The sequence below is a fragment of the Streptomyces sp. NPDC020299 genome, assembly GCF_044387825.1.
In the GTDB taxonomy this organism is placed as follows: Bacteria; Actinomycetota; Actinomycetes; order Streptomycetales; family Streptomycetaceae; genus Streptomyces.
This window is the reverse complement of sequence record NZ_JBIRWL010000003.1, coordinates 399255-452350: the sequence shown is the minus strand read 5'-3', so window position 1 is coordinate 452350 and position 53096 is coordinate 399255. Positions and strand designations below refer to the sequence as shown.

The following is a 53096-nucleotide window of genomic DNA, read 5'->3' as shown; positions in this document are numbered from 1 at the left end:
TTTTTTTTCCTTCTCCGGGGGCCCCCCCCCCGGGGGGCCTTTTGGGGGGGGGGGGGCCCCCCCCCCCGGGGCGGGGGGGGGGGCCCCGCCCGCCGGGGGGGGCCCGCCCCCCCACCGCTGTGTCGGCGTCCGTTCACAAACCGCTGACCGGGCAACGGGGCGGCGACAGCGTCTCACCGGTCGAAGTAGCTGAGTTCGCCCACGGTCCATGCGCTGACGTCCTTGATCGCGACTCGGTACATGCCGCCCGTCTCCGGGATCCCGAGGCTGCCCTGCAGGATCCGGGCGAGATGGAAGTGCAGATGCGTGGGCGCCTCGCCGCCACCGGACCGGTTGCCTCGCGGACCGCGGGCGAAGACGTCCGAGAACGCGCCGAGACGGTCCGAGTCCCTCAGTACCTCCGCCACCCGCTCCCTCCACACGGCCTCGGGAGCCAGCCGGCCGGTGATGACGGCGCCGCCGACGACCACGGTCAGCGACATCTGATTGCTTGGCTCGGACTCCACCGCGGTGGAGATGGCGACGAGCAGCTCATCAGGGTTCGACATGGCAGCAGAGCTTATGCGGTCCACCCGTGCCCGTACCGCCCGCGGGGCGTGCAGCGGCTGCGCGGACGACAGGAGGCGACTCCCGGCCAACCGGTGGGGCCGACCGCGGCGGGCTGTTCCTCCGCCGGAAGGATGAAATCTACTGTTGCCAGAGTAGACATTGGTTCCTGACACGGGTACGCTTTCTCTCGTAGACATGGTCGAATGAGATCCGCCAGACACGAACTGGTGGGTGCCTGAATACGAAGTACGCAGGTCAGTGCGGCTCACGAGCCTCGAAGCCAAAGCGTTCCCAGGACGGTGACGGGACTGCGAGCCACACTGGGCGGCTCGCACGTCGAGGAGCTGCAAGGAGCAGTACCGGTTCATTCAGTGGTTGGTACGAGAGGAACGGAGGAGCAGACGCCATCAGGATCGCCCGGCCCGAGAAGCGCTCGGCCCGGGTACCGCAAGACCCCGGAATGGATGGTGGTCCCCGGTCACGCAGCTGCGATCCCCCGCTCCGCCCTTGCCGGGCCGGGTAGCGGAAACAGAAGGTCGGCACAGCAGTAGGGCCGACAGATGGTGTTGAATTTCCTTCGGGGCCCTGGTGCCGTACGGCGCCAGGGCCCCTCGACGCATTGCACAGCGAGGTGACATGACATCGGACAACCCCCTGAATGATCGTCTGGACGACGACGGCTACCCCGCGTACACGATGGGCCGGGCAGCCGAGATGCTCGGCACCACCCCGGCCTTCCTCCGAGCCATCGGTGAGGCTCGTCTGATCACTCCGCTCCGCTCGGAGGGGGGACATCGCCGTTACTCCCGCTACCAACTGAGGATCGCGGCCCGCGCCCGCGAGCTCGTCGACAAGGGGACTCCGATCGAGGCTGCGTGCCGCATCGTCATCCTCGAGGACCAGCTCGAGGAAGCACAGCGCATCAACGTCGCATACCGCCGTGCCGCCGGCGAATCGGCGGGCAGTTCTGGCTCCGGCTGAACACTCGGGCGCGGCCGTATCCGGAACGCCGGAGTACCGAGCAGGCGCGACAGTCGTTCGCGCGGCAGGGGGCGCACTCCGCCGGAAGGGCTGTGCACCTGCCATGGCTCCCCGGGCTGGTCGGCGGAGACAGCGGCGGCCAAGCGCAGAGCCCGTTCCCGCAAGCGCCTCGGCCGGCGTCCTCGCGTGCCGTGCCCACAGCGTGCCCATGAGAGCGGACAACCAGGGACACCAGCGGTATCAACGGGCCCGTGCAATATTTAGGGGTGGCGTGCCCTGCGCCACTCTTACGTCCAGTGCCCGCACGTAGCGACTGTCACGCACGGGGCTGCAATTCCAGTCCAGGTAGCTCTTGCCGGGGAAGACCGTGTCGGCAGGGGCCGAGCCAGCGGAGCGGACCTCTACCGGCAGTACTTCGGCCTCGTCGCCGCCGGCGCCAGGACCATCGAGGTACGGGTCAAATACCGCCATCTCGTCGGCCTCGGCGCCGGCGACCTCATCAGCTTCCGCGTCAAGGGCACCGACGAGACCTGCGAGGTCAAGGCCCTGCCGGACGGCGAGGGCCCCGCCAACGGCAACCCCAACGCCACACGCGCCGAGCAACTCGCCGGCATCCGCGCGATCTACCCACCCGAGAAGGAAGCCCTCTCTCAGTAAGTCGGCTGGATCCGGCGATAAGTTCCCGCATTTCGCCGAACGCCCGATCGCGGCTTTGGATTGAGCATGAAGCCACGCCATTTTGCGTACTGATCCGTAACGACCGGGCTTCGAATGCAAGGATGAAGCCCGTCATGGCTGCCGGATGGTGCACGCGTACGGTACGGGCCGCGGTCTTCGCGGCCGTCTGTGTGCTGCTCTCCGCCCTCGCGCACACGATGATGTCCGGTGCCGCGGTGCCCTGGTGGGCGCTGAGCGCCGGTGCCGTGGGCGCCGGTGGAATGGGCTGGGCTCTGGCAGGCCGCGAGCGCGGGCTTCGGTTGATCGTGACCGCGGTGGTCGTGCCCCAGGCGGTGCTCCACTGGAGCTTCTCCCTCGCGCAGTCCGCCGGTCAGCCGACGGCGCGAGCGGACGCCGTCGGTGACACCGGTGACCCGCCGATGGGGTCCATGGACATGGGCTCCATGCAGCCGCATCCCATGAGAATGGATCACTCGATCCACCTGGGCTCCGGTGCTCCCGCAGGCATCGAGCACTGGCTGAGCGGTACATCCATGCTCGGCATGTACGCGGCTCACCTGGTCGCGGCGCTACTGTGCGGCCTGTGGCTGGGCTACGGCGAGCGTGCCGTCTTCCGGCTGCTGCGGGCCGTAGCGGGATGGCTGGCCGCGCCGCTGCGGCTGGTACTCACCCTGCCCGCGCTGCCGCGGCCTCCGCGGATTCTCCGGCGCAGGCGCCGTTCGCGTCGAGTGCCGCGACGTCTGCACCTTGTCCATGCGATCACTTCCCGGGGGCCACCGGCCGCTCTCGCTGTCGTCTGAACAGCCGGTTTCCCGGGGTCACTTCCAGTGTGTCGTCGACACCGTGCCCCGGGCTGCGGCCGCGCCCGTGTGGCCGGCCGCAATCCCCTTGCTGCTGGATCGGTGTGCCCGCGTGCCGCCGTTCCAGGCATGATCGCGAAGGACAACAGGTGCCTGCTCCTGCCCTGCCCGCGTTACGCGGGACACGCAAGAAACGTAGGAAACACGACAAGACGCAAGAGGCCGACGAGCTGATCACCGCCTGGGCGCTGGCCGCCCGCGGTGGTGATGCGGACGCCGTCGAACAGTTCATCCGGGCGCTGCACTGCGACGTGCTGCGCTACGTCGCGCATCTGAGTGCGGATCCCCAGTCGGCGGACGACCTGGCCCAGGAGACGTTCCTCCGAGCGCTGGGGAGCCTGCACCGGTTCGAGGGAAGGTCCTCGGCCCGTGCGTGGCTGCTGTCCATCGCGCGCCGGGCGGTGATCGACGACTTCCGGCGCGCCGCCTCCCGTCCTCGTCTGGCGGACCGGCATGACTGGCGCCGCGCGGCCGAACTGGCCCAGCCGGTCGACGTACCCGGTTTCGAGGAGGGCATCGCCCTCCTCGAGCTGCTGGCGGGGCTGCCGGACGAGCGCCGCGAGGCGTTCATCCTCACGCAGGTGGTCGGCCTGCCGTATGCGGAGGCGGCCGATGTCACCGGCTGTCCCGTCGGGACGGTGCGCTCCCGGGTGGCCCGGGCCCGTAGCGCCCTGCTGGACCTGCTCGCCGAGCCGGAAGAGCCGGGAGGGCGGACCGGAGACGGCCGGGTTCCGTCGTCCGACCTGCGACCGCATGCAACGGGGGCTGTCCCGGTCGCGGTCGCGGCGTGAAGTGTGGGGCCGGTGCCCGCGGCAGCTGTGGACACCGGCCCCGGCTCTCTTCCTCTTCGAGGGTGTGCAGAGCCTCGGCTTCTCCGCCGTCGCGGATGTCCTGTCGGCTGCGAACTCCCTGGCCGGGGGCCGCCCTGCTACCGGGCGCGGGCGGAGCCGCCTCCGGCCTCGAGCTGGGACTTGCGTTGGCGGCCGAGGATACGTCCAGAAACCCGGCGGTCAGGCCCAGTTCGCCGAGCTGAGCGTCCCCGAGGTGACAAGCCCGGCGTTGCGCCAGGCCCGGCAGCAGGTTCTCGCCAATCCCTCAGATGAATGGACCCTCCGCTCGTTGGCCCAGGCAGCCGGCCTGTCCGAGCGCCACATCAGCCGCCTGTTTCGTGCCGAAGCGGGCATGACCGTGAGCCGGCCACCACGCACAAGTCCTTCCTTCGGGTTGTCCAGGTCCCTCCTCCTGAGGATCGGGCCCGGTTCTCATGACACGCTCGTGCCTGAAGTGCGGTTCAGGCACGGAGCGTTGAGGAGTTCGTCGGTATGGGGTCTTCGCTGACCATCGGTGTCTTCGTCTTCGAGGGCGCCGAGGAGCTCGATGTCGTCGGTCCGTGGGAGGTTCTGGGCTTCTGGGCCGCGCATGTCGCGACAGATCCGGTCCGCCTGGTGACGGTTGCCCGCGAGGAGGGGTGGGTGCGCTGTGCAAAGGGGCTGCGGCTCGGCGTGGACCACGGCCTGGACACGGCTCCCGCCCTGGACGTGCTGGTCCATCCCGGCGGGGATGGCACAAGGGAACTCAAGAACAACGGCGATCACCTCGACTGGCTGCGGAGCCTCCATGATCGGGGGGTGCTGCTGGCGAGCGTGTGCACCGGGTCGCTCGTGCTGGCCGCGGCCGGGCTGCTGAAGGGGCGCCCGGCCACCACGCATCGGGACTTCGCCGAGAAGCTCGCGAAGACCGACAGCACGACGGACGTGCGCGCGGCCGAGCGATACGTCGACGACGGGGACATCGTCACCAGTGCGGGCGTGTCCGCCGGCATCGACATGGCCTTCCAACTGGTGGAGCGGTTCGGCGGTGCCGAGGCGGCGGACGAGGTGCGCCGGGGGACGCAGTACGACCGTCCCGTCAGCTGACCTTGGCCTCCCGCACAGGTTCGAGGGCGAGCGGCTGGGCCGCGTAGGTGATGCGGACGATGCCGTCGGCGTCACGTTCGGCCGTGGCGGCCACGCCGAAGACCTCGCGCAGCAGGCCGGGGGTGAGGACGTCCAGGACCGGTCCGGCGGCGACGACCTGACCCGCGTGGAGGGCGACGAGGTGGTCGCACAGGCGGGCGGCCAGGTCCAGGTCGTGGAGGACCGCGAGGGTGGTGATGCCGGTGGAGCGGATCAGGTCGAGCAGCTCGAAGCGGGCGCGGATGTCGAGGTGGTTGGTGAGCTCGTCGAGGACGAGCAGCCGGGGCTGTTGAGCGAGGGCCCGGGCCAGCAGTACACGCTGGCGTTCGCCGCCGGAGAGCGAGGTGACGTCGCGTTCGGCCATGTGCCGGATCGCGCACGAGTCGAGGGCCTGCTCCACGGCCTCGTGGTCGTCCGCTCCGTCGCGGCCCATGAGGCCGTGGTGCGGGGTCCGGCCGAGCGCGATGATCTCGGCGACGCTCATGCCGGTCGGGTTGCTGCTCGCGTCCTGGAGGACGGCGGCGGTGCGGCGGGCGGCGCTGCGCGCGGACAGGGCCCAGACGTCGTCGCCGTCCACGCGTACCACTCCTCTGTGGGGGCGCAGGGAGCGGTAGACGGTCCGCAGCAGGGTGGACTTGCCGCTGCCGTTGGGGCCGATCAGGCCGACGATGTCGCCTGCCTGGGCTTCCAGGTGCACGTCGTGGAGGATCGGCCGGTGACCGAGTTCGACGTGGATCTTTTCCACGGTGAGCTTCATACGGAGTCCAGGCTCTTGTTTCGGCGCAGCAGCCACAGGAAGAAGGGCGCCCCGAACAGGGCGGTGAGGATGCCGAGGGGGAGTTCGTTGGGGCGGTTGACGGTGCGCGAGAGCAGATCGACGACGACCAGGTAGATGGCGCCGACCAGGGCCGCCTGGGGCAGCAGCCGGCGGTGGTCGGCGCCGGTGATGAGGCGCACCAGATGCGGGATCATCAGGCCCACGAAGCCGATGCCCCCGGCGACGGCGATGACGGTGCCGGTCACCAGGGAGGACAGCACCAGAAGCACGGCGCGCAACCGGTGCACGTCGACGCCGAGGGCGGTGGCGGACTCGTCGCCGACCAGCAGGGCGTTGAGGCGCCGGCCGAAGAGCGTCAGGGCCACGGTCGTGGTGAGGACCACGATGGCGACGATGGGCAGCTGGCCCCATTCGGCGCCGGCGACGCTGCCCAGCATCCAGAACATCACCGTACGCAACTCGGTCGGCGTGGCCCGGAGTTGTAGATAGCTGGTGGCCGCCAGGAACAGGTAGCCGATGGCGACGCCCGACAGGACCAGACGGGTGGGGGCGAGCCGGCCTCCCTTCTGGCCGAGCAGGAAGACCAGGGCGACCGCCGCGCCGGCGCCGAGGAAGGCGGCCGAGGACACGCCGAGTCCGCCGAGGGCGCCCCCGGCGGCGGTGATGACCACGACGGCGCCGAGGGAGGCGCCGGAGGAGACGCCGAGGACGTAGGGGTCGGCGAGCGGGTTGGCGACGACCGCCTGCAGGACGACGCCGGAGACGGCCAGTCCGGCGCCGACCAGGGCGGCCAGGACGACCCGCGGGGCCCGGAAGGTCCAGACGATCTGGTCGGTGGCCGGGTCGGCTGCCGTACGACTGCCGGTCAGGTGGTTCCAGACGATCCGCCAGACCTCGTCCACCGGGATGGTGACGGCGCCGATGCTGATCGCCACGATCATGACGGCGACAAGCACCGCAAGCAGCAGAACCAGCACCAACTCGGCGTTGAGCCGCTTCTTGGCGCCCGGCCGGCTCAGAGAGCGTCCGGGCGCAGCATCCTGGCGATCTTCTCCACGGCCAGGTCGTTGCTCGGTCCGAGGTAGATCGAGTCGGAGAGCACGAGGGAGCGCTTGTTCTTCGCGGCCGGCCACTGAGGGAACTCCTTGAGCAGTTTGCTGGCGTACGCCTCGGCGTGCGGGTCGTTGTAGCTGATGACCACGAGGGCATCAACCGGCTCGGCGGCGACCTTCTCCTTGCTGAGGTCGGCGAAGGCGGTCTTGGAGGCGGAGGAGAAGGCGTTGCGGGCGCCCGCCTTGGCGAGGATGTCGTTCCAGATGCCGTTGGCCGCGACGGAGCTGAAGTCGTTGCCGCCCATGCTCATGTTGGAGAACACGACCATGACGTGGGGGGTGGTGTCGCCCTTCACTTTCGCCGACACGGCGCCGATGCTCTTGCGAGAGGCGTTGATGATCTTCTCGGCGCGGTCGCTGACGTGGAAGATCTTCCCCAGATCGCGCAGCAGCCGGTAGCTGTCGTCGATCGTCATGTGGGAGGTGTCCTGGTCGCATCCCTGCGGGGAGATGTAGCTGCTGGCGCCGACCGTCTTGAGGTCGTCGCGGGTGGCGAAGCCGTTCTTCGCGTCGAAGCCGTACGACGTGGTGGACAGCACGAGGTCGGGGCGCAGGCCCAGCATCGCTTCGCGGGGGATGTCGTAGGCGTCGTTGAGCTTGATGTCGCCGGTGGGCAGCTTCTTGATGGCCGCCGCCCGGCCGGGGACCTCCGAGCGGCCGTACGACTGCTCGTTGGCCACGATGCGGTCGCCGAGCCCCAGCGCCAGCAGGGCGGACACCTCGGCCACCGAGGCGCCGTTCATGACGACCACCCGCTTGGGCGCCTTGGTGTACGTGGTGGTCTGTCCGCAGTTCTTGAGGGTGACCGGGTAACCGGGGGCGCTCTCGCCCGCCGCGGCGTTGGCCGTAGGGGTCGTAGAGGCCCCGCATGCCGTGGTGGCCAGGCACAGCGCCCCGGCCAGGGCCACGGCAACGGGCCGTTTCGTCTGCACACTTGCTCCTCGGGGTGGGATGGACTCCGCTCAAGTAGTCGGAGCGAAGTCCGCCCAAGTTCCCAAGACGTCACATGTCCCCTCGTACGGGCGGCGGGAGTATTCCGCTTTCTACGCAGTGGTCCAGGTATCGGAAGACCAGAGCACGATCGGCCTGCGGGCAGGAGATGCCGGTGCCCTCCAGAGCCCGCAGCACGTTGTCCGCCCGGACGTGCCCCAGTCCGAGCTCCAGCCCCTCCTCGCCGTCATCTGTGAAGGAGTCGAAGAACGCGCCGGTCGTCACGGCCACATCGGCGGACCGGGGCAGCTCCCGACGCCACTGCGCCAACGGGAGCCGCTTGACGGCGTACCCGTACTCCTGCACCCAGTCATACAGATCGGCCAGCCGGACCGGTGCGACGGGAGCGTGGTTGAAGACGGTGCCAGGATCCATGGTCGTCGACAGCCGTACGACGGCCCGGGCTACGTAGTCCGCCGGCGTCCACACCTCCGCCTCGAACAGCTCCGGCACGATCCCGGCCGGGATGCCGGAGGCGAACACGCTCCACAGGAAGTCCCGCCGGTTCACCAGGCCGGTGTCCGGCGCTCCCGTCACCCTGCCCAATCGGTGCACGGTGACGGGGAAGCCACGCTCGGCCGCCTGCTCCAGCAGCCGCTCGGCCGCCCACTTGGACTGCTGGTAGCCGCTGACCAGCCCGGGATGCGGGGGAAGGAAAGCCTCCGGCACCTCCGCAGCCGCGCTGCGCGACGGAGCGACGGACAGGGTCGACACCAGGTGGAGCGGAATCGACCGGGCCGCCGACATCCTCAGCAACTGGCGGGTGGATTCCGTGTTGGCGGCGCGCAGGCTGCCGTACTCCCGCATGATGCTGACCGTCGCCGCGTTGTGGACGATGACTTCGCAGCTCCCGGCCAGTTCGGCGAACCGGTCGGTCCCGAGCCCCAGGTACGGGCGGGCGAGGTCGGCGGGCACTGCGACGATCCGCTCGGCGCCTTGCGGCAGGGAGATCCGCTGGGCGGCGAGGGCCTGCCGGACGCGGTCGGCCGCCTCGGCCGGGGTCGCGGCCCGGACTGGGCAGATGATCTCGGCGTCGGTGGCCCGGAGCAGTTCCGCCAGTAGGTGGGGGCCGACGAAACCGGTGGCGCCGGTCAGCAGGACGGTGCGCGGATCGCCCGCCGCGCGGGACGGGCCGGCGGGCCGGATGTCGTCCTCCAGGACGGCGTCGGCCAGCACTGTCTCGGGCACTGCGGGGGCAGTCGCAGGAGCATCCGTACGGTGCTCCAGGCGGCGCGCGAGTTCGACGGCCGTCGGGTGCTCGAACAGCCAGGCCACACGGACGTCCCGGCCGAGTTCGACGCCGAGCCGGTTGGCGACCTGGATGGCCTGGAGCGACTGGGCACCAAGGTCGAAGAAGTCGTCCTCGGGCGCCAGCCGCTCAACGCCCAGGATCTGAGCCCATGTTCGAGTGATGGCCTCCTGGAGGGAGCCGGCCGCCGCTTCTGCCGGCGAGGACTTCTCCGCTACGACGGCACTCAGCGCGTTCCGGTCGATCTTCCCCGTGCTGGTGCGGGGCAGCCGGTCGGTGAACTCCACGGCCGAGGGAACCATGGCCGGCGGAAGGACCGCCCGCAAGCGCTCCCGTACCTCACCTGCGGTGGGTCCCGGATCGTCGGCGACGACGTGGGCGGCCAACCGTCGGGTGCCGTCCGGCAGTACCTGCCCGACCACGGCGACCTCGTGGATGCCGGGCTGGGCAAGAAGGGCCGCTTCGACCTCGGAGGGATGGACGCGATGCCCGCTGATCTTGAACTCGTCGTCCGCCCGGCCGAGGAAGCGCAGTTGCCCGTCGCCACCGAGGCGCACCAGGTCTCCGGTGCGGAAGGCGCGGGGGGAGCCCGGGAGTTGGGGCAGTGGCGTGAAGCGGGCATGGTCCGGGGCACCCGCGTCACGGTAGCCCCGGGCCAGGGCCCCGCCGAGCAGGTGGAGTTCACCGCCGACGATCGCCGCTCGCGTTCCGGGAAGAGGGGTGCCGATCGGTACGTCGCCCGGCTCGTCCGGGGCCTCGTGGAGGGGTGCGACCGTGGCTACGACCGTCGCCTCGGTCGGGCCGTAGGTGTTGAACAGCCGTACCGACGAGCCGATCGCGCCCCGCCAGCGCTCCACGCGTTCCGGCAGAGCGGCCTCTCCCCCGATGATGACCGCGCCCACGGCAGCGGGGAGGGCCGCGGCACCGGTGGAGACGGTGTAGGCGAGTTCGTGCCAGTAGGCCGTGGGGAGGTCCAGGACGCTGATCCGCAGCCGGTCGACCGCGTTCAGGAACCGGGGTACCGACTCCGTCATCTCGTCGGTGCGTACGACGAGGGTGGCCCCGGTGCAGAGGGTCAGGAAGATCTCCTCGACGCTGGCGTCGAAGTGCAGGGGCGCGAACTGCAGGACGCGGTCCTCGCGGCGCAGGCCGTAGCGGTGCGCGGCACCGGCGACGAAGGTGGCGAGCGCGCCGTGACCGATCTCCACTCCCTTGGGCCGGCCGGTGGAGCCCGAGGTGTGGATGACGTAGGCCAGATCGTCCGCGGTCGCAGGGAGCGGTGCCTGTTCCTCCTCGCCGTGGGCGTCGAGCAGGAGGACCGGCTTTCCTGCGAAGCGAGAGGCGTACTGGTCGCTGGTGAGGATGAGGGCGGGGCCCGTGCTGTCCAGGAGCGTCCGGGTCCTGGATTCCGGGGCGGCCGGGTCGAGCGGGCAGTACGCGGCGCCCGAGAGCAGTACGCCGAGGATGGCGGTGACGGCATCGATGCCCCGCGGCAGGGCGAGCGCCACCACGGCGCCGGGACCGACGTTCCGGGCGGCCAGCCGTCGAGCCAACTGCCGTGCGGAGCCGAACAGTTGGGCGTACGTCGTCGCTTGTCCGTCGTGTTCCACGGCGGTGGCACCGCCTCGCCGGGCGGCGTGATCGGCGATGAGGCTCAGCACGGGCCGCGCCGGACGCGGCAGCGGTCCGCCGTCGACGACGGTGACCGGCTGACGGCCGATCGGCCGGTCCGGGTCGGCGACGGCCTCCCTGAGCAGGTCCAGCAACCCCCGCTGGTGTGATGCCAGTTCGGCCTCGTCATAGAGGCTGGGGTTGGCATCGACCGCGATGCGCAGGCCCGCGCCCTCGGCGCGGTCGTACACGTTCACCGCGAGGTCGTCGACCGGACCGGCGGAGACGTTGTGGACCGTGCTGCGGACTCCGGCGAACCGCAGGCCGTACTCGAACGGCATGATGTTGACGCCCGGGCCCGAAAGCCGCCGCTTGCCGCCGACCAGCTTCAGGTCACGCCGCAACTGCTCGTAGCGGTAGCGCTGGTGGGGGCGGTCGGCGCGGAGCTCCGCGGCCACCTTGGTGGCCAGGTCGCGCAGGCTGTCCTCCTCCCCCACGGCCACGCGCAGCGGGAGGATGTTGCGCACCATGCAGGGCACGCGCAGCGACACCGAGCCCAGGCGCCCCATGGCGGGCAGGCTGAGGACGACCTCAGGCGCGCCGCTGACCCGGTGGATGTAGGCAGCGGTGACGGCCAGCACGGCATCGGACCAGGTCACCGACATTTCCCGGGCAAGGGCGCGCAGCCGGTCCGTCTCGTCGGTGTCCAGGTCGACGACACGGCGCAGGAAAGTCCGGGCCGGCAGGGCCTGTTCGGAGGTGAGGGACGCCACGTGCGGGCGGTCGGCGAAGCGCTCGGTCCAGTACGTGCGGTTCTTGGTGCAGCGTTCCGAGGCGCGGTAGGCGTCCTCTTCCTGGCGGACGGACTCCAGAGTGCCGAAGCCGCTCTCGCCAAGGGGGGCGTCCTCCACCAGGGCCGTGTAGACCTGCGCGACGCGACGGGCGACCAGGGAGAGGCCGAAGCCGTCGAGGGCGATGTGGTGGACGCGGTGGTACCAGAGGAACTCGTCGGGGGCGATGCGCAGGAGGGCGTGGCCGAAGACCGGGTCGTGTTCGAGGTCGACGGGGCGGTTCAGATCCTGAGCCATCCGGTCCAGGGCGACGCGGTGCGGGTCCGCCTCGGTGGTGAGGTCGGCGATGTGCGGGGCCCAGTCGATTCCGGGGGCGCTCACCTCCCACGGCCGGCCGGTCTCGTCGGTGACGAAACGGACGTTGAGGGCCTCGACCTCGGCGACGGTGTGGCGCAGGGCCTTCTCGAAGACCACCGGGTCCACCACGCCGTGGATGTGGATGTACTCGGCCGTGTTGTAGGCGGGGCTGTCCGGATCGAGCGCATGACCGGTCCAGATGCCCTCCTGTGCGGCCAGCAGGGCATGGCGCTCAGGCGTCGGCATGGGGCGCTCCCGTCTGGCGTTCGGACAGCAGCTGCCACCACTGGGCGAAGGAGGTGCGCTCGGCGAGGTCCACAAAGCTCACGTCCACGCCTGCGCTTCGCCACTGTTCGGCCAGGGTGGTGATGCGCAGCGAGTCGAGCCCCGCGTCCAGGGGGTTCTCGTCCAGGTCGACGTCGCTCGGGTCCTGGTGCAGGTACTCCGCCAGGTCCGTGCGGAAGGTGTCCAGCGTCAGGGGCTCAGGCATGGTGTTCTCTCTTGGTAGCTGCACGGGTGGCTGTACACAGGAAAGGGAATGCCGGTCAGTTGACCTTGCGGTCGGAGTCGGTCCAGAAGCGTTCACGCAGTTCCCGGCGGAGGATCTTTCCGCTGGGGTTGCGCGGCACGTGGTCGATGAACTCGTAGCGGGCGGGCAGCTTGAAGGCAGCCAGCCGGTCGACGAGGAACCGGTGCAGTTCCCTCGGAGTGGGTTCCTGGCCGGCGGCGGGCACGACGAAGGCGTGGACGCTCTCGCCCCAACGCTCGTCCGGAGCGCCGACGATGACCGCCTCGGCCACGCCGGGATGGCGCTCCAGGACGTTCTCGATCTCGGCCGGGTAGACGTTCTCGCCCGCGACGAGGATGGCGTCCTTGATGCGGTCCTGGATGAAGACGTAGCCGTCGTCGTCGACGTATCCGGCGTCGCCGGTATGGATCCAGCCGTCGACGAGAGTCTCGGCCGTCTTGTCCGGCAGGCCCCAGTACTCGACCATGCGGGCGGGGGTGGCCAGGCAGATCTCTCCCACGGTGCCCGGCGCCAGTTCCTTGCCGTCGCCGTCGATGACCTTGCAGCCCACGCCCGGGTAGGGGTGGCCGGCCGCCTTCATCCTGGGGTGGCCGGGGATGTGGTCGGCGGGCGGCAGGCACACGGCGGTGTTGCCGGTCTCGGTCAGGCCGTAGATCTGGGCGAACTCGCTGCCGAACATGGCGAGGCTGTCTTCGAGCAGGGCCTCGGAGATGGGGGAGCCGCCGTAGACGATCTTGCGGAGGGTGGTGAAGTCGGCCGGGGTGACGCCGGGTTCGGCCAGCATCATGCGCAGCATCGCCGGGACCACGCAGGCGGTGGTGATGCCCTTGTCGCGGATGAGGTCGATCGCGTCCCGGGGAGTGAACGCGCGCATGGCCGCCACGGTCGCACCGGCGTTGAAGTTCTGGGTCGCCCACCACAGGCCACCGACATGGAAGCCGGGGATGCCGACCAGCGCGATGTCACCGGCCCGCCAGTCGATCCAGTCGCGGTTCTCGCTCGCCAGGGCGTCGCGGATGGCGAAGAAGCTCCGGTGTGCCAGGACGACGCCCTTGGGCAGGCCGGTGGTGCCGCTGGTGTAGAGCTGGGCGACCGGTGTGTCGGGCGTGGCCGAGGACGGCAGGTCGGTGTCGGGATGCTCGGCCTTCCAGACGGTGAAGCCGTCGGCGGTGCCGAGCCGGACCACGGTCTTCGGCGGCCGGGTCGGCAACCGGTCGAGGACGGGCGCGAACTCTCCTTCCAGGAAGAGCACTTCGCTGCCGGAGTCCTGCAGGATGTGGCTGACCTCGGGCGCGGTCAGCCGCCAGTTGATCGGCACCAGGACGGTCCCGCTCTTGGCGCAGGCGAAGAGGACCGCGTAGTAGTGCTCGGACTCCTTGCCCAGGTAGGCGACGCGGGCACCGGGACCCGCCCCGGCGGCACGCAGTGCGTGGGCGATGCGGTTGCTCTCGCGGTGCAGCTGGGCGTAGGTGAGGCTGCGGTCCTCGCAGAAGACGGCGGTGGTGTCGGGCTGGTGGACGGCGTGGAAGCGCGCCGTCTCGACGAGGGTGGTCAGCTGCGGGTGGTGGAGCTTCTCGCCGGGTGTTCCGGGCGCGGACGGTTCGGCCATGCGCGGGCCTGCCTCTCGGACTGCTCTCGGGCTGCTCTCGGGCTGCTCTCGGGCTGCTCTCGGGCTGCTCTCGGGCTGCCGGGGCGTGCCGCCACAGGATGCGATGCGGCGGCACGCCGTGAATCGGTCGCTGGTCAGGGGGCGTTGACGAACGCGAGCTTCACGGTGCCGTCGCACCGGCCACCCGCGTCGTCCCAGTACCGGTAGGCCGTGTCGGCGACGAGCAGCGGCTCCCCGCCCGGCGATCGCCGCTCCACGGAGAGGAACTCGATCTCCCCCGAGAAGGAGCGGGCGTTGATCGGACGCCGGAAGTTGCCGCTGAACCGGGCGATGAGGATGTCGGGCAGCTGGTGACGCCAGTAGTCGTCCAGGGTCCAGCCGGTGAACTCGTCCAGCAGCCCTTCCTTCACCGTCTTGGCGACGGCGTAGTACATCATCTGGTTGTAGCTGATGTTGACCTCGACGGCGTTGAGATGGCCGGTGTCGTCGATGTAGCAGGACTCCGGGATCGCCAGCTCGCAGCGCGCGGACACCAGGCCCGTCCGGGTGCTCACCTTCGCGGACTGCAGGTACTTGCAGTGCGCCTTGTACGGCCGCAGTACCTGGGGCAGGAGTTCCTCGTCGGACTCGTAGTCCCGTAACGGATGCTGCTGCAGGGGACTTCGTACGGCCATCACGCGACCTCGTCGTAGAGCTTGCGCTCGTCGTGCACGGTCACCCGGAAGGAGACGGTGGGCTCCGGGGTGGTGGTGTGCCGGGCCCGGTGGATGAGGCTGCGGTTGTCCCAGACCAGCAGGTCGCCCTTCTCGAAGGTCTGCAGGTGGATGTTGGCGTGGGTGAAGTCGTCGTCCAGCTGGCCGGTGGCCGCGAAGAGCCGGTGGAGCAGGTCCGTCTCCAGCGGCTTGCCCTCCTCGTCCTGCAGCCCGAGCGTGAAGCCCTCACTGATGTACAGGACGGTCTCGCCGGTCATCGGGTGTGTGAAGGTGGTGGGCTTGACCACCGGCGGGGTCTTCGCGTCGACCTCTTCGACGACCTCGGAGAGCGGCCGGTAGACGTCCGTGGGGCGGATCTTGAAGTACTTGCGCACCGAGTGTTCGGCGAAGGTCCCCGCCGCTTCCTTCTTCAGGTCCTCGGGGAGCGCCTCGTACGCCTTGCCCATGTCGATGAAGTAGGTGCCCCGGTTCTTCTCCGGGATGACCTGCGGGTAGATGAAGGTGAGGCCGAAGGGGTCGGGCATGAACTGGTAGTCGGCGTGCCAGAACTTCCCGGTCTTCGGCACGCCGATCTGCTTGCCGTCCTTGGGCACGTTCGAGGAGACGAATATCTCCTCCACCTCGGGGTGCTTGTACATCGGCTCGTAGTACGTCTCCGGCCGGCCGAACAGCCTGCCCAGTTCGAGGAACTGCTGGGGTGTCAGATCCTGGCCCTTCAGGACGACGATCTTCTTGGTGTAGACCGCCGCCTTGATGGCCGCGACGTCGTCCTGCGAGGCGGCGGCGTGGTCGAACCCTGCGACGGTCGCGCCGATGTCCTGCCCGATGCGTTCCGTGATCTCCATGGTCCCTGCTCTCTGTGGGGTGTTAAGGGCCGGGGTGTTAAAAGGCTGGGGTGGTGATGGACGGGCTACTGGGCGAGCTTCGAATCGATGAGCTCGGTGGTGGCGGCGAGGGTGAGGTCTTCCTGAAGCTCGTTGTCGTCGATGCGGACGCCGAGGTCGCGCTCGATGCGGATGCTGATCTCGACGAGGGTCAACGAGTCGACGTCGAGCTCGGCGAAGGTGATGTCCGGACTGATCCGGTCCGCGGGTGCGTCGTGGAGCTTCGTGACGATCTCGACCAGTTGGTCGTAGGTGGTGCTCATGGCTCCTGCATTCCTCCTGAGTCGCGCGGGTGGGCGGTACGGGGCAGGGCGGGCCAGGTCAGGAGGCAGGACCCCCAGGTGAGGCCGCCGCCGAACGCGGTGAGCAGGACGCGCTCACCCGGCCGGATGGTGTGCTCGGCAGCCGCGTCCGCCAGCGCCAGCGGGATGGATGCGGCACCGGTGTTGCCCACGGACTCGACGTTGGTGACCAGTCGTTCCGCGGGCAGTCCGAGGTCGTCCGCCACCGTGCGCAGGATGCGCAGGTTGGCCTGGTGAGGGACGAGGTGGTCGACTTCGTCGACCTTGCGGTCGGCCAGCGTGAGGGTGGCGCGGGCGGAATCCGCCATGCGGGAGACCGCGTGGCGGTATACCTCCTTGCCACGCATGGCGAAGTGACGATTCTGCGGCTCGACCGGGCCGGGCGCGGAGCGCTGCCGGGAGCCGCCGGCGGCCACCATGATCAGTTCTTCGCCAGTGCCGTCGCTGCCGAGGTCGAAGTGGCCGACGGCGCCGGGCTCTTCGGCATCGCCGGCGCGCAGGACCACCGCTCCGGCTCCGTCCCCGAAGATGATCGCGTTGGTGCGGTCACCCGGATCGACGATGGTGGAGTAGGTGTCAGCACCGATCAGCAGCACGCTCTCGGCCACCCGGGCCGTGATCAGGCTCGCCGCCGAGGCCAGGCCGTAGACGAACCCGGTGCACACGGCGCCGACGTCGAAGGCCGCCGCTCCCGTCAGGCCGAGCCTGCTGGCCACGAGCGGAGCGGTGGCCGGGCAGGATCGGTCCGGGGTCGTCGTGGTGACGATCACGGCATCCACGTGATCCCGGCCCGCGGAGCCGAGCGCCCTGCGGCCCGCCTCCACCGCAAGGTCGGAGGTGGCCTGTCCGGGGTCGGCGAAGTGGCGCCGGCCGATTCCGGTACGAGTGCGTATCCAGGCGTCGGTGGTGTCGAGCCGCTGGGAGAGCTCTTCGTTGGTGACGACTCGTGGCGGCAGCCAACCGGCCAGTCCGCACAGGACTGCGGCCCGTTCAGCCGGTGGCGGGATCGAGATACCAAGCGGTCGGTCAATCGTGGTGGACACAAGGGCTCCTAGGTGGGGGTGTCCAGATGTGGGCGGATTGGACCCGCGCGGTTGTACGGCGGCTGCGGTGACTGGCCGTCAGCGAGCCGCGCGCCGCCGAAAGGGCAGCAGGGCGACGGCACCGAGGCAGATGCCGGCCGTGATGACGTACACGGCCGCACGGATCCCGTCGAGCAGGCCGCTCGCGGTCAGGCCGTGGCTCCCGGTGCCGGCGACGGCGACCAGAACGGCCAGTCCTACGGCACCGCCCACCTGCAGCGTGGTCGAGGCGAGCCCGGACGCGACACCCTGGTCCGCGGCGGGAATGCCGGTGGAGGCCGCGATCCACATGCCGGTCCAGGTCGCCCCCTGCCCCAGGCTCAGCAGCACGATGCCGGGCAGCAGGCGCACGTAGGAGCCGTGGCCGCTGAGAGCAAGCGCCAGCAGCAGCGCGCCGACTCCTCCCACTGCCATGCCGCCGAGCAGCGTGGCGCGCAGGCCCAGTCCGGAGACGGCCCGCTCGCCCGCCTTCGTGCCGGCGGCCACGACAAGTGCTGGTACCAGGAAGGCGGTTCCGGTGGCCATCGCGCTGTAGCCGTGCACCGTTTGGAAGTAGAGGGTCAGGAAGTACGGCACCGAGCTGAAGGTGGCGCTGAACAGCGCGGTCAACGCCATGGCGCCGAGCAGTCCGCGGTGCCCGAAGAGGTGCCCGGGGGTCAGCGGGGCGCCGACTCGCCTTTCCACGAGCGGGAAGAGCGAGAGCGAGACCACGGACAGGACGGCACAGATCAGGACGGTACGGCTGTCCCAGCCGGCCTCCGGCGCGTGGATGAGGACGAAGACGAGCAGGGTGATGCCCACGGTGGCGGTCAGAGCGCCGGGGAGGTCGAAGTCCCGCTGCCGGGGCAGCGGCCCGTCCGCGGGGAACAGGATCGCGCCGGCCAGCGCGATCACGCCGGCGATCGGGACATTGACCAGGAAGACCGCCGGCCAGCCGAAGGCGTCCACGAGCACCCCGCCGAGCAGCGAACCGAAGCACAGCCCTCCGGCTCCGGCGGCCCCCCAGGCGGCCAGCGCCCGGTTACGGCTGGGGCCTTCGTCGTACAGCGTGTTGATCAGCGACAGGGCGGCAGGGAACAGCAGCGAACCGCCGATGCCCTGCACCGCGCGCACCGCGACCAGCACGCCCGCCGACTCCGACAGGCCGCCGATCAACGAGGAGACCGCGTACAACAGGGCGGCGACGACGAAGATCCGGCGTCGGCCCAGGAGATCGGTCGCTCGCCCGCCGAGGAGCAGGAACCCTCCGGTGGTCACGACATAGGCGCTGACCACCCACTGCAGATCCTGCCCGGAGAAGCCCAGGCCGCTGCCGATGCGGGGAAGGGCGACGTAGACGATGTTGTAGTCGAGCGAGATGACCAGTTGCGCGGCGGCCAGCACGAGTAGCGGCAGTCCGAGGCGTTGTCGTGACGGTATGGACGGTGATTCCACTGCAGGCATTGCGCAACCGCTCCCCCTAAGAATCCGTCCTCATGAATCAGGACGGCGGCTCACCCCAGGATCGTGGCTCACTTCCGCGCGCCACCACAAGCACTCTCCCCTCAGTTTCGGACTGGCTTGCGACCCGGTTGCCGGAATCGCTCACCTGTTCCTTGAAATCTGAAATTGCAGGCGTGGGTGCCGGTACGGCCATGCAAAGGAAATCGCAGGTGACCACCCATTTTTGCCACTCGCGGACCATGACGGGCCCACGCCCGGGCAGCGGAGAATACGCTGCCCCATTCGACAGGTCGGCCAGACGGGTCCTCAGGTTCCAGCCTTTCAAGCCGATCCCTGCGGCTTCATGGATGGCTGATTCCATCACCTTAATAATCCAGTTGACGTCGCCTTCGATATCGTTCCGGCCGATGCAGAGTGCGCTATTTGGAAAGCCATGGAAATCCCCCACTAATAAGGAGTCGGATGGCGGGCACTTTCAGTTCCCGGCGACACTGAAGTTTTTGATCACACGGCCGAAGCCAGTCATCCGACCGATACCCCCCTACCGTATGGAGCCATGGAAAGTTCCACACGTCGTCTTCCCGTACCCCCGGCGCTGATCGGGTTCGTCGTCCTCCTCGCCGCCTTGACCGGGCTGTCCTACGGCGCCGGACGCATGGCCGGACCAGTGGCTCCGGGGATGCACAGAACCGTGCCGGCAGAGCAGAACCAGGAGCCGGGGATGGACATGCATGGCTTGGGCGCTGTCGCTGAGGTGGCGGTGGTGCGCCGATGACGGGCACTGATCGCCGGGCAGCGGAGGACGGCACCGCGCTGACCACCGACCTGCTGGTGGGCGGAATGACCTGCGCCGCCTGCGTGGGGCGGGTCGAGAAGAAACTGGGCCGCGTGGAGGGCGTGACGGCGTCGGTCAACCTGGCCACGGGCCGAGCCCGGGTCTCCCACCCCCGGTCGGTCTCCCCGGAGCAGCTCATCTCAGTGGTGGAGAAGGCCGGCTACACCGCCGGACTCCCGCCGGCGGAACCGGAGAACGAGGAAGCCCTCGACGCCGGCTCAAAGGGCACCGCGCCTCTCGACGAGCGCGACCGGCTGCTGATCACCGCGGCGCTCTCCCTGCCCGTCCTCGTGCTGTCCATGGTCCCGGCCCTGCAGTTCAACCACTGGCAGTGGCTGTGCTTCAACCTCGCCGCGCCGGTGGTGGGTTGGAGCGCCTGGCCCTTCCACCAGCGGGCGTTCAAGGGACTTCGGCACGCCACGGCGACCATGGACACCCTGGTCTCGCTCGGCGTACTGGCCTCCTTCGCCTGGTCCACGTACGCGCTCACCTTCGGCGGAGCGGGGCAGCCCGGCATGCGGATGCCCTTCAGCGTCCTGCCCGGGGCGGACGCCGGGAGCGCACACCTGTACCTGGAGGCCGCGGTGAGCGTGCCGCTCTTCGTGCTGGCGGGCCGCTATCTGGAGGACCGCGCCAAGCGCGGCACCGGATCGGCGCTGCGCGCCCTCGCCGAACTCGGTGTCAAGGATGTCGAGTTGAAGGACAGTGGCCAAGGCCGCCGTATCCCCGTCTCCGAACTGCGGCTCGGCGACGAGTTCGTGGTGCGGCCGGGCGAGAAGGTCGCTACGGACGGGGTCGTGACCGAGGGGAACTCGGCCCTGGACCTGTCGCTGGTGACCGGCGAGAGCGCCCCGGTCGAAGTCGGCCCCGGTTCGGCGGTGGTGGGCGCCGCCGTCAACGCCGGGGGGCTGCTGGTCGTCCGCGCCACGGCGGTCGGTGCGGACACCCAGCTCGCCCGCATCACCCAGCTGGTGACCGACGCCCAGGCGGGCAAGGCCCGGATGCAGCGACTCGCCGACACCGTGGCCGGCGTCTTCGTACCGGTCATCGTCACCGTGGCGTGCACCGTCCTCGGCTTCTGGCTCGGCGCCGGAGCGGACGGCGGGACGGCCGTGACGGCGGCGGTCGCCGTCCTCGTCGTGGCCTGCCCCTGCGCGCTCGGGCTGGCCACACCGACCGCCTTCATGGCGGCGACCGGACGCGGCGCGCAGCTGGGGGTGCTCATCCGGGGCCCGGAGGCCCTTGAGCGGCTCCAGGGCATCGACACGATCGTGTTCGACAAGACGGGCACCCTGACCACGGGACGCATGACGCCGGCCGAGACGACCGTGGCCGAGGGAGTGTCGGCTGACGAGGTACTGCGCCTGGCCGGGGCGGTCGAGTACGGCTCGGAGCATCCCATCGGCCGGGCCGTCGTCACCGCAGCACGCCAGGCTGCCCCTGAGGGAAAGCTGCCGCCGGTGACCGGGTTCCGTGCCGAGGCCGGCACGGGCGTGAGCGGCACCGTCGACGGCCGGCAGGTCTTCGTGGGGCGCCGGCGGACCGACACCCAGTTGCCGGACACGCTTCAACAGGCTCTCGACCGAGCGGAGACCGCCGCGCGTACCGGGGTGATCGTCGAGATCGACGGTCGGCCCATCGCCGTCCTGGCCGTCGGCGACACCCTGCGGCCCGACGGGTACGCGGCCGTACGGCAGCTGCGCAAGCTGGGCATCGAGCCGATCCTCGTCACCGGCGACGGCCCGGCCGCCGCGCGGGCCGTCGCCGAACAGGTCGGCATCGAGGAGGTGCATGCCGGCGTCACCCCGGAGGGGAAGGCCGACATCGTCGCCCGGCTGAGGGCGGACGGGTGCCGCGTGGCCGTCATCGGCGACGGAGTCAACGACGCCGCCGCCCTGGCATCCGCCGACCTGGGTATCGCCATGGGCGGCGGTACCGACGCGGCGATCGGGGCCGCCGACATCACCCTGGTGCGCGAGGACATGCAGGCGGTCGTGGCCGCCGTACGCCTCACCCGCCGGACGCTGACCACCATCCGCGCCAACCTCGCCTGGGCCTTCGGCTACAACGTCGTCACCGTGCCGCTGGCCGCGACCGGCTGGCTCAACCCGATGTTCGCCGCTGTGGCGATGTCCGCCAGCTCCGTCATCGTGGTCGCCAACAGCCTGCGCCTGCGGGCCTTTTCACCCACGGCGAGTCGGCCCGGCCGTGCCACGAGAACGGGCACCGCTCCCGCTCTGGAGGCAGTTCGATGAGTACGACGCCCGACGCCTCCCCCGATATCTCCGCGCCGGCCTGGCGCAGCCGCACCACCGGCGCCCTGCGCGCCGCCCTGGTACCCGTCATCGCCTGCACGGCGGCCCTCCTGCTCCTGACCGCCTACACCTCGACGGGAGCCGCCGGCGAACCCGCGGCACGGATCAGTGTCAGCAACGGCCGCATCTTCGTACCCCTCAACAACGCGAGCACCGCGGCCTTCTTCGACATCAGGAACACCGGGGCCGCCGGGGACACGCTGACCTCCGTCTCGTCGCCCTCGCTGCGGATCGCCATGCTCGGCCGGAACGTCTCGAAGAACGGCGTCGGCCACATGGAGCCGACCGGCTCCCTCGCCATCCCGGCCCGCAGCGAAGTACGCATGACCCCGTTCACCGTCGACGTGATGGTGCCCGACCCGCCGCTGCTGAGCGTGGGCAACAGGATCCGCGTCGACCTGTGGTTCCGGACGTCAGGTCAGATAACCGTCGACGCGGTGGCCGTCCCGGCACAGTCGTAGCCGGCCGGAGGGCGCAAGTCGCTCACCCCTCACCCATCAGTTTGCGGATCTCGGTGATGAGCACGACGAGCGCCTTCCGTTCCGGGACGGTGGTCTCCGGGTGCCACAGGTCGACCAGAAGACAGGTACGCGGGCGGGTGCCCCGGTTCCACGCCTCGTGCTCGAAGGAGTAGTCGAACAGCAGGCACTTGCCCTCCTCCCACGAGCGGGTCTCCCCCGCGACCGTGATGCCACAGTCCTCGGGGATGTCGACCGCCAGGTGCAGGTTGATGCTGAAGTTCCACAGGTCGCAGTGAGGGTCGATGGCCGCACCGGGGAGCAGGGTCGAGAAGTGACACTCCAGCAGCGGGCACAGCTTCCCGGTGTCGACCGCCTCACGCTTCAGCACGTCGAACGCGGTCGGCACCGTGTCCGCCGACTCGCTCACCAGGCCGCCCCTGCGGAAGAGATAGAGCGCCTGCCAGTCCGACTGGCGCGTGAGGTAGTGCTCGTAATCGGAGAACACGGCCCTACGCTCGGCCCAGGTGCTCTCCAACTCCTTCCTGACAGCGGCGTGATTCGCCTCGAAGGCATGCACCACCGGCGCCAACTCCGGGTGCCCGTACGGGTCGTGCCACGGCCGCTGCGAAATACCCGGCAGGATCCACTTGGCACCCTTCTGTAACGGATGCCGCTGCTGCTTCCCGGATTGCATCATCTCCTCGACCCTGCTGATCGAGTCCGATCCGTACTCACTCCTGATCGCCGCGAAAGCGTTCTCTATCTCTGGCGTCATGACGTCTCCGGGTTTTCGAAGTCCGCTCTCCCTGCCTACCGTACGGAAGGCACCCAGGACGTACCCCGTCACCGGGAAGAAATCACTTCGCTCGTCGGCCCAGGCGCGCATTTGCCAACGGTGCCGCGCAGCGCGCCACTTGCGCTTCAAATGCCTCCAGAATTCGCGAAAACGCGGGAACCAATTGGAGCTGTGAGCCGACTCAATATGGGGAACCGTGCGCGTGGGGGGCTGGTCCGCCCCGGTCGAGAAGTATCCAGCGCAGCTGCCTGCTCACATGTCACCCGGACGCGGGGGCCGCCGTGGGATGGCGGCGGCCCCCGGGGCTGTCGGGGTCAGGTGTTCCTGGTTTTCCGGCGGCGTACGGCGGTGTAGCCGGCGGCGGTGAGGAGCAGCGCACTGCCGGCGGCGGCTGCGGCGATGGTGGCGGTGTGGGTGGAGGAACCGGCTGCCTGCTCGCAGTACTGGTCGTTGTCGTCCTTGACCGTGATGGTCAGGTGACCCCGGTCGCCGATCGCCGCTGACTTCTCGTGCTGCCCGCCGATGTCGACCGGGTAGCTACCCGGCTTGATGTCGCAGCTGATGGTGCCGAAGCCCTCCCCGAAGCTGTTCTTCCGCATCTCCATGGCCACGTCCTTGGTGAACGCCGGAGACTTGACGGTGAAGCTGCCGTTGCCGTCCACGGCCAGGGAGGTCAGGTCGACGTCGGACGTGACCACGACGGGCGCGCCCTGCCGCAGGGGGCCGTCCGCGGTGCTGTCGCTGTCGTGGTCGCGGATGCTGATGCTCAGGCCCGGACCGTCCGCCGCCGAGGCTGTGTGGGAGCCCGTGAGGGCGATGACGGTCGCGGCGAGAGCGGTCGCTGCGGTGCGCACGTACATCGGCACGTACATCGCGCGTACCTCGCCTTCCTGGGAGGGGTCGGAGGAGGGGTCAGGCGGCCTTGGGGGGAACGAGCATGTGTGCACGGCCGAGGGTGGTGGAGGTGTCGGTGTAGAGGGTGGTCTCACCGTCCGACCAACGCACCAGCAGGTCGTTGGGCTCGCCCGGCGTGTAGGCGCCCGCGGTCATGACGGAGGCGTGGGTCCACAGCTGGTTAGAGGACAGCATCCGGACTTCCGTTCCCACACTGGAGGGGCTCGCGTCGCGGTAGAGCGAGAGCTCGCCGTCCGACCAGCGCACGATCACGTCCCAGTCGGGGCCGCCGGTGAAGTTGCCGGCGGTGAGGATCGTGGCGTGCTTCCAGGTGTCGTTGGGGTCCTTGAGCTTGTGCTCGTGGAGGAGGCCCCGGCCGTCGACGTCGGTGTAGAGGGAGAGTTCCCCGTCGACCCAGCGGACCATGAGGTCGTCGGTCCGCTTGTTGTCGCTGTAGCGTCCGGCCGTGATCTGGACGGCGTTCCGCCAGGTGTCGTTGGGCTTCTGGAGCTGCGTCTCCTTGGCGAATCCTCCCCGGCCGTCGCCGGCGTAGAGGGTGACTTCGCCGTCCACCCAGACCACCACGAGGTCGGAGAAGTCGTCGCCGGTGAAGTCGCCTCCGGCGATGACCTTGGCGTTCTTCCAGGTGTCGGACTTCGTGATCTTCTTCTCGCCGGAGAAGCCGCCCTTGCCGTCACCGGCGTAGAGGGTGACCTCGCCGTCCGTCCAGACCACGATCATGTCGGTCCTGCCGTCGCCGTCGTAGTCACCGGAGGCCATCTTCCTGGCCTTGGCCCACAGGCCGCCGCCGGTGGGGTACATGCTGTAGCCGCGCGGGTATTTCTGCGGTTCGGTGTTGTTCTTCGCGGCGGTGTAGATCTCCAGGGCGCGCTTGTCGTAGGTGACGGCGAAGGAGATGCGGTCGCTGTCGTTCTCCAGGCCGCCGCCGTAGTAGCCGCCGAGGTTGCCGATCACGGTTCCGCTGCCGGTCGTGGTGTTCAGGCCGGTGATCCAGGGGCTTCCGGAGGTTCCTCCGTAGAAGCCGCCGCACTCCATGCGCAGTTGCCGGTAGCCGGGCAGCTGCCGGGTTGTGACGCCGGGACAGATGATCGGCTGGTTCTTCGGGTTGTGGCTTCCCGGGTAGCCGACCACGGTCACGCTCTGGCTGTAGTCGCCGTTCACCTGGCCGAGCTTGAGAGCGGCGCCGACGGCCTTCTGCAGGCTGCGGTCGGCACTGTTGGTGCCTACCCGGGCGAAGGCGTAGTCCAGGTCGGAGTAGGCGTCACGGGTGGGCTTGCCGGCCACCGTGTACCAGCGGGAGTCGCGGATCCACTTCTGCACCGGGAACCGGCCGTAGGGGGCGGGGTTGGTGGCCGCGCCGTCGTAGCGGGGCACGAACATGCCCTTGCTGCCGCCCGAGCAGTGGGCGGCGGTCAGGATGACGTTGCCCTGCGGGCTGTCGATGACACTGGCCGAGCAGAAACGCCCCTCCAGTCTGTCGGTGGCGGGGTTCCTCGTGTAGTGGAAGAAGGTGCCGACGGTGGGGACGCCTCCGAAGTAGTGGCCGTCCCTGGCGGCTGCCGCGGCCGACCGGCGTGCGGCGGGCTTCCAGCCGGTGGGCGCCTCGGGGCGGGGAGAGTCCGGTGTGGCCGCGGCCATCCGCTCGGATGTCCAGAACTTCTCGGCCGCTTCGCTCGTCCACTGGTTGTTTCCGGGCGCCGAGGGTGTGGATGTCGCCGAGGTGGACGGTGCGATCGGGGGCGGGGTGTCGGCGATGGCGGGCGTGGCGGTTGCCAGGACCAGCGCACCGGCTGACACCAGCAGCTTACGTATTCGGGTTAGGCGCATGTTTCCTCAACATGTATGGAGCTCTGGGCATGCTGGTGGTCCCTGCGGGCACGGCGGTACCTGGGTCCGCGGCCGCGACGACTGCGGCGTTCCAGCCGTTACTTCAGGGAGAGCGCGGCGCCGACGGCAAGCGTGCCCGCCGCAGCGGGCACACGCTGGTTCCTGGTCATGGGTCCCCCGTTCCGCGAGCCGCGGCCGGACGGGCGAGTTGGTCGGACTCCCCGTGCTCCGGCCCGGCATGCATGTCTTCGGCAGATCACCGCCGAACTCGATCCAAACCTACCTCCCTTGGAGGCGGCATCCGGGGTGCGCGCGCATCCGCGCATCGCTGCGGCTGTACGGTATGCGGCAGTCGATCGCTCGTTCTACGATCGCTGACCACCAAGGGGGTTTCATGAGACAACGCCGCCCGCGCCACCTTCGTAGAGTGATCGCCAGAGCGGTCGGATCGGCGGGTGTGCTGGCCCTCGCGCTGGGCGTGGGGATGACACCGGCGATGGCCGCCGGGAAGACGTCCGACAAGCCTGCGGCCACCGGGGCCTCGGCCGGCCTGCCCGACCCGAAGACGCCCTGGGCGCCCGAGAACGACGAGCTGCCGCTGCAGCACAAGTCCGTACGCCCTGAGGGGCTCACGTCCGCCCGCACGGCGGCCGTGCAGCTCAGCATGCCCGCGCCGACCGGGTCGAACAGCGTGGGCATGGTCGGTCTGCACCTCGTCGACTCGTCCCGTACGGATCCGTACGTGGGCGGCAAGCGCGAGCTGATGGTGTCGCTCTTCTATCCGGCCACCGCCACGTCCGGGCACTATCAGGCGCCGTGGATGCCGTCGATCTCCGGCGCCCACTTCCTCGGCACGCGCGGGCTGTCGCCGCAGCAGGTGACCCTGCCGAAGACCGCGGGCCATGTCCTCGCCCCGGTGAAGACCAGCCTCGGCAAGCTGCCCGTCCTGCTGTACTCGACCGGGCTGCACTCGGACCGCGCGATGGGCACCGCGCTGTCGCAGGACCTCGCCAGCCGCGGCTACCTCGTCGTGGACGTCGACCACACCCACGACGCCAACGAGGTGCAGTTCCCCGCCAACCGGCTCGAGCTCAACCGGATGCCTTCGGGCGCCCACTCCTCGGACACGCTCAAGGTGCGCGCGGCCGACATCAAGTTCGTCATCAACGCGCTCGGCAAGATCAGCACTGGCAGCAACCCGGACTACGGCCACGCGACGCTGCCCTCCGGGCTGTCGAAGAACGTGGACATGTCCCGGATCGGGATGTTCGGCTGGTCGCTGGGCGGCGCGGCGGTCGACACCGCCATGCAGCTCGACAAGCGGATCGCCGCCGGTGCCAACCTGGACGGCCAGTTCTTCGGGACGGCGCCGAGCAAGGACCTGGACCGGCCCTTCATGCTCTTCAGCTCCGGCTCCCACAACCGCAACAACGACTCGTCGTGGCGGACGCTGTGGTCGCACCTGAAGGGGTACAAGGTCGACATCAAGCTGAAGGGCGCGGCGCACCTGTCGTTCAGCGACAACGAGTGGCTGGTGCCGCAGTGGGCGCGCCTGCTCGGGATCTCCCAGGACCAGATCCAGAAGCAGTACGGCACGATCGACCCGAACCGGGCGGTCGAGGTCCAGCGGGTCTACCTGGCCGCCTTCTTCGACCAGCAGCTGCGCAAGAAGCACAGCACCCTGCTCGACGGGACCTCCAGCAAGTACCCGGAGATCTCTTTCGTCCGCTGACCGGACAGCCGACCGGACGTCCGAAGGGCCGGGCCTGTTCGCGGGTCCGCCCTTCGGCACGTCAGGGGTGGCGATCCCGCATGTGCCGCCGCCGCACAGAGGGTCTCGTTGTCTTGTACGACACACAGGGCGAAGCTGTGATGATTATGTGATCGCAGGCAGCTAGAATGTTCGCATTGTCGAACATTTGGGCGCTCGGCGCCAGTTGAGGAAGGACCCGCTCCCCTGCCCTCCGCATCCCGGGCGCCGCGTCGGCACCGCATCCGCCGCCGTGCCGATATGCCGATACTTGGCGGGGTGCGCCCGCCGATAGCCTCACTTGTCGTTCTCCTGCTGGTGGTCGCGGCCCTGACAGTGATCGGCCTCACCGGCATCCACACCGCGGGTGTCCCGCAGGCCGTGTCGAACGGGGAGCAGCAGATCGCCGCGGACACCGCGCTGTCGACGCGCACCGCGATCGACTCCGAGGCGAGCGCGGTACGGCGCAAGGCCCACGCGTACCCGGCGACGAGCACGTCGACCCCCACGACCGCGCTCAAAGCGCTGACCCCTGCCGGGAAGACGGTCCTCGGCCGTGCGCTGCTCGACGCGCGCACCGGCAAACTGCTGGCGACCGGCGGCAGGACGGTGCCGCTGGCCGGGCTGGACGTCGCGAAGACTGCGTCCGGGCACGGGGATGTCCCGCCCCGGCTGGTGACGTCGGGCGGCACGCGGCAACTGCTGTACTTCGCCCGGGTCACGCTGCCCGCCCAGCAGGACGACCCCGACCAGGACCAGTACCAGGCCCCGAGCCGGCCCGACCGGCAGTGGGTGCTGGTGGTCTCCGAACCGCTCCCCGCGCTCACGGCGTACGGCGACGGACGCACCGCCGAACTGCTGGACGCGAACGGCAAAACGCTCGCCACCGCGGCCCACGGCAAGGCGTCACGGGCCGCCGCCGACCGCGGTCTGCCCGCGGCGGCGGCCCGCGCGGCGGGCGACTCGGGGAGCGACACCGACGCCTCGGGAAGCCTGCCGGGCGCCGTCACCGGCAGCCGGCACACCGTGGCCGGCTGGGCCCAGGTCGCCTCGACGACCGGTCCGGGCGACACCGACGACCTCGGTCTGGTGGTGCTCACCTCCCGCGCGGTGACGGCCACGACCACCGCCGCCGACTACTCGGGCTTCGCGCTCGAGGCGGCCGGGGCGCTGGTCCTGGTCGCGCTGCTGCTCGCGCTGGTGCTGTACTTCCTCGTGCAGCAGCCCCTGCTGCGGCTGTATCTGTCCGCCGGCCGCCTGGCCCGGGGCACGACCGGGGACGATCCGGCCGCGGTGGCGGAGCTGTCCCGGCCGGTTCCGGTGCACGGCTTCGGGGAACTGGCCCGGATCGGGCAGGCCCTGGACGCACTGCGCGGACAGCTGCTCGGCGAGAGCGGCCCGCAGGAGTTCCCGGCCCGGCGCGGACCGGGCTACCGGGCGCTGGCCGTGGCCTGTGTGGTGGTCGTGGCCTGCTGGTCGGTGCCGATGGTCTTCCTGCTGAACCGGGCGGACAGCGCGACCGCGGTGCCGGCCGCGGTCCTCGCCGACCAGCAGGCGCGCACCGAGATCGCGACGCAGCGGATCCGGCAGTCCCTCGACCAGTCGTACACCGACCTGAGCGAGGCGGCCGCGTCTCTGGCGGGCCGGAGCCGGGACGCCCAGACCGAGGTTCTGCGGCAGTCCCTCGACGCACACAAGCAGTACCGCTCGCTGTATCTCCTGGACCGCTCGGGGGACATCACGCTGAGGGTGGGCGGCAGCCCGCTGCGGACCCTCGTCCACGTGCCCCACGGCGGCGGGATCACCACCGTCAACACCTCGGGCCGGATCCCGGCGATCGCCGCCTACGCCCAGGTCGGGGCCGTCAAGGGCAAGGCCCCGGCGGCCGGGGTGGTCCTGTTCGGCGAGATCGACGTGAAGGCTCTCAACTCGATTCTGCCCAGGCCGAAGCTGGGCAGCGTCTGGGTGGCGGACGGCCACGACAAGGTGCTGGCGGCGAGCGTGGGCTACCGCGCCTTCCAGTCGCTGCCCGACTCCGGCCTGACCCGTCTCGCCCGCGCCACCAAGGGCGCCCCGGGGACCGCGGGCACCGCGACCTCGGCGGTGCACGTCACGTCCTCCGGGCCGTCGGTCGACGCCGCCGCGCCGCTGGCGCAGAGCGGCCCGACCGCCCGTCTCGGCTGGCACGTGGTGACCGCGGAGCCCGCGGCGGCGCTCCAGATCCCCGCGGTGCAGGCCGAGCAGCGCACCATGCTCGCCGGCATCCTGGGCCTCGCCGTGGGCGCGGCCTGCCTGGGCTGGCTGCACGTCGTGGTGATCCGGCCGCTGCGCGCGGTCGCCGTGCTCGTCGAGCGGCTCGCCGGCGGAGACCGCCGCACCGTGCTGCATCCGGTCAACCACGACGAGATCGGCTCGGTCACCCGCGGCCTGGAGCTGGTGCGCCAGACCCTGGCGGAACGCGACCGGGCGGCCAGATCCGGCCCCGCCGCCGGGCCCGACGCCGGGTCCTCGCGGTCCCAGCGCGAGAACACCCTCCAGCGGTAGAAGGACGGAATCGGCATGCTCTTCCTCTATGTCATCGTCCTGCTGTGCTGCGCCGGACTGTGGATCGCCGGCGCCCTGGAGCAGCGGCGGCACTTCGACTCGCTGGAGCAGATACCCACGCGGGTGCTGGTCAACGGCATCCGCGGCAAGAGTTCGATCACCCGGCTGTGCGCGGGCGCGCTGCGCGGCGGCGGTCTGGTGACGGTGGCCAAGACCACCGGCACCGCGGCCCGGTTCATCCATCCGGACGCCACCGAGGAACCGATCTACCGCAAGTTCAACATCTCCAACATCGTCGAGCAGATCGGCATCGTGCGGCGGGCGGCGACGTACCGCCCGGACGCGCTGGTGATCGAGTGCATGGCGGTGATGCCGGCGCTGCAGGAGATCAACCAGGAGAAGCTGATCCGTTCCACGATCGGCGTGCTCTGCAACGTCCGCGAGGACCATCTGGAGGAGATGGGGCCGACGCTGGACGACGTCGCCCGCTCGCTGTCCCGCTCGATGCCGGTGGGCGGGGTGTGCGTGACGGCCGAGAAGGACCGGCTGCACATCCTCCAGGAGGAGGCCGACAAGCGGAACTGCCGGCTGATCGCGGTCGATCCGGAGACGGTGACCGACGCCGAACTGCGCGGCTTCAGCTGGTTCACCTTCAAGGAGAACGTGGCGATCGCGCTCGCCGTCGCCGAACTGCTCGGCATAGAGCGGGAGACCGCGATGCAGGGCATGTGGGACGCGCCGCCCGACCCGGGCGTGCTGTCCGTGGAGCGCTATGTCACCCCCGAGGGCAAGCGGCTGCGGTTCGCCAACGTCTTCGCGGCCAACGACCCCGAGTCGACGCTGATGAACGTCAAGCAGCTGGAGGATCTGGGCGCGATCAGGCGTCCGATCGGCGTGGTCATCAACTGCCGCCCCGACCGGGTGGAGCGCAACGGCCAGATGGGCGCGATCATCCCCGACCTCGCCGCCGAGACGGTGTTCCTGATCGGCCACCCGACCAAGAGCGCCCGCGACGCGATCCCGGACGGCTTCACCGGGCGGGTGGTGGACCTCGGCGGCGACCGCCGGGACCCCGAGGAGCTGACCGCGGCGATCCTCGCCGAACTCGGCCCGTCCTCCTCGCTGGTGGCGATCGGCAACATCCACGGTCAGGGCGAGCTGTTCCTGGAGTGCCTGGCCGAGCTGCCGCTGGACGAATCCGAGGACCCGCTCGACGTCGTCCCCGACGGCGACGGCCTGGACCAGGAGACCATGCAGTTCGCCATACCCCGGCCGCGGGTCTCGGTGGCCCGGCCGCCCGAGCCGGAGCCGTACAGCTGGGTGGCACCGCTGGATTCACCGACGCAGGCCATCCGCATCCCGGATCAGCGCGACCTCGCCCGCCGGGCCGCCGCCCGCCAGGGCCGGTCCGAAGACCGGAACACCGCGGACGACCAGCACCACTCCTACGACCCGTCCCAGTCCACGAGGAACCCGTGATCCCCGCCAATCTCAACGCACAGACCGCCGCGCTCGGGATCGCCCTCGGGCTGGTCTTCTCGCTCGTCTGCTATCTGACGACCAACCTCTCCCCCGGGGGGATGATCACCCCGGGCTGGATCGCCCTCACGCTCGTCACCGACGTGCGGATGGCCGGGCTGATGGTCGCCGTGGCGACGGGCACGTACTTCCTGACGAAGCTGGTGCAGCGCACGGTGATTCTCTACGGCAAGCGGCTGTTCGCCTCCGTCGTGCTGTGCGCGGTGCTGATGCAGACCACCGTGATGCTCGCGCTCAGCCACGAGTTTCCGCTGCTGTACACGTCACAGACCCTTGGCTTCATCGTCCCCGGCCTGGTCTCCTACCAGATGGCCCGCCAGCCGCTGGCGGCCACGGTCATCTCGACCACGGCGGTGACCCTGGCCACGTACGTGGTGCTGATCTCCGGTCTGCTGATCGGCGTCCTGCCCACCGGCTGACCTGACCACGGCTCACCTGCCCACCCCCCGTTCACCCCACAGTTCCAGGAGGACCGGCCATGCACTCCGAACCCGTCGGCAGGCGCAGCCGCCCGACTCGCCGCGCCGTGTTCCGGACGATCGCGGGCGTGGCGGCCGCCGGGGCGGCGGGCGGGTACGCCTGGGACCGCCTCGGCCACGGCAGCGACGACGGAGGCGACGGCGGCGGTACGGCCGCCGGTGACCCGAGCGCCCGGGCCACCGGGCCCCACACCTTCGAGCGGCTGTCCGACCCCGGCCGCACCGTGGTCCGCGACGCCGACGGCGGCACGCTCGCCACGTTCACCGACGGCGCCCGTACGGCCGTACTCACCGGCCCCACGCGCAGCTTCAGCGAGCCGCGGACCACCGAGGCCAAGGTGACCACGGACGCCTGGGTGCGGGTGCTGCCGCACGCGTGGCAGCGGGGCATGGAGAAGACCGCCTGGTTCAAGGGCTGGTTCAAGAAGGCCCTCGTCGACAAGAGCCCGGACGTCTTCGCGGTGGCGTTCCAGTACAGCAGCGCCGGGGCGCCCGCCAAGCGCGACGCCAAGGGCGTGCGCTACGCGGGCACCGCGCACTTCGGGCCGCGCAACGCCGGGGTCAAGAACCCGCTGGACTTCGCCTACTACGACGAGCAGTCCGACTTCTACGACTACCTCGGCGTCGACTGGACCTTCCCGGACGGCACCCGCGTGCAGCCGGAGCAGGCCCGCTACGGCGATGTCGACTGCTCCGGCTTCCAGCGGCTGGTGTGGGGCTACCGCATGGGCATCCCCCTGCACAACACCAACACCAAGGGCCCTGGTCTGCCGCGCCGCGCCTACGCCATCGCCGCCGACGGTCCCGGCCGCCTGGTCATCGACCACACCGGCACGAAGCAGGCCACCGACCTGGATGTCCTGCAACCCGGCGACCTGGTCTTCTTCGCCATCATCAAGGACCGGCCGGACTTCATCGACCACGTCGGCATGTACATGGGCCTCGACGACCAGGGCCGGCACCGCTTCTACTCCAGCCGCTCCGCCGCCAACGGCCCCACCCTGGGCGACCTGTCGGGCCACGCGCTGCTGGACGGAACCGACTTCTACGCCCGCGGCTTCCGGGCGGCCCGCCGCCTGTGACTCCGTCGCGTGTGCACCGCCGCCTCACCTGACCTGCTGATCCGAGGACCACTGCCATGACCGCCGCCATCCCCTCCGCCCAGCCCACCGGAGCGCAGCAAGACCGTGGGGCGGCGAACCATCCCTCCGGCCGCCCTGATGACGCCCCGCGCTGGGAGCGCCCGGCGCTCGCCGCGGTGCTGGCCCTCGCCACGGTGCTGTACTCCTGGGGCATCGGGCACGCCGCGCTCCACCCCTTCTACGGTGCGGCGATACGGTCGATGGCCGGCAGCTGGCGGGCGTTCTTCTTCGGCGGGCTCGACGCGGCCGGCTCGATCAGCATCGACAAGCTGCCCGGCGCCTTCTGGCCCGACGCCGTCTCCGTCTGGCTCTTCGGCCCGCACACCTGGGCGGCAGCGCTTCCGCAGGTCGTCGAGGGCGTGCTCACCGTATGGCTGCTGCACCGGATCGTACGGGCCTGGGCCGGTCCCTTCGCCGCACTGGTCGCCGCGCTGGTGCTCACCCTCACCCCGGTCACCGTGGCGCTCAACCGTGCCACCATCCCGGACACCGCGCTCACTCTGCTCCTGGTGGCGGCGGCCGGAGCGCTGCAGAAGGCGGTGCGCACCGAGCGGCTGCTGCCGCTGATCACCTGCGGGATCTGGGTCGGGCTCGCCTTCCAGGCGAAGATGCTGCAGGCGTGGCTGGTGCTGCCGGTCTTCGCCGTCGTGTACCAACTCGTCGCGCCCGGCAGGCCGTTGCACCGGGCCGTGCGGGTCCTGGTGGGCGGTGCGGTCGCGCTGGCGGTCTCCTGCTCCTGGATGCTGATCGCCTCGGCGACACCGGCCGCCAGCCGCCCGTACCTCGACGGAACGTCCGGCAACGATCCGTTCGCCCTCGTCTTTGGCTACAACGGCCTGAGCCGCTTCAGCAGCGATCCCACCGCGTTCGGCGCCGTCGCGGGCACCGCGGCGAGCCGCACCACCGGCAACACCGGCTGGGACATGCTGATCAACGAAACGGTCGGCCCGCAGGTCGCCTGGTTCCTGCCGCTCGCCGTGTTCGCCGCGGTCCTGGGCGTCGTACGGCGCACCGGGCGGCCGCGAACCGACCTGCCGCGCGCGGGATTCCTGCTGTGGGGCGGCTGGCTGGCCGTGCACGCCGTGGTGTTCAGCGTCTCCAACGGCAACCACGCCTACTACACGGCCGTCATCGCCCCGGCGCTCGCCGCGCTGGCCGGCGCCGGCCTGGCGCTCTTCCGCTCGGAGTACGAGGCGAAGTACGCGCCGGAGCGGGAGGCGGAGCACAAGCCGGAGCCGGCGACGGAGCACGAGCGGGAGCGGGAGGCGGAGCACGAGACGGAGCTGGAGACGACGTTCGCGCTGAGGCTGCCGACGACGTACACGCCCGAGCTGGAGACGACGTACGCGCTGAGGCTGCCGACGACGTACACGCCGGAGCTGGAGGCAGAGGCAGAGCACGGGACGGAGCCGGCGACGGAGCAGGAGGCGACCGGCCGGCGGCACCTCGCGCTGCCGGCGGCGATCGCGCTGACGGCGGCGTGGGCGCTGCTGCTCGACTGGCCGACCCGGTTCGTCTCCTGGCTGCTGCCGGTCGCCGTGATGCTCGCGCTGTGTGGCGTGGTGGGCCTGGTCAGCCGCGGGCCGCGCACCTCCCCGCGGCTGACCCACGCCGCCCTCGCCGCCGGGATCGCGGCCACCCTGGTCGTACCGGCCGGCTGGGCCGCCTCCAGCCTCGACCCGCTCTACGCGGGCGCCACCACCTCACCGATGGCCGGACCGGTCGGCAAGTCGTACACCGAGCACCCCCGTCACGCTCCGCGCAGGCGAGAGCTCGACCAGCCCAGCGCCCGCGACGCCGCCCTGCTCGACTACCTCACCAAGCACCGCCACGGCGAGAAGTACCTGCTCGCCACCCAGGCCGCCTACACCGCCGAGCCCCTGCTGCGCGCGAAGTCCGAGCCCATCCTCGTCATGGGCGGCTTCACCGGCAGCACCCCCTTCCCGACCGCCAAGCAGCTCGGCAGCCTCGTCACCACCCACCAGCTGCGCTATGCGCTGCTCACCTCCCAGCGCCCCACCACTCCCGCCACCACCTGGGTGAAGTCCCACTGCGCCCGCATCCTGCCCAAGGCCTACGGCCTCCGGACCAACGGCAGCTTCGCCCTCTACGACTGCACCCCCCAGAGGTAAGGCGCTGCCCGCATCGTGCGACGACGTCCATTCTTGTTGTTTTCTTACCTCATTTGACCCGTTATTGCGCAGCTGTGACGGTGAGCGCACAGCCCCGTCACGCTTCGTTGGAAGACTTCCCTCATCGCGAAGGGCGGCAAGCCGAGCGGACCGGTCCAGGTCCTGGGGACGGCGGGCGGTTCCCGCGAGACCCTCGTCCCGGCGTCATTCACATCCTGGGGGAACCTCGATGTCCGCTCGTAACCGTCGAAGCACCGCAGCCGTCATCACCGCGGGTGCCGCCGCACTGCTCGCCCTGTGCGGCACCGCCGCCACCGCGAAGGCCGCTCCGTCCGCCGCCGGCGACGCCAAGGGCAGCCCCGCGATGGTCGCCGCGGCCGCGTCCGGCCACACGCTCACCGTGCCCAGGGGACTCACCCTCAGCGACGGCACCCGCCACGTCCTGGTCAACGGCAGGTCCATCGACTTCGGCACCGTCGTCCGCGACCTGGCCTGGAACCCCGGCGGCAGCAAGGCCGCCTTCATCGACGGGCACGGCAACCTCGTCGTCTCCGACCCCGACGGCAGCCACCGCGTCACCGTCGCCGCCAACCCGGGCGGGCAGACCTGGTCCCACCCCACCTGGCAGGTGACCGCCGCCGACCGGGCGAACCACATCCCCGCCAAGAACAACCTCATCTTCTCGGCCAAGATCCACGGCCACACCGTCCTGGAGGGCATCAAGGCCACCAGCAACCACGGCAGGCCGGCCAGGATCAGCCTGAACGGCGACCCGGGCGACGGCGCCGTCCCCCAGACCGACAACACCTGGCCGAACGTCGGCGGCAGCTACGGGACGGCCGTCTACGAGAACACCCGCACCGGCGAGGTCTACATCCGCGACGACTACCTGCGCCAGCAGGGCGGCGCGCTGACCAAGGGCTCCGAGCCCGCCCTCTCCCCCGACAACGACGAGGTCGTCTTCGTCCGCTCCGTCCACGGGCACGACCACCTCTTCGTCGAGGACTTCGGCGGCTCCCACAACGTCATCAAGGACGTCACCCCCCACGCCACCACCGACTACACCGAGCCCACCTGGTCGCCGGGCGGCAAGACCATCGCCTTCCGCACCCCCACCGGTACGTACACCATCACGAAGACCGCCCACGGCTTCGGCACGCCCGTCAAGGTCTCCCCGCACACCGGCCTGCCCGCCTACCGCGGCTGACCGCCGCCCAACCTGCCCTCCGTGCGGGCGAGTTCGGCCCGCAGCTCCGGCAGGTGCTGGTCGGCCGTGTCATGCGGCAGGTACTCGACCACATCGAGGAAACGGAACAGGACCTGGGCCTTGGTGACGGCGAACTCGTAGTCGCCGTACCCCACCACGGCACCCATCTCCCCACGAACGGCGCCCCGGACGACATGCGCGGTCATGTCGTCCGGGCTTTGTGCCGTCAGCCCCCGCCGCGCGTTGGGGCGCGCCAGATACGGGCAGACCATCGAGGCGTAGAGCATGCACGCGCGGTGTCCCGGAGCCTCCAGGGTCGCCGCCATGTTGCGGTACGGCCGCCCGGCGGCGAGCGCCTCCCGGATCGCGGCACTCTCCGCGGCACCGACCACCCGCCACACCGGTCCTCTGGGCATCAGGGTGTCACAGACCGAACACAGCCGCTGCCGCGCGCACTCGGCGCTGCGTCCGTAGTCGGTGAGCGCGAACTGGGGCTGGTCGCCCTCCCACGGGGTGATCGCGGGCACGGGATAGCCACGGCTGTCACGAGGTCTCGCCTCGACGGTCGCCGGCATGGGCACGGAGTCGAATCGCACACCCCATGGTGAACCAGCCGGCCCCGCCACCGCGAGGGTCGTCAGGTGCGAAGCTCTGGAAGTCAGTTCTCCGCCACTCTGTACCAGTCGGGGCCGCCCACCGGGTACTCGTAGACGGGGCGGCCCCGGCTGCCGCTGGTGCGGAACGGCTTTCCGTGGTCGTCGATGCGTGTGGTGCCCTGACGGCCGCCGCTGGACCACTGCAGGTCCACGTACCAGTGCACATCGTGGGTGTCGGCATGGGCGGTGATGTACAGGACCTCGGGATCGGACTGGCTGACCTTGTAGGGGACGCCGCGCTGGCCTGCCTTCGGCACGATGACGGGGTGAGCGGCGTCGAGGTCCGTGTCGAACGACCTCGTCTCGACGCCTCCGCCGCAGCCCGACGACCCCAGGTAGGCGTTCCAGGCCGGGGGCATGCCCGAGTCGACCACACGGACGTGCAGGGACTCGATGACGACGGTCTCGTCCCCGGTGCCCTGGACGGTCAGCGCCACCCGCTGCCCGTCGGCGGCGATGGCGCCGTGCGCCTTCACCCAGCCCGGCACGTCCTGCCCCATCACCGGCGGCGAGACCTTGCCGGGAGGCCGGTCGATCAGGTACTTCCCCTCGCACTGCGGGTCGTCCCAGGCATAGGTGCGGGTGCTCACCGTGAGCGGGACCGCGTCGCCGTGCTGGGCGCCGCCCGCAGCGGTGCTGTGCGTCGACGGCTCGGCCTCGCGCGTTCCGGTGGCCGGGGCCGATGCCGGGGAGCGGACCTCGCGCGCGGAGGCGGACTGGGACGCCGACGAGTGCGGCGTGGAGGCGTCGGGGACCGTCTGCAGGGGGACGGTCACGTCGCCGGCCGGCCGGCCGGTCTCCACCGGGTCCGTCGCCCCGCCCGTCAGGTGGACCGTGAGCGCGGTGGACACGGCGACGACGACGGCGGTGCTCGCCGCGATGAGGGCCCACCGTGTGCGGAGGGCGAGGGCATTCGCCTTGGGGGACGACGGTTCGGCGGCGGGGGCGGGAGGGTTCCCGGGCTCGCTCGTGGATGCGGGCTCGGGTGCGGGCGCGGGCTCGGGTGCGGGTGCGGGCGGGGGCGGGGTGTCCGGCACGGCCTCCGGCTGGGGCTGGTCGGTGCGTGCCTGCGCGGAGGCCGGTTCCGCCGCGGCCCGCCGGGCGCGTTCCCGCGCGGCGTCCGCCAGGACCCAGCGCCGGTACAGCTCGGCCAGCTCCTCGGGGGTCGCCTTGCACACCCGGCCGAAGCGGGAGACGGCCGCGTTGTCGGCCGGCACTCCTTCCCCCTTGCAGTACCGGTGCAGCGTCGAGGTGCTCATGTGCGCCCGTTTCGCCAGAGCCTCGTAACTCAGCCCGGACCGCTGCTTCAACTCCCGCAGCAGCGCCGCGAAATCAGCGATCTCCTCAGCCGCACCCACCAGTTCCCCATTCCGTCCGGCATCCCACGAGGGTTACGTTTCACCAGTTCAGAGCCTGTTTTCGCATCCCGGCGTCCCAAAACTCCCGATGGAGTGGCGGATGGGACGCCGCATGGCACAGTCTTGGGCCATCCAAGCACGGCGCCTCACCGGACACGGTGCTCGGCCCGGCTCAACTCCGCTTTCCTGGCCCGCGGTTGCGGCGCGCCCGCCGGCGCCCCACGCGGCACCGCCAGGACTTCCCTTGTTCAGAGAAAGCAGCCCGTTCATGCGCATCGCCACTCGTTCCGTCTCCCGCACGGCCGCCTCCTCCATGGTCGTCGCCGCCGCCCTCGCGTTCGTCGGCGTCCAGGCCGCCGGAGCCGCCTCCGCCGCCACGACCGCGGCCTCCTCGACCGTCACCTGCACCGCGGCGAACACCAAGGTGAGCGTCAGCGAGGTGTCCCGCCCCATCAACCACCTGCTGCTCAAGGCCACCAACACCGGCACCAAGACCTGCTACGCCTACAGCGCCCCCTTCCTGAGGGCCGGCGCCGACGCCCAGGCCCCGCTGGCGTGGGCCGACGAGACCACGCCGCAGGCCGTGGTGACGCTCAAGCCCGGCCAGTCCGCCTACGCGGGCGTCCTGGAGTCCTCCGTCGACGGCGAAGGGGGCGGCACCGAGACGACCCTGGGTGTGATCTTCGCCGACAAGAAGGGCGGCGCGACCGCCAAGGAGACGACCCTGAACCTCCCGAACGGTGGCGTCTTCTTCAACAGCGCCGCCACCGTCACTTACTGGCAGGACAACGCGGCGGACGCCCTCGCCTGGTAGTCGCCCCGACGTCCCACGACCCGGCCACCGGAGGGGGTGGCCGGGTCGTGGGACGCGGTCGTGCGTCCAGTCTCAACGGGCCAGCCACGTGAGCAGTGTTGTCACCAGGAACACGACGACCGCCGCGAGCCAGACCACGAGGCGTGTCGGCCCCGAGGGCCTGGCCGGCGTCCGTCCATCCCCCGTTCCCTCCACCTCCCGTGACAGCAGCGCGTCCGCGAACGCCTGCGCGGTTCGGGGCCGGTCCTCGGGTGCTACGGACAGGGCGGCACGGAGAAGTGTGTCGATGCCGTCCGGAAGTCCCAGCTCTCTGGGCAGCGTCGGCGACGATGACGTCGATGCCGCCCGCTCCGCCGCAGGGGTGGCGCGACCGGCCGAACCGAACGGCTTGCGCCCGGTGAGGAGTTCGAACGTGACGACACCGAGGGCGTACACATCGGCTCGGCCGTCGAACCCGCCGGTCTGGAAGGCCTGTTCGGGTGCCATGTACGCGGGGGTGCCCGTGGTCACGGTCAGCCCCGACGCGTCGGCCAGTTGCTTCGCGCTGCCGAGGTCGGCGACGAGTACGGCGGTGGGCGTGCGGCCTGCGTCGAGCAGGAGGTTCGACGGCTTGATGTCGCGGTGGATGACGCCGGTGTCATGGAGCACCTGTACGGCGTATCCGGCCTCGGCCGCCAACTGGAGTGCCTCAGCGGGCCCGCAGTGCCCGATCCTCTCGGCGAGCGTGCCGCCGCGGACGTAGTCCATGACGAAGTAGGGGCGGTCGTCCTGGACACCGACGTCGTGGACTCGTACGACACGTGGGCTGGAGATCCTGCGGAGCAGCCTCGCCTCCGCCAGGAAGCGTTGCCGTACGTCGGCGTTCGACGCCCAGTTGTCGGCCAGTACCTTGACCGCGACGTCCGTGTCGAGCTCGGGATCGTATGCTTTCCAGACGGTGGCGAACGAGCCGGCTCCCAGTCTCTCCTCGAGGAGATAACGACCTAGCTTCTGCATGGGGAAGCATTGTGCCGGGTCGGGTCCGGGCCGGACCGTGAACGGGGGACAGCAGGTGACCGAAGAGGATGAGCTGGCGCGGCTCGTGGCGTCCGCCCAGGCAGGTGATCGGGCGTCCTTGGAACGCCTCCTCGTCAGGCTTCGGCCCACGGTCATGCGCCGCTGCTCCAGGTTCCTTCCGCACCACGCCGACGCCGAAGAGGCCGCGCAGGACGCTCTGCTGTCCATCAGTACACATCTGCGCGAGTACAGCGGGCGAGGCTCGTTCCTCGGGTGGGTGACGGTGATCGCCTCGAACGCGGCCAGGTCCACGTACCGCTCGATGCGCAGGCGCGCGGAGGACAGCCATGCGGTCGTTCCCGGGGGTGCCGACCCCCGGACGACAAGCGTCATCGCGGGGACCCGCCTGGACCTGATGGAGGCGCTGGCCGCGCTCGAGGAGCGGCATCCGGCGCTGCTGGAGTCCTTCGTGCTCCGCGATCTCGGAGACCTGACCTACCTTCAGGTCGCCGAGCTCACCGACGCTCCCCTGGGCACGGTCAAGGACCGTATCCATCAGGCTCGCCGCTTCATGCGGGACCGTCTCGGCGGTGGCTTCTGAGGCGTACCGACGTCGCCATCCTGGCGGTGGCCATCGGGCTGGGCCTGCTGACCGGCCGGTTCGTCCTCCCCGCCCGCTCCGCCACGGCCACCCCGACCGGGCCGCCGGGCGCTGTGGCGTCCTCCCCGGGCAACGGCTCTCCGAAGCCGGAACCGAAGCCGAAGCCCGCCGACGGGCCCATGACGGCACGGCGCTTGCTGGCGGCGGCCGAGTTCAGGAAGGCCGGGATCTCCCGGCGCATCTATGTGCACGACCGTGTCGGCGACGGCAGGTACGCCAACGCGGCCTGCGCCGGGGAGAAGACCCTCGGCGAGACCTTGGGAGGGCCGGACGCGCACTTCCGCGGACTGGTGACGGCCAAGGACACGGACGCCGACGACCCCACCCTGGCCGTGGACATCGACGACCAGGTCGCGCGCGAGGTCGCAGCCGACGCCGGAAGCCCGGCACTGGCGCAGAACTTCGCCCAGCGGCTGCTGCTGGAGGAGGTACCGTGCCAGACGGAACCCGCCGGCCACTGGGTCTACGGGCCGACGCGCACGATCGATGTCGCCGCCCCGGGTATCACCGCGAGCTGGCTGGGTTCCTACGACGGTGACCTGAACACCACCGGGACCGCACCACGGGGCAAGGAGCCGTGCGGCGGCATCGCCATACTCCGGAACGGCTCGCACTACGGGGTCCTGGAGGTCGACGCCTGCCTGGACACGGCCGCGATGACGCGGATCGTTCGTGCGGCCGTGACACGGCTCTGAGCCCCGCCCCCCGGGGTGAGGTGGATCACACCCATCGCGGCAGATCGCCATCCAACATCTCCCGCACGCCCGGCATCTCCCTGGTGTACGACGACGCGAACGGCGTCGCGACCAGACAGGAGATGAGATGTTCGACAAGCACGCAGGCGGCAAGAAGTTCCCGCGCCGCGGTCGTACCGCCAAAGTGGCCGCCGGAGTGGCCGCCGCCGTCGGTGCCGCCCTGATCGCGGTCGGTTTCGGCACGCTTCCCGCCACCGCCGCTCCGGCCGAGCCCGGCCTCGGCTCGGGCAACCTGATGCAGAGTGAGGACTTCTTCCAGCAGGGCCTGGCCCCGGTCGGCGCGACGGTCGGCCTGGCCGGGAAGCAGGCGCTCTCGGCGTGCTCCGGCGAGGAGACGATGCGAACGCTGACCAAGGGGAAGGCCGGCGCCTATGCCGACGTGCGGTGGACCTTCGACACCAGCGACACCTCGCTGACCGAATCCGTCGCGGACGGCTCCACCGACACGTCGGCGGCCTCGTACCAGAAGCAGCTCGACAAGCTGGTGCGCGGCTGCCAGGACGAGCCGCACGGCCACTGGTACTACGGCAAGGGGCACGCGATCACCGTCAAGGCCGGCGCGGGGAGTTGGTACCCGGCCTTCAGCGGCGACGGCAAGGTCGCCGGCGGTGTCGCGGTGATCCGGAGCGGCCACAGGTTCGGCATCGTGGAACTCTCCGGACAGCCCAGCGACGACCCGGGCTACATGGAAGGCATCGCGGCCGCCGCAATCAACCGGCTGGCCGACTGACGCGGCCGGCCGCCCGGTGCCTACGCCGGCACCGGGCGGCAGCCGCACGTCATCGAGACGGCCACCGGCCCTGCTCGCCACCCGTGACTCAGATGACCCCCAGGTCGAGCATGGTGTCCGCCACCTTGACGAATCCCGCGATGTTCGCGCCGACCACGTAGTTGCCCGGGAACCCGTACTCCTCCGCGGTGGTGCGGCAGGTGGTGTGGATGCCGGCCATGATGGCCGCGAGGCGCCGGTCGGTGTCCTCGAAGGTCCAGGCGTCGCGGGTGGCGTTCTGCCGCATCTCCAGTGCCGAGGTGGCCACACCTCCGGCGTTGACGGCCTTTCCGGGGCCGAAGGCGACGCCCGCCTCTTGCAGGAGTCGTACGGCTTGCGGGGTGGTGGGCATGTTGGCGCCCTCGGCCACCGCCGTCACTCCCCCGGCCAGCAGGGTCCGCGCCGCGTTCTCGTCGAGTTCGTTCTGGGTGGCGCAGGGCAGGGCGACCGAGCACGGCACGTCCCAGACGGAGCCGCCCTCGACATAGCGGGCCCGGGTCACGGTCTGGGTGTACTCCTTGATGCGGGCGCGGCGGACTTCCTTGATGTCCTTGACCAGTTCGATGTCGATGCCCGCCTCGTCGACCACGTAGCCGCCGGAGTCCGACAGGGCGACGACCTTCGCGCCGAGTTCGTGCGCCTTCTGGGCGGCGTAGACGGCGACGTTGCCGGAGCCGGATACCACGACCCGTCTGCCGTCGAGGTCCTGGCCGCGTTCGGCGAGCATCTCGGAGACGAAGTAGACGGTGCCGTATCCGGTGGCCTCGGTGCGGACGTGGGAGCCGCCCCAGTTCAGGCCCTTGCCGGTGAGCACACCGGACTCGTAGCGGTTGGTGATGCGCTTGTACTGGCCGAAGAGGTAGCCGATCTCGCGGGTGCCGACGCCGATGTCGCCGGCGGGCACGTCGGTGTGCTCGCCGAGGTGGCGGTGGAGTTCGGTCATGAACGACTGGCAGAACCGCATGATCTCGCCGTCCGAGCGGCCCTTGGGATCGAAGTCGGAACCGCCCTTGCCGCCGCCGATGGGCAGACCGGTCAGCGCGTTCTTGAAGATCTGCTCGAAGCCGAGGAACTTCACGATGCCGAGGTTCACGGAGGGGTGGAAGCGCAGGCCGCCCTTGTACGGCCCGAGCGCGGAGTTGAACTCCACGCGGAAGCCCCGGTTGACCTGCACCCGCCCGGCGTCGTCCACCCACGGCACCCGGAAGACCAACTGCCGCTCCGGCTCGCACAGGCGCTCGAGGATCCGTTCGCGCGAGTATTCGGGGTGGCGGGCGAGCGCGGGCTCCAGGGTCTCCAGCACCTCACGCGCCGCCTGGTGGAACTCGAACTGCGCGGGATCCCGGGCCAGGACGGCCGCGTAGACGGCGGCGGTCAGGCGCAGCTCCGCGGGCGGCGTGCACTGGACGGTCATGGTCGTACCTCCTTGTACGGCGTTGCAGGAGGATGTACGGCAGATCGCGTGGCGGCGCTCAGCGGGACGCCGGTCCGCTCCCGCTCCGGCCTGCCCCGGCCTGCACCGGCCTGCACCGTCAGGCGTGGATCCTGCGCCCGCGGTGGAGCCGGCCCGGGACGCCGGTGAACTCCAGGTCCAGGCCGACGCCTTCGCGTTCGGCGTGGATGTGCAGGTGCGGCTCGGTGGTGTTGCCGGTGTTGCCGACCTCGCCGAGGAGCTGGCCGCGGTGGACGGTGTCGCCCTTGGTGACCGTCACCGAACCGGGGCGCAGGTGGGCCAGTTTGACGATTTCCCGGCCGGTGTCGAGGAACACGTGGTTGCCGTACAGCGGTTGGTAGCGGATCTCGCCCGGCTTCTGGTCCTGGACCGTGTTCGCGGCGGAGATCACCCGGCCGTCGCAGGGAGAGCGGACGGGACGTCCGTAGGCGGCGTACGCGGTCAGCTCGTGGCCGGGTCCGGTACGGGTGCCGTACGGGCCCAGCGCGACCAGGTCGAGCGCGCCGCGCTGTTCCCGGACACTGACGTGGTGGTTGAGCGCGCGACCGCCGCCCTGTACGACGTACCAGGTGCCCTCCAGCGGGAACAGCAGCGGCTGGGACAGCGGCGCCTTCCAGCGGTGCAGCCGTACCGCGGCGACCAGCCACACGGCTCCGGCCAGGACCGCGACGCCGGCGGCGAGGCCGAGGGTGATGTGTCCCGTCGGCAGACCGGGCAGCCGCCACGCGGAGGCGACGGCCGCGACACCGCCCGCCTCGACCGTGCGGCGCAGCAGGCGGGGCTGCATCGCCGGCGCGCCCCAGCCCTCGACGAGTACGTAGAAGGCGGCGAGGGTCGCCATGTCACCGAGCCAGGCGGTGCGGTCGGCTGCCGTCCACACGGTCAGGACGTTCCAGAGCGTGACCAGGATCAGGTACACCACCCAGGTCAGGGGCACCGGTCGGCGCGGGCGGCGCCGGGACGGCGTGTAGGGCGCGCCTTCGAGGAGCAGGGCCGTGATCTCGCCGTCGGGGGCCACCTGGGCCCAGGCCCGTACCCGGCCCTTGCTGCCGGACACGATCAGCCCGTCGGGACTGTCCGTCACGGTGATGTGCTCCCCGACGCGGGCGGTCGTGGCGCGGACGATCCGCTCCAGGGTGTCCGGACCGACCGCTTCCGCGACGCGTGGTGCGAGGCGGGGCCAGTCGTCCGGGTCCGCGGTGAGGAACCGCGACAGGGCTTGCGCTTCCGGCAGTTGGACGGCCTCGGGCACGATCACCGGCTCCCTCATCGATACGCGGCCCGTCACCGATGGCGGGCCCACTCCACAAGACGCGATCGTGGCGCCGGGGTTCCGCGCGCGTGGTGTTCCCCTCGTGGTGCTTCCGCTACCGGAATTCATTCGCGGTGCATCGGCCAGCAAGTCAAGGATTGAGGACGACCTTCCCGGCGACCGTGCCGGACTCGGCCAGCCGCAGGGCGTCGGCGGCGCGGTGGAGCGGGAGCCGGGCGGCGATCTGGGCGGTGACATCGCCGCGCTGGAGGGCGGCGAAGACCTGGGTGAGGTCGGCGCGGAGCCGGGCGCGGAAGCGGTTCTTGGCCAGGGCGCGGCCGGCCCAGACGTTGAAGAAGTACGCCCGGCGGCGGTTGGGCAGGGCGTTCCACAGCCACACCCGGCCGAGCAGTTTGAGGACGGGCCACTGCTTGGAGCCCTCGTCGTCACGGGTGGAGGCGCTGCCGTACGAGACGAGCGTGCCGCCGGGGGCGAGGAGGTGCCAGGAGTCGACGATGCCGCGCCCGCCGACGTGGTCGAAGACGGCGTCCACCCCGCGGGGGGCGAGTTCACGGATGCGGGCGGCGACATCGGCGCCTCGGTAGTCGACGGGGGTCACTCCCCGTTCGCGCAGGGCGTCGTGGTGGCGCGCGGACGCCGTGCCGATCACGCGCGCGCCTGCGGCCTGGGCGAGCTGGACCAGGACCGAGCCGACGCCACCGTTGGCGCCGTGCACCACGACGGTGTGCCCGGCGCGGACGCGGGCCTTGCGGTGCAGCATCTGCCAGGCGGTGATTCCGTTGAGGACGAGGGTCTCCGCCTCCGCCGCACCGATCCCGTCGGGCACCGGCACCACGTCCGCCGCGTCGACGAGCACGTGGCTGGCCCAGCCGCCGACCTTGACCAGCGCGGCGACCCGGGTGCCGGCCAGGTCCGGCGCCACGCCCTCGCCGGTCGACAGCACCGTACCGACGAGGTCGTAGCCGGGTACGAACGGGAACGGCGGCTGGTCGTAGTAGCGGCCGCGCCGCATCTGCTGCTCGGCGAAGGAGACGCCGGTCGCCTCCATCCGGATCACGACCTGGCCCGGGCCCGCGGTGGGGACGGCTCCGTGCCGGATCTGGAGTCCTTCGGGCTCGACCTTGCCCGGCAGGACGACCTCGACGAGTCCTTCGGCGTTCATGGTGACCTCCGCTGCATCGCATGCAGTTTGCAGTTAGTCGCTTTCGCGTTCGTTAGAAGTTGTAACGCATCGGCGCGCGGAGAGTCAATAACTTCCGTGATAGCCTCTAACTAGAACTTGCGGGTGCAGTCGCAGCGCTGCGGAAAGGCGGCAGACCGGTGACGGACAAGGGCACGAAGACCCCGCGCGAGCGTTACCGCGCCCAGGTGCGTACGGAGATCAAGGAACGCGCGTGGGAGCAGATCGCGGCGGCGGGCGCGTCCGCGCTCTCCCTCAACGCGATCGCCAAGCGGATGGGAATGAGCGGACCCGCGCTGTACCGGTACTACGACAGCCGTGACGAGCTGATCACCGAGCTCGTCCGGGACGCGTACCGCAGCCTCGCCGACACCTTCCGCGCGGCCTCGGACGTCGGTACCGACGTGCCCACGCTGGCACATGCCCTGCGCGGCTGGGCCCTGGCGGACCCCCACCGCTACTTCCTCATCTACGGCACGCCCGTCCCCGGCTACCACGCGCCCGACGACATCACCGCGATCGCGTCCGAGATCATGGCGTTCCTGCTGGACGCCTTCGCCGCGTCGCCGCCGGACGGCCCGGTGACGACGTTCGACGGGCACCTCGAAGGCCACCGGGACTGGGCGGGCGGGCATCCCGCGCCGCCCGCGGTCCTGCACCGGGCCCTGGCCTTCTGGACCCGGCTGCACGGCGTGCTGTCCCTGGAACTCGCCGGCCACTTCACCGGGATGGGCTTCGACCCCGCGCAGCTCTTCGCCGCCGAACTGGACGACCTGGCCGGCGCGTCAGGCCTGTGACTCCACCGCCGAAGCCGCCGAAGCGGGCTGAGTGGGCTGGGCGGTCCGGGCGGGCTGCCGTACGACGCGGCGGGGCCGGACCGGCATCCCGAGCGTCGGGTTGGCGACGCCCCAGGCCGCGCCCTTGCAGATCAGCTCCTTGTAGGCGGCGGCGAGCCGTCCCGTCAGAGCCGCCCGGACCGCGCGGTCGTCGGCGGTGACGTACTGGATCAGGCCATCCCTGCGGCCCAGCGAGATGCACTGGTTGAAGTAGCGCACGGACACGTTCGGGACCTTGCCGCCGGTCAGGCGTGCCGCGATGGCGTCGGCGGCCTGCCATGCCATGGGGGTACCCGAGGCGCACGACATCCGCAGCGGCTTGTCGCCGGGGCCCATCGCCATGGCCGCGTCACCGATGGCGTACACGTCCGGGTGCGAGACCGAGCGCATGGTCTGGTCGACCACGATCTGACCCGTCCCGGTGACCTCCAGGGCGGTGGCCTTGGCGATCGGGTGGACGGCGAAGCCGGTGGTCCACACGGTGACCGCGGCCGGGAGGACCGTGTCGTCGGCGGTGGTCACGTGGTCGGCCCAGACGGCGGTGACGGCGGCGTGCTCGTACGCGGTGATGCCCAGCTCGCCGAAGACCTTCCGCAGGTGCCGGCGGCCCTTCTCGGAGAGCCAGTCACCCAGGCCGCCGCGGGCGGCGAGGGCGACGTCGAGGTCCGGGCGGGCCTCGGCGATCTCGGTCGCGGCCTCCAGGCCGGTGAGGCCGCCGCCGACCACGACCACGGACTGCCCGGCCTCCAGGCGGGCCAGGCGCTCGCGCAGCCGGAGCGCTCCGGGGCGGCCGGTGATCTCGTGGGCGTGCTCGGCGGTGCCGGGGACGCCCTGGCTGTTCCAGCCGCTGCCGAGGGCGTACACGAGGGTGTCGTACGCCAGTTCCTCGGTGCCGTCCGCGTCGGTGACGGCGACCGTCTTGCGCTCGACGTCCACGCCCGTGACCTTCGCGAGCCTCAGTGCGACGCCGGTGCCCGCGAACATCTCGCTGAAGGGCCTCGGCTTGAGCTCCTGGCCGACCGCCAACTGGTGCATCCGGACGCGCTCGACGAAGTCGGGCTCGGCGTTGACGAGGGTGATGGCGACGTCTTCGCGGCGCAGCCGCCTGGCGAGGCGCCCGGCGGCGATGGCTCCGGTGTATCCGGCTCCGAGGACGACGATGCGGTGCTGCATGTCCTGCTCCTGTCTGGTCCTGTCCGGCCCTGTCCGCCCTGTCTTCAGCGGGTCGTCCCTTGAACCGGATGGGCCGCCGTTTCCTGACAGGAACAGGATGTGAAGCAGGTCACACAGGACTCAGAAGGCGTTGAGCAGGGGTTCGCCGTGGCCGATGGCCGCCCACTGCTCGGTCGCACGTTCGAGCTTGTCGGGGTTGACCTGGTTGCGGAACGCGGCGATGCCCTCGGCCGTGATGTCCAGGCACATGACACCGACGACCCGTCCGTCGACGACCGCCACGACGGCGGGGCCGCCGTTGGCGGTCGTGACATACATGTCGACCGAACCGCCGACCAGGGCGCGCTTGGCCTCGCTGGGCTTGAACAGGCCCCGCAGGAACTTCGCGACCGCGAGTGCGCCCTCGACCGTCTTGGCGCGGGCCGGGATCTTCCCGCCGCCGTCGCCGACCGAGACGGCGTCCTGGGTGAGCAGCCGCACGAGCGGATCGGTCCGGCCGCTGGTGGCGGCCGCGAGGAACTCCTCGACGATGCGCCGGACGGCTTCCTCGTCGATCTCGGTGCGAGCCTTGCCGGCCGCGACGTGCTTCTTGGCGCGGTGGAAGATCTGCTGGCAGGCGGCCTCGGTGAGGTCGAGGATCTCGGCGATCTCCCGGTGCGGGTAGCCGAAGGCCTCCCGCAGCACGTACACCGCCCGCTCGTTGGGGGTCAGGCGCTCCAGCAGGACGAGGACCGCGTACGAGACCGACTCGCGCTGTTCGGCGGTGTCGGCGGGACCGAGCATCGGGTCCCCGGCGAGCAGCGGCTCGGGAAGCCACTGGCCCACATAGGTCTCGCGCCGTGCGCGGGCCGAGGTGAGCTGGGTGAGGCACAGGTTGGTGAGCACCTTCGTCAGCCAGGCCTCGGGGACCTCGACGCGGTCGACGTCGGCGGCCTGCCAGCGCAGGAACGTCTCCTGCACGGCGTCCTCGGCCTCGCTCGCCGAGCCGAGGAGCCGGTAGGCCACGGCCTCCAGGCGGGGCCTGAACGCCTCGAACCGGTCCACGTCGTGCACGGTCAGCACCATGGCCCGGATCTTAGTACCGCAGGGTCAGTAGTCGAGGCTCGCGTACCACTCGCCGCGGCCCTGGGGTGTCAGGTCGAGGAGGTGCCAGACGGGGGCCAGGAGGTCGATGCCGCGACATCGCGTCCTCCTGGGGTGGCCGTCCCCCCCGGTCATTCGAGTCCAGGGCGCCCGCTCGCACCCGGCGACCGCGTCAACCGCCGCACGGGTCACGAGGGCAACCTCTAGGGTGATGACCGAAATCGCTTTCGAAGCACGGACTTTGGGAAAGGTGACCGGCGATGCCGCTGAGCCCCGGGGACGCGGAATCCATAGGGTCGATCGGCGGCTACACGCTCATCGACCGGCTGGGCAGCGGCGGCATGGGGATCGTCTACCTGGGGCGTGCCGCCTCGGGGCGGCAGGTCGCGGTGAAGGTGGTGCACGCCCAGTACGCGCAGGACGAGGAGTTCCGGGCGCGCTTCCGGCAGGAGGTCGCGGCGGCCCGCCGGGTGAGCGGCGCGTTCACCGCCCCGGTGGTGGACGCCGATCCGGAGGCCGGGCAGCCGTGGATGGCGACGCTGTACGTGCCGGGCCGCACGCTGTCGGAGGTGGTGGCCGAGGAAGGCCCGCTGAACGGACGGGAGTTGCGCACGCTGGGTCTGGGGCTCGTCGAGGCGCTGCGGGACATCCACCAGGCGGGCCTGGTGCACCGGGACCTGAAGCCGAGCAACGTGCTGATGGCTCAGGACGGGCCGCGCGTCATCGACTTCGGCATCTCGCGCGCCGCGGACAACGAGACCCTCACCGTGACCGGGCGGCTGATCGGCACCCCGCCGTTCATGTCGCCGGAGCAGTTCGTCGCGCCGCGGGACGTCACCGCGGCCTCGGACGTGTTCTCGCTGGGCTCGGTCCTGGTGTACGCGGCCACCGGCAGCCGTCCCTTCGACGGCGGCAGCCCGTACTTGACGGGCTATCAGGTGATGTACGAGCCACCGGCCCTGGACGGGGTCGGGGAGCCCCTGCGGAGCATGGTCGAACGCTGCCTGGACAAGGACCCGGCCGCCCGCCCCGGCCCGGCCGAACTGCACCGCATGCTCCAGACGCTGCCGGATTCCACGGAGGCCGCGACCGCTGTGGAGCCCCGCCGCCAGGGTGCCCGTCCGCGTCCCGGGCCACCGGGCGCGGCCCCCACCCGGGTGACGAACGGGGCGGACGGGACGGACGGGACTGACGGGACGGCCACGACCGCCGTCGGCCGCGGACGCCGCCGGCGGCGGGTCCTCGTCAGCCTCGCCGCGGCCCTGGCCGTCACCGGGCTGAGCATCACGACGATGCGTCTCGTGTCGAGCTCGGCGACGACCTCCGAGGCGCCGGACCAGTCCTCGTCCTCCGCCGGCCCGCGCGCCGCGGCGCTGCCCGCCGGCTGGAAACCCTGGCGGACGAAGCTGACGCACGACTCGGGCGGCATCGACCCGATCTTCTACGCGGAGTCCGGGTGCCTGCCGGGCGACGGGAAGGCCGTGTACTGCGCCGGAACGGGCTTCACCGTCGCCAAGGTCGACGCCGCCTCCGGCCGCACCCTGTGGCGGTCCGGCACCAATCCGCAGGAAGTACGGCCGGTCGGCGTCCAGGACGGGCTCGTGTACGTCTACTACATGCCGGACGACGCGGCCGCCGGCAACAGGTACCTCGACCTGGTCGCCCTGGACGCCGGCACCGGGAAGCAGCGGTGGGCCCGTCGTATCGGCGACACCGACGCACCGGCGTACGTGTTCAAGGGCGGGGTGCTGACCATGTCGGCCTCCGGGACGCAGTTCGTGGCGTACGGTCCCTCGGGCGACAAGCTGTGGACGGCGCCGGCGGCGGTGTCGGTCGGGAAGACCTGCGAACCGCTGGCGCTGGACGGCGCCCCGTACGCCCTGTGTTCGTCGGACGACGACCCCAACGGGGTGCCGATGAACCTGCTGCGGCTCGACGCGTCGAACGGCACCCGGAGCGACTTCACGACGCTGCCCCCGACGGCGGAACCGCTCGGCGTGTCCGGCGGACGGTTCCTGTTCGCCGTGACGCAGAACCCGGACGAGGTGTCGCAGTCCGTGGGCGACGAGTCGTACGCCGCGCTGGTGCGGGTGGACCCGGGCAGCGGCGCCGTGAAGAAGGTGCCGCTGACGGGAACGCCGCGCGGGGCCGCCGCCCTGGTGGGCGGCGCCGTCTACGTCGTACGGCAGGACGGAGTCGTCACCGCCGTGTCGGCGACCTCCGGCAAGCAGCTGTGGCGGAAGGCCACGCAACTGGAGGACCTGTCCACCCCGGTGTTCTCGCCGGCCTACGGAGACCTCTACTTCGCCAACCACTTCGGCCGCCTGCTGGCACTGGACCGGAACACCGGAGCGCAGCGGTGGCGCACGGCCGCGATGGACGACCTCGGAAACTCGGGGAACGACAACACCCCGAGCCTGCTGCTGGTCAAGGACGCGATCGTGGCGGTGGCGGGCAACACGGCCTTCTCCGTACGCCCCGACCGTCCCACGGCCCGGACATCACCGGCCGGCGGCAGCTGACCGGCCGGTCACCGAGGCGATCACCGCGGAGACGAGCCCGGTCGCGACGAGGCTCCCGAGCATGACCAGCACCACGCCGACCGCGAAGAGGCCGGTGGAGTCGTCCGACCAGTCGTAGGAGGCGGCGGCGGTCAGGCCGAGCGTGGTGCCGACGACAGCGGCCGCGAGATGGTGCCGGAACGAAGCCCAGCACACCGGCGGCAGCAGGGTCAGCACCAGCCCGATGACCTGCCACGCCTGGTACGGGCCGGTCGTCGTGCCATCGGGATGCTCGTCGCGATGCTGGTCCCAGCCCAGCCAGGCGGCCCACGCCGCCGCCGTGACGCCGGCCAGTACGAGGATCGGCAACAGTCGGGAAACGGGCTTCATCAGTCCTTGGCGCATGGCCCAAGCGTTTCGGCTCGCCCCGGCGCGGGCCAGAGCTCATGTACTCAGCTCCACCCGAGTACATGAGCCCTGGGGTCGTCACCTCGCGCCTTGCGCCGGAGGTCCTCCCCCGGTGCCGGTCAGTGGAACGTGCCGGGCTGGTAGTCGCCGGCCGGCTGCTGGTTGATGATGTTCAGCCGGTTCGCCGCGTTCATGAAGGCGATCAGGGTCGCCAGGGCGGTGAGCTGGTCCTCGTCGTAGTGCTTGGCGGCTGCCGCCCACACCTCGTCGCTCACGCCGCCGGCCGCGTCCGCGACCCGGGTGCCGTCCTCCGCCAGCTCCAGCGCGGCACGCTCGGCCTCGGTGAAGACGGTGGCCTCCCGCCACGCCGCGACCAGGTTCAGCCGCACCGGGCTCTCGCCGGCGGCGGCCGCGTCCTTGGTGTGCATGTCGATGCAGAAGGCGCAGCCGTTGATCTGGCTCACGCGCAGCGACACCAGCTCCCGTGTCGCGGCCGGCAGCGGCCCTTCCGTGATCGCCTTGCCCGCCGACATGAAGTGCTTGAGGGCCTTGCCGGCGGTCGGGGCGGCGAAGTAGTCCAGTCGCGCTTCCATGGTGTGCCTCCTCTGAGTTCGTCAGTGGTTACACACCTGAGACGGGACGGCCCCCGCCCGCTGTGACATCGGCGCATGTGACCTGCGTCTCCCGCGGCTCGGGCAGAAGCTTCACCACCGCGTTCCCGCACGCGGCGGTCTGTGCGTAGAACGCCGTCAACTCGCGGTGCGT

General features: G+C 70.8%; 49 protein-coding genes (1 of these 49 only partly in view). 21 read left to right on the top strand and 28 right to left on the bottom strand.

Going from position 1 to position 53096, the window contains the following annotated elements; translation table 11 throughout:
* Window positions 1-173: 173 nt before the first annotated feature.
* Complete coding sequence (locus tag ACH45E_RS09955; RefSeq protein ID WP_361442560.1) at window positions 174-548, bottom strand: hypothetical protein; 375 nt, start codon at window positions 546-548, stop codon at window positions 174-176.
* A gap of 637 nt (window positions 549-1185) precedes the next feature.
* Between ACH45E_RS09955 and ACH45E_RS09950 the strand changes: the two genes are divergently transcribed.
* The 6 genes from ACH45E_RS09950 (at window position 1186) to ACH45E_RS09925 (ending at window position 4984) form a co-directional block, all read left to right on the top strand.
* A complete protein-coding gene (locus tag ACH45E_RS09950; protein ID WP_361442557.1) occupies window positions 1186-1530 on the top strand; it encodes a MerR family transcriptional regulator in 345 nt (114 codons plus the stop codon).
* Window positions 1531-1863: 333 nt separating this feature from the next.
* Window positions 1864-2187, top strand: a complete 324-nt coding sequence (locus ACH45E_RS09945; RefSeq protein WP_399040472.1) for an RNA-binding protein — start codon at window positions 1864-1866, stop codon at window positions 2185-2187.
* A 134-nt stretch (window positions 2188-2321) separates the two neighbouring features.
* Window positions 2322-3008 (top strand): hypothetical protein, encoded by a 687-nt coding sequence (locus ACH45E_RS09940; protein ID WP_361442554.1) that lies wholly within the window; start codon window positions 2322-2324, stop codon window positions 3006-3008.
* A 149-nt stretch (window positions 3009-3157) separates the two neighbouring features.
* Entirely contained in the window at window positions 3158-3859 is a 702-nt protein-coding gene (locus ACH45E_RS09935) for a sigma-70 family RNA polymerase sigma factor (RefSeq protein WP_399040361.1), read from the top strand.
* The gene (locus ACH45E_RS09930; protein WP_361442551.1) at window positions 3822-4406 is read left to right on the top strand and encodes an AraC family transcriptional regulator; all 585 of its coding nucleotides are present in this window, start codon (window positions 3822-3824) and stop codon (window positions 4404-4406) included. Before ACH45E_RS09935 ends, ACH45E_RS09930 begins: the two co-directional genes overlap by 38 nt.
* Window positions 4391-4984: a DJ-1/PfpI family protein gene (locus ACH45E_RS09925; RefSeq protein WP_361442548.1), complete on the top strand. Its 594-nt coding sequence runs from the start codon at window positions 4391-4393 to the stop codon at window positions 4982-4984. The genes ACH45E_RS09930 and ACH45E_RS09925 overlap by 16 nt, the downstream gene beginning before the upstream one ends.
* Here the strand turns inward: ACH45E_RS09925 and ACH45E_RS09920 are convergent.
* From ACH45E_RS09920 to ACH45E_RS09865, 12 genes are all read right to left on the bottom strand, one after another.
* Entirely contained in the window at window positions 4977-5780 is an 804-nt protein-coding gene (locus ACH45E_RS09920) for an ABC transporter ATP-binding protein (protein ID WP_361442545.1), read from the bottom strand. The two genes, ACH45E_RS09925 and ACH45E_RS09920, sit on opposite strands and share 8 nt — an antisense overlap.
* A complete protein-coding gene (locus ACH45E_RS09915) occupies window positions 5777-6742 on the bottom strand; it encodes an iron ABC transporter permease (RefSeq protein WP_361442659.1) in 966 nt (321 codons plus the stop codon). The genes ACH45E_RS09920 and ACH45E_RS09915 overlap by 4 nt, the downstream gene beginning before the upstream one ends.
* A 74-nt stretch (window positions 6743-6816) precedes the next feature.
* Complete coding sequence (locus ACH45E_RS09910; RefSeq protein WP_361442542.1) at window positions 6817-7845, bottom strand: ABC transporter substrate-binding protein; 1029 nt, start codon at window positions 7843-7845, stop codon at window positions 6817-6819.
* Window positions 7846-7915: 70 nt separating this feature from the next.
* Complete coding sequence (locus tag ACH45E_RS09905; RefSeq protein WP_361442539.1) at window positions 7916-12157, bottom strand: amino acid adenylation domain-containing protein; 4242 nt, start codon at window positions 12155-12157, stop codon at window positions 7916-7918.
* Window positions 12144-12401 carry a phosphopantetheine-binding protein gene (locus tag ACH45E_RS09900; RefSeq protein ID WP_361442536.1) on the bottom strand — a complete coding sequence of 86 codons (258 nt, stop codon included), beginning with the start codon at window positions 12399-12401 and terminating at the stop codon, window positions 12144-12146. Before ACH45E_RS09900 ends, ACH45E_RS09905 begins: the two co-directional genes overlap by 14 nt.
* A 55-nt stretch (window positions 12402-12456) precedes the next feature.
* Window positions 12457-14049, bottom strand: a complete 1593-nt coding sequence (locus tag ACH45E_RS09895; RefSeq protein ID WP_361442534.1) for a fatty acid--CoA ligase — start codon at window positions 14047-14049, stop codon at window positions 12457-12459.
* A gap of 134 nt (window positions 14050-14183) precedes the next feature.
* The gene (locus tag ACH45E_RS09890) at window positions 14184-14723 is read right to left on the bottom strand and encodes an FcoT family thioesterase (RefSeq protein WP_361442531.1); all 540 of its coding nucleotides are present in this window, start codon (window positions 14721-14723) and stop codon (window positions 14184-14186) included.
* A complete protein-coding gene (locus ACH45E_RS09885; RefSeq protein WP_361442528.1) occupies window positions 14723-15607 on the bottom strand; it encodes a TauD/TfdA family dioxygenase in 885 nt (294 codons plus the stop codon). Before ACH45E_RS09885 ends, ACH45E_RS09890 begins: the two co-directional genes overlap by 1 nt.
* A 65-nt stretch (window positions 15608-15672) precedes the next feature.
* Window positions 15673-15909 (bottom strand): acyl carrier protein, encoded by a 237-nt coding sequence (locus ACH45E_RS09880; RefSeq protein WP_361442525.1) that lies wholly within the window; start codon window positions 15907-15909, stop codon window positions 15673-15675.
* Window positions 15906-16991 (bottom strand): beta-ketoacyl-ACP synthase III, encoded by a 1086-nt coding sequence (locus ACH45E_RS09875; protein ID WP_361442522.1) that lies wholly within the window; start codon window positions 16989-16991, stop codon window positions 15906-15908. The genes ACH45E_RS09880 and ACH45E_RS09875 overlap by 4 nt, the downstream gene beginning before the upstream one ends.
* Before the next feature lie 78 nt (window positions 16992-17069).
* Window positions 17070-18473: an MFS transporter gene (locus tag ACH45E_RS09870; RefSeq protein WP_361442519.1), complete on the bottom strand. Its 1404-nt coding sequence runs from the start codon at window positions 18471-18473 to the stop codon at window positions 17070-17072.
* A gap of 37 nt (window positions 18474-18510) precedes the next feature.
* Window positions 18511-18921 carry a hypothetical protein gene (locus ACH45E_RS09865; RefSeq protein WP_361442516.1) on the bottom strand — a complete coding sequence of 137 codons (411 nt, stop codon included), beginning with the start codon at window positions 18919-18921 and terminating at the stop codon, window positions 18511-18513.
* A 323-nt stretch (window positions 18922-19244) separates the two neighbouring features.
* Here ACH45E_RS09865 and ACH45E_RS09860 point away from each other — a divergent pair, with 323 nt between their 5' ends.
* Both ACH45E_RS09860 and ACH45E_RS09855 read left to right on the top strand, forming a co-directional pair.
* Window positions 19245-21563 carry a heavy metal translocating P-type ATPase gene (locus ACH45E_RS09860; protein ID WP_361442513.1) on the top strand — a complete coding sequence of 773 codons (2319 nt, stop codon included), beginning with the start codon at window positions 19245-19247 and terminating at the stop codon, window positions 21561-21563.
* Entirely contained in the window at window positions 21560-22084 is a 525-nt protein-coding gene (locus ACH45E_RS09855) for a copper chaperone PCu(A)C (RefSeq protein WP_361442510.1), read from the top strand. Before ACH45E_RS09860 ends, ACH45E_RS09855 begins: the two co-directional genes overlap by 4 nt.
* 22 nt (window positions 22085-22106) lie before the next feature.
* On the opposite strand, the gene ACH45E_RS09850 is transcribed toward ACH45E_RS09855, so the two are convergent.
* The 3 genes from ACH45E_RS09850 to ACH45E_RS09840 form a co-directional block, all read right to left on the bottom strand.
* Window positions 22107-22859, bottom strand: coding sequence for an aspartyl/asparaginyl beta-hydroxylase domain-containing protein (locus ACH45E_RS09850; protein ID WP_361442508.1), 753 nt, complete (start codon window positions 22857-22859; stop codon window positions 22107-22109).
* Between the two features lie 335 nt (window positions 22860-23194).
* Window positions 23195-23752, bottom strand: a complete 558-nt coding sequence (locus ACH45E_RS09845; RefSeq protein WP_361442506.1) for a hypothetical protein — start codon at window positions 23750-23752, stop codon at window positions 23195-23197.
* Window positions 23753-23792: 40 nt separating this feature from the next.
* Window positions 23793-25592: a VCBS repeat-containing protein gene (locus ACH45E_RS09840; protein ID WP_361442503.1), complete on the bottom strand. Its 1800-nt coding sequence runs from the start codon at window positions 25590-25592 to the stop codon at window positions 23793-23795.
* Between the two features lie 457 nt (window positions 25593-26049).
* Here ACH45E_RS09840 and ACH45E_RS09835 point away from each other — a divergent pair, with 457 nt between their 5' ends.
* The 7 genes from ACH45E_RS09835 to ACH45E_RS09805 all read left to right on the top strand — a co-directional run bounded on the left by ACH45E_RS09835 (window position 26050) and on the right by ACH45E_RS09805 (window position 36415).
* A complete protein-coding gene (locus ACH45E_RS09835) occupies window positions 26050-27354 on the top strand; it encodes a hydrolase (protein ID WP_361442500.1) in 1305 nt (434 codons plus the stop codon).
* 297 nt (window positions 27355-27651) lie between these two features.
* The gene (locus ACH45E_RS09830; protein ID WP_361442497.1) at window positions 27652-29916 is read left to right on the top strand and encodes a HAMP domain-containing protein; all 2265 of its coding nucleotides are present in this window, start codon (window positions 27652-27654) and stop codon (window positions 29914-29916) included.
* 15 nt (window positions 29917-29931) lie between these two features.
* Window positions 29932-31395, top strand: a complete 1464-nt coding sequence (gene pgsB / locus ACH45E_RS09825) for a poly-gamma-glutamate synthase PgsB (protein ID WP_361442494.1) — start codon at window positions 29932-29934, stop codon at window positions 31393-31395.
* Window positions 31392-31874, top strand: a complete 483-nt coding sequence (locus ACH45E_RS09820; protein ID WP_361442491.1) for a poly-gamma-glutamate biosynthesis protein PgsC/CapC — start codon at window positions 31392-31394, stop codon at window positions 31872-31874. The genes pgsB and ACH45E_RS09820 overlap by 4 nt, the downstream gene beginning before the upstream one ends.
* Window positions 31875-31933: 59 nt before the next feature.
* A complete protein-coding gene (locus ACH45E_RS09815; RefSeq protein ID WP_361442488.1) occupies window positions 31934-33016 on the top strand; it encodes an NlpC/P60 family protein in 1083 nt (360 codons plus the stop codon).
* A gap of 56 nt (window positions 33017-33072) precedes the next feature.
* Window positions 33073-35208: a glycosyltransferase family 39 protein gene (locus tag ACH45E_RS09810; RefSeq protein WP_361442485.1), complete on the top strand. Its 2136-nt coding sequence runs from the start codon at window positions 33073-33075 to the stop codon at window positions 35206-35208.
* 229 nt (window positions 35209-35437) lie between these two features.
* On the top strand, window positions 35438-36415 hold the full coding sequence (locus tag ACH45E_RS09805) for a hypothetical protein (protein ID WP_361442482.1): 978 nt from the start codon (window positions 35438-35440) through the stop codon (window positions 36413-36415).
* Here the strand turns inward: ACH45E_RS09805 and ACH45E_RS09800 are convergent.
* Window positions 36403-37011 (bottom strand): hypothetical protein, encoded by a 609-nt coding sequence (locus tag ACH45E_RS09800; RefSeq protein ID WP_399040352.1) that lies wholly within the window; start codon window positions 37009-37011, stop codon window positions 36403-36405. The genes ACH45E_RS09805 and ACH45E_RS09800 overlap by 13 nt on opposite strands.
* 62 nt (window positions 37012-37073) lie before the next feature.
* A complete protein-coding gene (locus tag ACH45E_RS09795) occupies window positions 37074-38429 on the bottom strand; it encodes a helix-turn-helix transcriptional regulator (RefSeq protein WP_361442476.1) in 1356 nt (451 codons plus the stop codon).
* Between the two features lie 268 nt (window positions 38430-38697).
* Between ACH45E_RS09795 and ACH45E_RS09790 the strand changes: the two genes are divergently transcribed.
* On the top strand, window positions 38698-39243 hold the full coding sequence (locus tag ACH45E_RS09790) for a DUF4232 domain-containing protein (RefSeq protein WP_361442474.1): 546 nt from the start codon (window positions 38698-38700) through the stop codon (window positions 39241-39243).
* A gap of 72 nt (window positions 39244-39315) precedes the next feature.
* Here ACH45E_RS09790 and ACH45E_RS09785 read toward each other — a convergent pair whose 3' ends face one another.
* Complete coding sequence (locus ACH45E_RS09785; protein ID WP_361442471.1) at window positions 39316-40239, bottom strand: serine/threonine-protein kinase; 924 nt, start codon at window positions 40237-40239, stop codon at window positions 39316-39318.
* A 55-nt stretch (window positions 40240-40294) separates the two neighbouring features.
* Between ACH45E_RS09785 and ACH45E_RS09780 the strand changes: the two genes are divergently transcribed.
* The 3 genes from ACH45E_RS09780 to ACH45E_RS09770 all read left to right on the top strand — a co-directional run bounded on the left by ACH45E_RS09780 (window position 40295) and on the right by ACH45E_RS09770 (window position 42385).
* A complete protein-coding gene (locus tag ACH45E_RS09780) occupies window positions 40295-40840 on the top strand; it encodes an RNA polymerase sigma factor (RefSeq protein ID WP_361442469.1) in 546 nt (181 codons plus the stop codon).
* 26 nt (window positions 40841-40866) lie between these two features.
* Entirely contained in the window at window positions 40867-41595 is a 729-nt protein-coding gene (locus ACH45E_RS09775; RefSeq protein WP_361442466.1) for a hypothetical protein, read from the top strand.
* A 127-nt stretch (window positions 41596-41722) separates the two neighbouring features.
* Window positions 41723-42385: a hypothetical protein gene (locus ACH45E_RS09770; protein WP_361442463.1), complete on the top strand. Its 663-nt coding sequence runs from the start codon at window positions 41723-41725 to the stop codon at window positions 42383-42385.
* Window positions 42386-42473: 88 nt separating this feature from the next.
* On the opposite strand, the gene gdhA is transcribed toward ACH45E_RS09770, so the two are convergent.
* From gdhA to ACH45E_RS09755, 3 genes are all read right to left on the bottom strand, one after another.
* On the bottom strand, window positions 42474-43838 hold the full coding sequence (gene gdhA, locus ACH45E_RS09765; RefSeq protein WP_361442460.1) for an NADP-specific glutamate dehydrogenase: 1365 nt from the start codon (window positions 43836-43838) through the stop codon (window positions 42474-42476).
* Between the two features lie 118 nt (window positions 43839-43956).
* The gene (locus ACH45E_RS09760; protein ID WP_361442457.1) at window positions 43957-45129 is read right to left on the bottom strand and encodes a M23 family metallopeptidase; all 1173 of its coding nucleotides are present in this window, start codon (window positions 45127-45129) and stop codon (window positions 43957-43959) included.
* Between the two features lie 151 nt (window positions 45130-45280).
* Window positions 45281-46312, bottom strand: coding sequence for a medium chain dehydrogenase/reductase family protein (locus ACH45E_RS09755; protein WP_361442454.1), 1032 nt, complete (start codon window positions 46310-46312; stop codon window positions 45281-45283).
* A 158-nt stretch (window positions 46313-46470) separates the two neighbouring features.
* Here ACH45E_RS09755 and ACH45E_RS09750 point away from each other — a divergent pair, with 158 nt between their 5' ends.
* Window positions 46471-47127 carry a TetR/AcrR family transcriptional regulator gene (locus tag ACH45E_RS09750; protein ID WP_361442451.1) on the top strand — a complete coding sequence of 219 codons (657 nt, stop codon included), beginning with the start codon at window positions 46471-46473 and terminating at the stop codon, window positions 47125-47127.
* Here the strand turns inward: ACH45E_RS09750 and ACH45E_RS09745 are convergent.
* The 3 genes from ACH45E_RS09745 to ACH45E_RS09735 all read right to left on the bottom strand — a co-directional run bounded on the left by ACH45E_RS09745 (window position 47116) and on the right by ACH45E_RS09735 (window position 49557).
* Complete coding sequence (locus ACH45E_RS09745) at window positions 47116-48339, bottom strand: FAD-dependent oxidoreductase (protein ID WP_361442448.1); 1224 nt, start codon at window positions 48337-48339, stop codon at window positions 47116-47118. The genes ACH45E_RS09750 and ACH45E_RS09745 overlap by 12 nt on opposite strands.
* Before the next feature lie 120 nt (window positions 48340-48459).
* Window positions 48460-49404: an RNA polymerase sigma-70 factor gene (locus ACH45E_RS09740; protein WP_361442445.1), complete on the bottom strand. Its 945-nt coding sequence runs from the start codon at window positions 49402-49404 to the stop codon at window positions 48460-48462.
* Between the two features lie 24 nt (window positions 49405-49428).
* A complete protein-coding gene (locus ACH45E_RS09735) occupies window positions 49429-49557 on the bottom strand; it encodes a hypothetical protein (RefSeq protein WP_361442442.1) in 129 nt (42 codons plus the stop codon).
* Between the two features lie 125 nt (window positions 49558-49682).
* Here ACH45E_RS09735 and ACH45E_RS09730 point away from each other — a divergent pair, with 125 nt between their 5' ends.
* Entirely contained in the window at window positions 49683-51944 is a 2262-nt protein-coding gene (locus tag ACH45E_RS09730) for a serine/threonine-protein kinase (protein ID WP_361442439.1), read from the top strand.
* Here ACH45E_RS09730 and ACH45E_RS09725 read toward each other — a convergent pair.
* From ACH45E_RS09725 to ACH45E_RS09715, 3 genes are all read right to left on the bottom strand, one after another.
* Entirely contained in the window at window positions 51924-52328 is a 405-nt protein-coding gene (locus ACH45E_RS09725; protein WP_361442436.1) for a hypothetical protein, read from the bottom strand. The genes ACH45E_RS09730 and ACH45E_RS09725 overlap by 21 nt on opposite strands.
* A gap of 122 nt (window positions 52329-52450) precedes the next feature.
* Window positions 52451-52924, bottom strand: a complete 474-nt coding sequence (locus tag ACH45E_RS09720) for a carboxymuconolactone decarboxylase family protein (RefSeq protein ID WP_361442433.1) — start codon at window positions 52922-52924, stop codon at window positions 52451-52453.
* Between the two features lie 28 nt (window positions 52925-52952).
* A protein-coding gene (locus ACH45E_RS09715) for a DUF1877 family protein (protein ID WP_361442430.1) crosses the window boundary here: on the bottom strand, window positions 52953-53096 show its final stretch. It continues 378 nt past the right edge of the window; 144 of the gene's 522 nt are visible here — the last part of the coding sequence; its start codon lies beyond the right edge, outside the window; its stop codon occupies window positions 52953-52955.

Bases quoted from the DNA above. Each gene is read 5' to 3' on its own strand.
- ACH45E_RS09740 (WP_361442445.1), bottom strand. From the start codon at position 49,404: ATGGTGCTGACCGTGCACGACGTGGACCGGTTCGAGGCGTTCAGGCCC.
- ACH45E_RS09905 (WP_361442539.1), bottom strand. From the start codon at position 12,157: ATGCCGACGCCTGAGCGCCATGCCCTGCTGGCCGCACAGGAGGGCATC.
- ACH45E_RS09930 (WP_361442551.1), top strand. From the start codon at position 3,822: ATGCAACGGGGGCTGTCCCGGTCGCGGTCGCGGCGTGAAGTGTGGGGC.
- ACH45E_RS09730 (WP_361442439.1), top strand. From the start codon at position 49,683: ATGCCGCTGAGCCCCGGGGACGCGGAATCCATAGGGTCGATCGGCGGC.
- ACH45E_RS09815 (WP_361442488.1), top strand. From the start codon at position 31,934: ATGCACTCCGAACCCGTCGGCAGGCGCAGCCGCCCGACTCGCCGCGCC.
- pgsB (WP_361442494.1), top strand. From the start codon at position 29,932: ATGCTCTTCCTCTATGTCATCGTCCTGCTGTGCTGCGCCGGACTGTGG.
- ACH45E_RS09735 (WP_361442442.1), bottom strand. From the start codon at position 49,557: ATGACCGGGGGGGACGGCCACCCCAGGAGGACGCGATGTCGCGGCATC.
- ACH45E_RS09950 (WP_361442557.1), top strand. From the start codon at position 1,186: ATGACATCGGACAACCCCCTGAATGATCGTCTGGACGACGACGGCTAC.
- ACH45E_RS09755 (WP_361442454.1), bottom strand. From the start codon at position 46,312: ATGAACGCCGAAGGACTCGTCGAGGTCGTCCTGCCGGGCAAGGTCGAG.
- ACH45E_RS09895 (WP_361442534.1), bottom strand. From the start codon at position 14,049: ATGGCCGAACCGTCCGCGCCCGGAACACCCGGCGAGAAGCTCCACCAC.
- ACH45E_RS09940 (WP_361442554.1), top strand. From the start codon at position 2,322: ATGGCTGCCGGATGGTGCACGCGTACGGTACGGGCCGCGGTCTTCGCG.
- ACH45E_RS09915 (WP_361442659.1), bottom strand. From the start codon at position 6,742: ATGATCGTGGCGATCAGCATCGGCGCCGTCACCATCCCGGTGGACGAG.
- ACH45E_RS09870 (WP_361442519.1), bottom strand. From the start codon at position 18,473: ATGCCTGCAGTGGAATCACCGTCCATACCGTCACGACAACGCCTCGGA.
- ACH45E_RS09725 (WP_361442436.1), bottom strand. From the start codon at position 52,328: ATGCGCCAAGGACTGATGAAGCCCGTTTCCCGACTGTTGCCGATCCTC.
- ACH45E_RS09890 (WP_361442531.1), bottom strand. From the start codon at position 14,723: ATGGCCGTACGAAGTCCCCTGCAGCAGCATCCGTTACGGGACTACGAG.
- ACH45E_RS09720 (WP_361442433.1), bottom strand. From the start codon at position 52,924: ATGGAAGCGCGACTGGACTACTTCGCCGCCCCGACCGCCGGCAAGGCC.
- ACH45E_RS09955 (WP_361442560.1), bottom strand. From the start codon at position 548: ATGTCGAACCCTGATGAGCTGCTCGTCGCCATCTCCACCGCGGTGGAG.
- ACH45E_RS09925 (WP_361442548.1), top strand. From the start codon at position 4,391: ATGGGGTCTTCGCTGACCATCGGTGTCTTCGTCTTCGAGGGCGCCGAG.
- ACH45E_RS09790 (WP_361442474.1), top strand. From the start codon at position 38,698: ATGCGCATCGCCACTCGTTCCGTCTCCCGCACGGCCGCCTCCTCCATG.
- ACH45E_RS09885 (WP_361442528.1), bottom strand. From the start codon at position 15,607: ATGGAGATCACGGAACGCATCGGGCAGGACATCGGCGCGACCGTCGCA.
- ACH45E_RS09805 (WP_361442482.1), top strand. From the start codon at position 35,438: ATGTCCGCTCGTAACCGTCGAAGCACCGCAGCCGTCATCACCGCGGGT.
- ACH45E_RS09810 (WP_361442485.1), top strand. From the start codon at position 33,073: ATGACCGCCGCCATCCCCTCCGCCCAGCCCACCGGAGCGCAGCAAGAC.
- ACH45E_RS09855 (WP_361442510.1), top strand. From the start codon at position 21,560: ATGAGTACGACGCCCGACGCCTCCCCCGATATCTCCGCGCCGGCCTGG.
- gdhA (WP_361442460.1), bottom strand. From the start codon at position 43,838: ATGACCGTCCAGTGCACGCCGCCCGCGGAGCTGCGCCTGACCGCCGCC.
- ACH45E_RS09920 (WP_361442545.1), bottom strand. From the start codon at position 5,780: ATGAAGCTCACCGTGGAAAAGATCCACGTCGAACTCGGTCACCGGCCG.
- ACH45E_RS09770 (WP_361442463.1), top strand. From the start codon at position 41,723: ATGTTCGACAAGCACGCAGGCGGCAAGAAGTTCCCGCGCCGCGGTCGT.
- ACH45E_RS09850 (WP_361442508.1), bottom strand. From the start codon at position 22,859: ATGACGCCAGAGATAGAGAACGCTTTCGCGGCGATCAGGAGTGAGTAC.
- ACH45E_RS09880 (WP_361442525.1), bottom strand. From the start codon at position 15,909: ATGAGCACCACCTACGACCAACTGGTCGAGATCGTCACGAAGCTCCAC.
- ACH45E_RS09785 (WP_361442471.1), bottom strand. From the start codon at position 40,239: ATGCAGAAGCTAGGTCGTTATCTCCTCGAGGAGAGACTGGGAGCCGGC.
- ACH45E_RS09900 (WP_361442536.1), bottom strand. From the start codon at position 12,401: ATGCCTGAGCCCCTGACGCTGGACACCTTCCGCACGGACCTGGCGGAG.
- ACH45E_RS09845 (WP_361442506.1), bottom strand. From the start codon at position 23,752: ATGTACGTGCCGATGTACGTGCGCACCGCAGCGACCGCTCTCGCCGCG.
- ACH45E_RS09745 (WP_361442448.1), bottom strand. From the start codon at position 48,339: ATGCAGCACCGCATCGTCGTCCTCGGAGCCGGATACACCGGAGCCATC.
- ACH45E_RS09860 (WP_361442513.1), top strand. From the start codon at position 19,245: ATGACGGGCACTGATCGCCGGGCAGCGGAGGACGGCACCGCGCTGACC.